This window comes from Streptacidiphilus jiangxiensis, from assembly GCF_900109465.1.
Taxonomy (GTDB): domain Bacteria; phylum Actinomycetota; class Actinomycetes; order Streptomycetales; family Streptomycetaceae; genus Streptacidiphilus; species Streptacidiphilus jiangxiensis.
In genome coordinates this window covers 1-57,671 of record NZ_FOAZ01000018.1, presented here as the reverse complement: position 1 = coordinate 57,671, position 57,671 = coordinate 1, and the positions used below count along the sequence as shown (strand labels likewise).

General features: G+C 72.1%; 47 protein-coding genes and 1 pseudogene (1 of these 48 running past the window's edge). 27 read left to right on the top strand and 21 right to left on the bottom strand.

All coding sequences use genetic code 11. The features are described from left to right. From BMY61_RS29595 to panB, 3 genes are all read right to left on the bottom strand, one after another. Window positions 1-450: the 5' portion of an ABC transporter permease gene (locus BMY61_RS29595; RefSeq protein WP_042446009.1), read on the bottom strand. The gene continues 375 nt to the left of window position 1, outside the view; 450 of the gene's 825 nt are visible here — the first part of the coding sequence; its start codon is at window positions 448-450; the stop codon falls past the left edge of the window. Next, window positions 447-1,448 carry a daunorubicin resistance protein DrrA family ABC transporter ATP-binding protein gene (locus BMY61_RS29590; protein WP_042446348.1) on the bottom strand — a complete coding sequence of 334 codons (1,002 nt, stop codon included), beginning with the start codon at window positions 1,446-1,448 and terminating at the stop codon, window positions 447-449. The genes BMY61_RS29595 and BMY61_RS29590 overlap by 4 nt, the downstream gene beginning before the upstream one ends. Before the next feature lie 96 nt (window positions 1,449-1,544). Continuing rightward, window positions 1,545-2,399, bottom strand: coding sequence for a 3-methyl-2-oxobutanoate hydroxymethyltransferase (gene panB, locus BMY61_RS29585; RefSeq protein ID WP_042446007.1), 855 nt, complete (start codon window positions 2,397-2,399; stop codon window positions 1,545-1,547). Window positions 2,400-2,584: 185 nt separating this feature from the next. On the opposite strand from panB, the gene BMY61_RS29580 reads away from it, so the two are divergent. From BMY61_RS29580 to BMY61_RS29570, 3 genes are all read left to right on the top strand, one after another. Next, window positions 2,585-4,204, top strand: a complete 1,620-nt coding sequence (locus BMY61_RS29580; RefSeq protein ID WP_042446004.1) for an MFS transporter — start codon at window positions 2,585-2,587, stop codon at window positions 4,202-4,204. A 14-nt stretch (window positions 4,205-4,218) separates the two neighbouring features. Continuing rightward, window positions 4,219-4,971 (top strand): TetR/AcrR family transcriptional regulator, encoded by a 753-nt coding sequence (locus BMY61_RS29575; protein ID WP_052438586.1) that lies wholly within the window; start codon window positions 4,219-4,221, stop codon window positions 4,969-4,971. 81 nt (window positions 4,972-5,052) lie between these two features. Beyond that, window positions 5,053-6,042 (top strand): endonuclease/exonuclease/phosphatase family protein, encoded by a 990-nt coding sequence (locus BMY61_RS29570; protein WP_042446001.1) that lies wholly within the window; start codon window positions 5,053-5,055, stop codon window positions 6,040-6,042. 15 nt (window positions 6,043-6,057) lie between these two features. On the opposite strand, the gene BMY61_RS29565 is transcribed toward BMY61_RS29570, so the two are convergent. Then, window positions 6,058-7,818 (bottom strand): NAD+ synthase, encoded by a 1,761-nt coding sequence (locus BMY61_RS29565; protein ID WP_042446000.1) that lies wholly within the window; start codon window positions 7,816-7,818, stop codon window positions 6,058-6,060. Window positions 7,819-8,064: 246 nt separating this feature from the next. Here BMY61_RS29565 and BMY61_RS29560 point away from each other — a divergent pair, with 246 nt between their 5' ends. From BMY61_RS29560 to glnA, 3 genes are all read left to right on the top strand, one after another. After that, the gene (locus BMY61_RS29560; RefSeq protein ID WP_177240393.1) at window positions 8,065-9,558 is read left to right on the top strand and encodes an SPFH domain-containing protein; all 1,494 of its coding nucleotides are present in this window, start codon (window positions 8,065-8,067) and stop codon (window positions 9,556-9,558) included. 46 nt (window positions 9,559-9,604) lie between these two features. Beyond that, the gene (locus tag BMY61_RS29555; protein WP_052438584.1) at window positions 9,605-10,672 is read left to right on the top strand and encodes a C40 family peptidase; all 1,068 of its coding nucleotides are present in this window, start codon (window positions 9,605-9,607) and stop codon (window positions 10,670-10,672) included. 184 nt (window positions 10,673-10,856) lie between these two features. After that, complete coding sequence (gene glnA / locus BMY61_RS29550; RefSeq protein WP_042445996.1) at window positions 10,857-12,218, top strand: type I glutamate--ammonia ligase; 1,362 nt, start codon at window positions 10,857-10,859, stop codon at window positions 12,216-12,218. A gap of 96 nt (window positions 12,219-12,314) precedes the next feature. Here glnA and BMY61_RS29545 read toward each other — a convergent pair whose 3' ends face one another. Beyond that, the gene (locus tag BMY61_RS29545) at window positions 12,315-12,599 is read right to left on the bottom strand and encodes a hypothetical protein (protein WP_143094578.1); all 285 of its coding nucleotides are present in this window, start codon (window positions 12,597-12,599) and stop codon (window positions 12,315-12,317) included. A gap of 417 nt (window positions 12,600-13,016) precedes the next feature. Here BMY61_RS29545 and BMY61_RS29540 point away from each other — a divergent pair, with 417 nt between their 5' ends. Then, complete coding sequence (locus tag BMY61_RS29540) at window positions 13,017-13,541, top strand: hypothetical protein (RefSeq protein ID WP_042445992.1); 525 nt, start codon at window positions 13,017-13,019, stop codon at window positions 13,539-13,541. 98 nt (window positions 13,542-13,639) lie between these two features. Further along, the gene (locus tag BMY61_RS29535; RefSeq protein ID WP_042445991.1) at window positions 13,640-14,602 is read left to right on the top strand and encodes a hypothetical protein; all 963 of its coding nucleotides are present in this window, start codon (window positions 13,640-13,642) and stop codon (window positions 14,600-14,602) included. On the opposite strand, the gene BMY61_RS29530 is transcribed toward BMY61_RS29535, so the two are convergent. Genes BMY61_RS29530 through BMY61_RS29520 form a run of 3 tightly spaced genes read right to left on the bottom strand, consistent with a single transcriptional unit; the run spans window position 14,538 to window position 16,451 of the window. Further along, window positions 14,538-15,257: an NUDIX domain-containing protein gene (locus BMY61_RS29530; RefSeq protein ID WP_042445989.1), complete on the bottom strand. Its 720-nt coding sequence runs from the start codon at window positions 15,255-15,257 to the stop codon at window positions 14,538-14,540. The genes BMY61_RS29535 and BMY61_RS29530 overlap by 65 nt on opposite strands. Next, the gene (locus BMY61_RS29525) at window positions 15,254-15,616 is read right to left on the bottom strand and encodes a hypothetical protein (RefSeq protein WP_042446340.1); all 363 of its coding nucleotides are present in this window, start codon (window positions 15,614-15,616) and stop codon (window positions 15,254-15,256) included. Before BMY61_RS29525 ends, BMY61_RS29530 begins: the two co-directional genes overlap by 4 nt. A 49-nt stretch (window positions 15,617-15,665) precedes the next feature. Further along, a complete protein-coding gene (locus BMY61_RS29520; protein WP_042445988.1) occupies window positions 15,666-16,451 on the bottom strand; it encodes a DeoR/GlpR family DNA-binding transcription regulator in 786 nt (261 codons plus the stop codon). 153 nt (window positions 16,452-16,604) lie between these two features. On the opposite strand from BMY61_RS29520, the gene BMY61_RS29515 reads away from it, so the two are divergent. The 3 genes from BMY61_RS29515 (at window position 16,605) to BMY61_RS29505 (ending at window position 20,593) form a co-directional block, all read left to right on the top strand. Next, window positions 16,605-17,084, top strand: coding sequence for a hypothetical protein (locus BMY61_RS29515; RefSeq protein WP_042445987.1), 480 nt, complete (start codon window positions 16,605-16,607; stop codon window positions 17,082-17,084). A gap of 90 nt (window positions 17,085-17,174) precedes the next feature. Continuing rightward, a complete protein-coding gene (locus BMY61_RS47970; RefSeq protein ID WP_042445984.1) occupies window positions 17,175-17,384 on the top strand; it encodes a hypothetical protein in 210 nt (69 codons plus the stop codon). 134 nt (window positions 17,385-17,518) lie between these two features. Then, entirely contained in the window at window positions 17,519-20,593 is a 3,075-nt protein-coding gene (locus BMY61_RS29505; protein ID WP_042445982.1) for a bifunctional [glutamine synthetase] adenylyltransferase/[glutamine synthetase]-adenylyl-L-tyrosine phosphorylase, read from the top strand. Window positions 20,594-20,615: 22 nt separating this feature from the next. On the opposite strand, the gene BMY61_RS29500 is transcribed toward BMY61_RS29505, so the two are convergent. Next, window positions 20,616-21,422 (bottom strand): phosphatase PAP2 family protein, encoded by an 807-nt coding sequence (locus BMY61_RS29500; protein WP_042445979.1) that lies wholly within the window; start codon window positions 21,420-21,422, stop codon window positions 20,616-20,618. Between the two features lie 191 nt (window positions 21,423-21,613). Beyond that, complete coding sequence (locus BMY61_RS44380; RefSeq protein ID WP_063773224.1) at window positions 21,614-24,124, bottom strand: carbohydrate-binding module family 20 domain-containing protein; 2,511 nt, start codon at window positions 24,122-24,124, stop codon at window positions 21,614-21,616. A 187-nt stretch (window positions 24,125-24,311) separates the two neighbouring features. Between BMY61_RS44380 and pulA the strand changes: the two genes are divergently transcribed. The 6 genes from pulA to BMY61_RS29440 all read left to right on the top strand — a co-directional run bounded on the left by pulA (window position 24,312) and on the right by BMY61_RS29440 (window position 36,192). Continuing rightward, on the top strand, window positions 24,312-29,780 hold the full coding sequence (gene pulA / locus BMY61_RS29465) for a pullulanase-type alpha-1,6-glucosidase (protein WP_042445976.1): 5,469 nt from the start codon (window positions 24,312-24,314) through the stop codon (window positions 29,778-29,780). Between the two features lie 191 nt (window positions 29,781-29,971). Continuing rightward, on the top strand, window positions 29,972-31,549 hold the full coding sequence (locus BMY61_RS29460) for a trypsin-like peptidase domain-containing protein (protein WP_161791236.1): 1,578 nt from the start codon (window positions 29,972-29,974) through the stop codon (window positions 31,547-31,549). 38 nt (window positions 31,550-31,587) lie between these two features. Next, on the top strand, window positions 31,588-33,177 hold the full coding sequence (locus tag BMY61_RS46555; protein WP_042445970.1) for a hypothetical protein: 1,590 nt from the start codon (window positions 31,588-31,590) through the stop codon (window positions 33,175-33,177). Between the two features lie 22 nt (window positions 33,178-33,199). Further along, entirely contained in the window at window positions 33,200-33,922 is a 723-nt protein-coding gene (locus tag BMY61_RS29450; protein WP_052438583.1) for a vWA domain-containing protein, read from the top strand. Between the two features lie 135 nt (window positions 33,923-34,057). Then, a complete protein-coding gene (locus BMY61_RS29445; RefSeq protein WP_042445967.1) occupies window positions 34,058-34,873 on the top strand; it encodes a protein phosphatase 2C domain-containing protein in 816 nt (271 codons plus the stop codon). Continuing rightward, complete coding sequence (locus tag BMY61_RS29440) at window positions 34,861-36,192, top strand: protein kinase domain-containing protein (RefSeq protein WP_052438582.1); 1,332 nt, start codon at window positions 34,861-34,863, stop codon at window positions 36,190-36,192. The genes BMY61_RS29445 and BMY61_RS29440 overlap by 13 nt, the downstream gene beginning before the upstream one ends. An 11-nt stretch (window positions 36,193-36,203) precedes the next feature. Here the strand turns inward: BMY61_RS29440 and BMY61_RS29435 are convergent, their stop codons facing one another. After that, window positions 36,204-36,830, bottom strand: coding sequence for a class F sortase (locus tag BMY61_RS29435; protein WP_052438581.1), 627 nt, complete (start codon window positions 36,828-36,830; stop codon window positions 36,204-36,206). A 22-nt stretch (window positions 36,831-36,852) separates the two neighbouring features. Then, entirely contained in the window at window positions 36,853-37,425 is a 573-nt protein-coding gene (locus BMY61_RS29430) for a hypothetical protein (protein WP_052438580.1), read from the bottom strand. A 190-nt stretch (window positions 37,426-37,615) separates the two neighbouring features. On the opposite strand from BMY61_RS29430, the gene BMY61_RS29425 reads away from it, so the two are divergent. From BMY61_RS29425 to BMY61_RS29415, 3 genes are all read left to right on the top strand, one after another. Continuing rightward, window positions 37,616-38,521, top strand: coding sequence for a S41 family peptidase (locus tag BMY61_RS29425; RefSeq protein WP_042445965.1), 906 nt, complete (start codon window positions 37,616-37,618; stop codon window positions 38,519-38,521). 49 nt (window positions 38,522-38,570) lie between these two features. Continuing rightward, the gene (locus BMY61_RS29420) at window positions 38,571-39,581 is read left to right on the top strand and encodes an NADPH:quinone reductase (protein WP_042445963.1); all 1,011 of its coding nucleotides are present in this window, start codon (window positions 38,571-38,573) and stop codon (window positions 39,579-39,581) included. A gap of 82 nt (window positions 39,582-39,663) precedes the next feature. After that, window positions 39,664-40,191, top strand: a complete 528-nt coding sequence (locus BMY61_RS29415) for a hypothetical protein (RefSeq protein WP_075004111.1) — start codon at window positions 39,664-39,666, stop codon at window positions 40,189-40,191. An 8-nt stretch (window positions 40,192-40,199) separates the two neighbouring features. Here the strand turns inward: BMY61_RS29415 and BMY61_RS29410 are convergent, their stop codons facing one another. The 7 genes and pseudogenes from BMY61_RS29410 to BMY61_RS29380 all read right to left on the bottom strand — a co-directional run bounded on the left by BMY61_RS29410 (window position 40,200) and on the right by BMY61_RS29380 (window position 47,073). After that, window positions 40,200-40,568, bottom strand: coding sequence for a VOC family protein (locus BMY61_RS29410; RefSeq protein ID WP_042445959.1), 369 nt, complete (start codon window positions 40,566-40,568; stop codon window positions 40,200-40,202). 33 nt (window positions 40,569-40,601) lie between these two features. Next, complete coding sequence (locus BMY61_RS29405) at window positions 40,602-41,030, bottom strand: MarR family winged helix-turn-helix transcriptional regulator (RefSeq protein ID WP_042445958.1); 429 nt, start codon at window positions 41,028-41,030, stop codon at window positions 40,602-40,604. 44 nt (window positions 41,031-41,074) lie between these two features. Further along, a pseudogene (locus BMY61_RS29400) lies at window positions 41,075-42,664 on the bottom strand (MDR family MFS transporter); the annotation flags it as partial. A 16-nt stretch (window positions 42,665-42,680) separates the two neighbouring features. Next, window positions 42,681-43,145, bottom strand: a complete 465-nt coding sequence (locus tag BMY61_RS29395) for a MarR family winged helix-turn-helix transcriptional regulator (protein WP_042445954.1) — start codon at window positions 43,143-43,145, stop codon at window positions 42,681-42,683. Between the two features lie 185 nt (window positions 43,146-43,330). Continuing rightward, window positions 43,331-44,197, bottom strand: a complete 867-nt coding sequence (locus tag BMY61_RS29390) for an MBL fold metallo-hydrolase (protein ID WP_042445951.1) — start codon at window positions 44,195-44,197, stop codon at window positions 43,331-43,333. 4 nt (window positions 44,198-44,201) lie between these two features. Further along, window positions 44,202-45,941: an MFS transporter gene (locus tag BMY61_RS29385; RefSeq protein ID WP_052438579.1), complete on the bottom strand. Its 1,740-nt coding sequence runs from the start codon at window positions 45,939-45,941 to the stop codon at window positions 44,202-44,204. Window positions 45,942-46,077: 136 nt separating this feature from the next. After that, window positions 46,078-47,073, bottom strand: a complete 996-nt coding sequence (locus BMY61_RS29380; RefSeq protein WP_052438578.1) for a phosphatase PAP2 family protein — start codon at window positions 47,071-47,073, stop codon at window positions 46,078-46,080. A gap of 107 nt (window positions 47,074-47,180) precedes the next feature. Between BMY61_RS29380 and BMY61_RS29375 the strand changes: the two genes are divergently transcribed. From BMY61_RS29375 to BMY61_RS29345, 7 genes are all read left to right on the top strand, one after another. After that, the gene (locus BMY61_RS29375; RefSeq protein WP_042445949.1) at window positions 47,181-48,359 is read left to right on the top strand and encodes a methyltransferase; all 1,179 of its coding nucleotides are present in this window, start codon (window positions 47,181-47,183) and stop codon (window positions 48,357-48,359) included. Between the two features lie 200 nt (window positions 48,360-48,559). After that, window positions 48,560-49,603: an ArsR/SmtB family transcription factor gene (locus tag BMY61_RS29370; protein ID WP_052438577.1), complete on the top strand. Its 1,044-nt coding sequence runs from the start codon at window positions 48,560-48,562 to the stop codon at window positions 49,601-49,603. 215 nt (window positions 49,604-49,818) lie between these two features. Then, complete coding sequence (locus tag BMY61_RS29365; RefSeq protein WP_042446314.1) at window positions 49,819-50,175, top strand: YciI family protein; 357 nt, start codon at window positions 49,819-49,821, stop codon at window positions 50,173-50,175. Window positions 50,176-50,284: 109 nt separating this feature from the next. Further along, entirely contained in the window at window positions 50,285-51,508 is a 1,224-nt protein-coding gene (locus tag BMY61_RS29360) for a cytochrome P450 family protein (RefSeq protein ID WP_042445946.1), read from the top strand. A gap of 134 nt (window positions 51,509-51,642) precedes the next feature. Further along, the gene (locus tag BMY61_RS29355) at window positions 51,643-53,664 is read left to right on the top strand and encodes an NADPH-dependent 2,4-dienoyl-CoA reductase (protein WP_042445942.1); all 2,022 of its coding nucleotides are present in this window, start codon (window positions 51,643-51,645) and stop codon (window positions 53,662-53,664) included. A gap of 71 nt (window positions 53,665-53,735) precedes the next feature. Then, entirely contained in the window at window positions 53,736-54,458 is a 723-nt protein-coding gene (locus BMY61_RS29350; protein WP_042445940.1) for an SDR family oxidoreductase, read from the top strand. A 94-nt stretch (window positions 54,459-54,552) separates the two neighbouring features. Next, entirely contained in the window at window positions 54,553-55,125 is a 573-nt protein-coding gene (locus BMY61_RS29345) for a dihydrofolate reductase family protein (protein ID WP_042445938.1), read from the top strand. Window positions 55,126-55,140: 15 nt separating this feature from the next. Here the strand turns inward: BMY61_RS29345 and BMY61_RS29340 are convergent, their stop codons facing one another. Together BMY61_RS29340 and BMY61_RS29335 are read right to left on the bottom strand one after the other, a co-directional pair. Then, window positions 55,141-56,547: an SDR family NAD(P)-dependent oxidoreductase gene (locus tag BMY61_RS29340; protein ID WP_042445936.1), complete on the bottom strand. Its 1,407-nt coding sequence runs from the start codon at window positions 56,545-56,547 to the stop codon at window positions 55,141-55,143. Window positions 56,548-57,003: 456 nt separating this feature from the next. Continuing rightward, window positions 57,004-57,671: electron transfer flavoprotein subunit alpha/FixB family protein (locus tag BMY61_RS29335; protein WP_075004109.1), on the bottom strand; the 668-nt coding region annotated here is incomplete at its 5' end.

Sequence of the window (57,671 nt, the reverse complement as noted above, 5' to 3'; positions counted from 1 at the left end):
GCCCAGGCACATCGCGAAGAGCACCAGGACCACCAGCGAGACCGCCGAACGACAGCTCTCCGCGAGCAGTTTGGCGATCAGCACGGAGGAGCGGGCGATCGGCATGGTGCGGAAGCGGTCCATCACGCCGGTGGTGAAGTCGGTGTTGAGGCCCGTGCCGACGGCCATCGCCAGGCTCAGGCCGATCTGCCCGAACATGCCGGGGATCATGTACTGGATGTAGTTGTGCGAGTTGCCCGCCACCGCGCCGCCGAAGACGTAGACGAAGAGCACGGTGAACAGGATCGGCATGAACAAGGCGTCCAGCAGGGACTCCGGGTCGGCCTTCATCCGCATCAGGTTGCGGCGGGTCAGCGCGCCGATGTGGTGCAGCGAGGCGCGCAGGCTGGTCCGGTTGTCGCCCGCCGGCACGGCGGGGGCGGCGAGGGCGGGGGCGGCGAGGGTGGTCATGCGACGGACTCCAGGCTGGTCGGGGCGGGAACGGCGGCGGGAACGGTCGACTGCTCGCCGGTGATGGCCAGGAACACCTCGTCGAGGCTCGGCAGCCTGGTCTCCAGCGCCGCGATCCCCAGACCGGAGGTGCCGAGCGCGGCCACGACGGCCGTCAGCTGCGCCTCGTCGACCGCGGGCACGGTCAGCCCGCCCGCGCCGTCGGGCACCGCGGCGAGGCCGCGTTCGGCGAGGCAGCGGATCATCGCGTCGAGCTGCGCCCCCTGGGCCGGACGGATCGTCAGGCTCTGCCCACCGACCTGTCGTTTGAGCGTCTCCACGCCGCCCGCGGCGATCACCTTGCCGTGGTCGAAGACGGTCAGGTCGGAGGCGAGCTGTTCGGCCTCCTCCATGTACTGCGTGGTGAGCAGCACCGTCGAGCCCTCGTCGACCATGGCCCGGACCTCCGCCCACACCTCGTTGCGGGTGCGCGGGTCAAGGCCCGTGGTGGGCTCGTCCAGGAAGAGCACGCGTGGGCGCCCGATCATCGAGGCGGCCAGGTCGAGGCGGCGGCGCATCCCGCCGGAGTACGTCCTGGTCGGCCGCCCGGCGGCGTCGGTGAGGGAGAAGCGTTCCAGCAGCTCCTCGGCGCGACGGCGGGCGCCCCTGGCGTTCAGGTCGAGCAGCCGGCCGATCAGGTAGAGGTTCTCGTAGCCCGACAGCAGCTCGTCGACGGAGGCGTACTGCCCCGTCAGGCCGATCTCGTGGCGCAGTCGGTACGGCTGGCGCTCCACGTCCCAGCCGGCCACGACGGCGCGGCCCGCGTCCGGGCGGACCAGCGTCGACAGGATGCGCACCAGCGTGGTCTTGCCGGCCCCGTTCGGCCCGAGCACCCCCATGACGGTGCCCTCGGCGACGTCGAGGTCGACGCCGTCGAGAGCCCTGGTCTCCCCGTAGTACTTGGCCAGCCCCCGCACCTGCACGGCGGCGGCGTTGTTCGAATCAGTCGTCGGCTCCATGCGAGGCACGATGCCGAACCCCGCCGTCACGGCTCCGTCAGTGCTCCGTCACGGCGCTGTCGGCAACCCCCGCGCCCCTGCGCAGTGCAGCGTCCCTCAGTGGAAGGTGTGCTCCTCCGCCGGGAAGGCGCCGCTGCGGACCTCGTCCATGTACTCCGTCGCCGCGCGGCCCAGCTCGGCGCGGAGGTTGGCGTACTGCTTGACGAACTTCGGCACGTGCCCGTTCGACATCCCGGACATGTCCGTCCAGACCAGCACCTGCGCGTCGCAGCCGACGCCCGCGCCGATCCCGACGGTCGGGATGTGCAGCTCGCGGGTGACCTGCGCGGCCAGCTCCGCCGGGACGGCCTCCAGGACCACCGAGAACGCGCCGGCCGACTGGACGGTCTTCGCGTCCCGCAGCAGCTGGTGGGCCGCCTCGTCGCCGCGGCCCTGGACGGGGTAGCCGCCGAGCGCGTGCACGGACTGCGGCGTCAGGCCCAGGTGGGCCATGACCGGGACGCCGGCCTGGACCAGCATCTCGATGGCCGGGGCGGAGCGCTCACCGCCCTCCAGCTTGACCGCGTGGACCCCGGCCTCCTTCATCAGCCGGACGGAGTTCCGCAGCGCCTGCGCGGGGGACTCCTGGTAGCTGCCGAACGGCAGGTCGGCGACGACCAGCGCCCGCTTGGTGCCGCGGACGACCGCGGCGGAGAGGATCGCGATCTCGTCCATGGTCACCGGCACGGTGGTGTCGTAGCCGAGGTGGCAGTTGCCCATCGAGTCGCCGACGAGCAGCACCGGCACCCCGGCCTCGTCGAAGACGCCCGCGGTCATCGCGTCGTAGGCGGTCAGCATGGCCCAGCGCTCGCCGCGGGTCTTCGCGGAGGCCAGGTCGCGCACGGTGACGCGGCGCGTGGTGACGCCGCCGTAGAGGGACTTCTGGGCAGGCGGGAGCGAACCGTTCTGCATGACGTGTCTCCTGTGTGTCGGTCTCGTGGCGCCGTACGGCGTCCCCGGATCACGTCCATGCTGGCACGCCCGCGCGACAGAGGGAAAGGGGAGCGCGCGGGGCGGAGAAGTCGCGCGCGTCACTCCTCCGGGTCTCAATTTCGATACGAGACGTTCTCGTATCGAAAATCGGCTACGCTACTGCCATGACGACGACTGCCCCTGCCGCTGCCCCGCCGCGGGTGCCCGAGGCGATACACAAGCGCCGCTGGGCGATCCTCACCGTTCTGGTCTTCAGCCTGCTCGTTGTGGTGCTGGACAACTCGATCCTGAACGTCGCGATGAAGACGATCGCCTCGCCGAAGCCGACGGGCCTGGGTGCCACCCAGAGCCAGCTGGAGTGGGCGATCAACTCCTACACGCTGGTCTTCGTCGGCCTGCTCTTCACGGCCGGCCTGCTCGGCGACCGGCTCGGCCGCAAGAAGGTGCTGCTCTTCGGCATGGTCGTGTTCGGGGCGGGGTCGCTGCTCTGCTCCATGGCGAGCAGCCCCGGCGAGCTCATCGCCTTCCGGGCCGTGATGGGCTTCGGCGGCGCCTTCGTGCTGCCGGCCACGCTGGCCATCATCATGAACGTCTTCGAGCGCGAGGAGCACCCGAAGGCCATCGGCATCTGGTCCGGCGCGGTAGGTCTGGCCATCGCCATCGGCCCGATCGCGGGCGGCCTGCTGCTGGCGCACTTCTGGTGGGGCTCGGTCTTCCTGGTCAACGTCCCGATCGTGGTGGCCGCGCTGATCGGCATGGTCTGGCTGGTGCCGGACTCCAGCGACCCGAACCCGGGCAGGCTCGACCCGCTGGGCGTGCTGCTCTCCACGGTCGGCCTGGTGGCGCTGATCTACGGCATCATCAAGGGCGGCCAGGACGCCGACTTCGGCGTCACCGAGAGCTGGGTGCCGATCGTCGGCGGCCTGCTGGTGCTGGCGGCCTTCGTGCTCTACCAGAAGCGCGCGGCCCACCCGGTGCTGACCATCTCCTGGTTCCGCAACAAGCACTTCTCCGCCTCGGTCGTCGCCATCGGCCTCGCGTTCTTCGCGCTGATGGGCGTCACCTTCTTCGGCGTCTTCTACATCCAGAGTGTGCGCGGCTACAGCCCGCTCCAGGCCGGTCTGCTGCTGCTCCCGCTCGCGGTCGCGCAGCTGATCTTCTCGCCGCGGGCCCGGTTCGTCGTGGACCGCTACGGCGTCAAGTTCACCGTCGCGCTCGGCATGTTCCTGATCGCCGCCGCCTTCGTCGGCTTCATGACGCTGGGCCGCACCACGGGCATCTGGGTGCTGGAGGTCATCGCCTTCGTCCAGGGCGCCGGCATGGCCCTGGTGATGCCGCCGGCCTCGGTCACCATCATGGCCAGCCTGCCGCGCGAGAAGGCGGGCTCCGGATCGGCGGTCAACAACACCTTCCGCCAGGTCGGCGGCTCCCTCGGCGTCGCGGTGCTCGGCGCGCTGCTGTCGACGAGCTACCGCAGCGGCATCAGCGGCCACCTGGCCACGCTGCCACCCGCGCTGCGCGGCCCGGCGGGTGAGTCCATCGAGGGCACGCTCGGCATCGCCGAGCAGCCGCAGTTCCACGCCTCGGCGCTGGTCGACCCGGCCAAGGACGCGTTCGTCCACGCCATGCACGTCACGGCCGGGGGTGCCGCGGTCGCGGCGGTGCTCGGGATGGCCGTCGCCCTCGCCTTCCTGCCGGGCAAGGCCGCCGCCTACGGTGGCGCGATGGCCCCGCGCCCGGCGGCCGAGGACGCGGTGGGTGCTACCGGGACTCAAGCGGAGTGAGGGAGGATGGGGTGGTGAGCAGCAACGCCGGTAACACGGTCGACAGCGAGTTCGAGAGCCTGATCAGCCGCGAGCTGGGCCAGCAGCGTTCCACCGCCCCGTCCACGTCGTCGACCACGTCGACCACCCCCGCGACGCCCCCCGCCAAGCGCGGGCGGCCGCGCAGCGAGGCGGTCGAGTCCTCGATCGTCGAGGGGATGCTGCGCCTGCTCGACCGGGGGTCCAGCCTGGCTGGGCTCACCGTCGAGGCGATCGCGGCCGAGGCCGGCGTCGGCAAGGCCACCATCTACCGCCGCTGGCCCGACAAGGACGCGCTGCTGCTGCACCTGCTCACGCAGCTGGAGTCCAAGCTGGACCCGATCTGCGAGCGCGCCACGCTGCGCGAGTCGCTCATCGCGGCGGTCGACAGCATCCGGCTGAACGCCGTCAACCGCCGCTCCGGCAGCAACCTCGCCATGATCGGCGCCGAGATCCGGGCCATTCCCGACCTGTACGCCCGCTACCACGAGACGGTCATCGAGCCGCGCCGCCGGGCGCTGCGCGCGTTGATCCACGACGCCCAGCTCCGCGGCGAGCTGCGGGTGGACATCGACGCGGACCTGCTCGGCGAGCTGGTCGTCGGGCCGATGCTCTCCCGCGCCATCCTCCATCCCGATGGCTCCCTCGAGGACCCGGCGCTCGCCACCACGATCGTCGACGCGGTGCTCGAGGGCATCGCGGTCTCATCGAACACTCACCCGGTTCACAGCGACGCCGACGGAACCTGAGATCAACGAGGTCGCGTCTCCTCACCCATAGGCTGAGTCCCGGCAAAGGGGACCTAGTAGGGCAAGGGTGAGGAACAGCGCATGCTTCGCGGCTTCGGCGGACTCCAGTGGCGCGGACGGGACGGCAAGGGCCGCTCCGCCTGGCGGCGTGGTTGGGTGCTGGCCGCTCTGGCGCTGCTGCTGGCGGGAGTGCTCGGCTTCCACCGGCAGATCCCCGACACGCTGGGCAACTTCGGCTCCCTGATCGAGACCTTCCTGCCGTGGTTCGGGCTGGCTGTCCCGGTGCTGCTCGTGCTCGCCCTGCTGCGCCGCTCCGCGATCGCGCTGGCGGCCCTGCTCGCCCCGGTCCTGATCTGGGCGTTGCTCTTCGGCCCGCTCGTCCCGGACAAGAGTGGGGGCGCCTACGACTTCACCGCCGTCCAGCACAACATCAGCGCGGACAACACGGACGTCGCGGGCACCATGGCGACGCTCATGGCGGCCGACCCCGACGTGATCTCGCTGGAGGAGATCACCGGCACGGAGCTCCCGGTCATCCGCCAGAAGCTGGAGACCACCTACCGCTGCCACGTCGTCGAGGGCACGGTGGGGCTCTGGTCCAAGTACCCGCTGAGCGACACCGGACCGGTCGACATCAAGATCGGCTGGACCCGCGCCCTGCGGGCCACCGTGCAGACCCCCGAGGGCGCCCTCGCCGTCTACGTCGCCCACATGCCGTCCGTCCGCGTCCACTTCGACGGCGGCTTCACCGCCAACCAGCGCAACCGCAGCGCGGAGGCGCTGGGGGAGGCGATCGCGCGGGAGAAGCTCCCGCGGGTGCTGCTGCTCGGCGACATGAACGGCACCATGAACGACCGCGCGCTGGCCCCGATCACCATGCAGCTGCGCTCCGCCCAGGGCAGCGCGGGCGCCGGCTTCGGCTTCTCCTGGCCGGCGTCCTTCCCGGCAGCCCGCATCGACCAGATCATGTCCCGCGGTGTCACCCCGACCGCGGCCTGGACCCTCCCGCGCACCGGCAGCGACCACCTCCCGATCGGCGCCCACTTCGAGCTGCAGCCCGCGGCCGGGTAGCAGCCGGCGGCCGGGCTACCGGCGCTCGCGCCAGCGGTTGGTGATGGGCTGGCGGCGGTCACGGCCGAAGTTCCGGGAGGAGATCTTCGTGCCCGGCGGGTACTGTCGGCGCTTGTACTCCGCGGTGTCGACCAGGCCGACCACCCGCTCGATCAGGGCCGGGTCGAAGCCCTCGGCGACGATCTCGGCGCGGCCCCGGTCCCGCTCGACGTAGGCGGTGAGCACGGCGTCCAGCAGGTCGTAGTCCGGCAGCGAGTCGGTGTCGACCTGGCCGGGGCGCAGTTCCGCGGACGGGGGCTTGAGGAGGGTGTTCTCCGGGATCGGCGGGGTCTCGCCGCGCCGGGTCGCGATCTCGTTGCGCCAGTGCGCGAGGCGGAAGACCAGCGTCTTGTAGACGTCCTTGATCGGACCGAAGGCACCGACCGAGTCGCCGTAGAGGGTGGAGTACCCGACTGCCAGCTCGCTCTTGTTGCCCGGGGCGAGCACGATGTGGCCCTCCTGGTTGGAGACGGCCATCAGCAGCGTGCCGCGCAGCCGCGACTGCAGGTTCTCCTCGGCCAGCCCCTTCAGCTCCAGCGCACCCATGTACGCGTCGAACATCGGCGCGATGGAGACCGTCCGGAAGTTCAGCCCGGTGCGACGGGCCAGCTCGGCGGCGTCGTCCCGGGAGTGGTCGGAGGAGTACGCGCTCGGCATCGAGATGCCGTGGACGTTCTCGGCGCCGAGCGCGTCCACCGCGAGCGCCGCGACCAGGGCGGAGTCGATGCCGCCGGAGAGCCCGATCAGCACCGAGCGGAAGCCGTTCTTGCGCACGTAGGCCCGCACGCCGCAGACCAGCGCGGCGTAGATCTCCTCCAGCTCCTCCATCGGCTCGGCCCGGCCCGCGACGACCGGCTCCTCGGGAGCCGGCTTGGGCTCCTCGGACAGGACGGTGCGCCTGATCTCCAGCCCGTCTGCGACGATCCGCGTCGCCCCGCCGACCTCCGCGGTGGCCCGCGGCAGGTCGAGGTCGAGGAGCAGGCAACCCTCCTCGAACTGCGGCGCGCGCGCCAGCACCCCCCCGTCGGCCGCCACGACGACGGACTGTCCGTCGAAGACCAGCTCGTCCTGGCCGCCGATCAGGTTGACGTAGGCGAGGGTGCAGCCCGCCTCCGCGGCGCGCTTGCGGACCAGCGCGAGACGCTCCTCGCCGCGGCGCGCCTCGTACGGGGAGGCGTTGATCACGAGCAGCAGCCCGGCGTCGGCCTGGCGCGCGGCCTGGACCCGCCCGCCGTCCTGCCAGATGTCCTCGCAGACGGCGAGTGCGACGTCGACGCCGTGGAGGCGGACGACGGGCAGCGTGTCGCCGGGCACGAAGTAGCGGAACTCGTCGAAGGTGCCGTAGTTCGGCAGGTGGTGCTTGGCCATGCGGAGGACGACGTCACCCCTGTGGAGCACCGCCGCGCAGTTCTGCGGGGAGCCGGCCGGCAGCCCGAGCCGGGGGGTGTCCTTCAGGGACTTGCCGAGATATCCGACCACGACCGGGGTCTCGCCGAGACCCTCCGCCTCCAGCCGGTCGGCCAGCCTGGCCAGTGCGGCGCGTGAGGCCTCGATGAAGGACGGGCGCAGCGCCAGGTCCTCGATCGGGTAGCCGGTCAGCGCGAGCTCGGGGAAGGCGACCAGGTCGGCGCCCTGCTCGGCGGCGTGCCGGGTCCAGGTGACGACCTGTTCGGTGTTGCCGTCGATGTCGCCGACGACGCTGTCGATCTGGTTCAACGCGAGGCGAAGGCTAGGCATGCCCCCAGAGTAATCGTCTCTTCGACGCTATGTGCCCTGGCCTCGCTTTGTGGCTGTTCGTGGCTGTTGGTACACGTTCGGCGGCTTTTCCTTGCTGCCGCATGTCATGGTATGCGGCTATTGGGATAGATGATCTGATGAGACCGGGATATAGCCGTATTGACGGTATGTCCGAAATAAAGGTACGTTCGAGCCTTCGGGCAAGGGTGCGGGCACGATCGAACGCCCGCGGAGGGGATGGACCACGTGGACCAGCCGGCCGAGCGACAGGCCACCGCCCCGTGGGCGGTCCGCCGACCGCCTCGTTCCGACGCGGAACTGAGGGAGCGTCCGGCGCGGGGCATCCTGCCCGGCTGGGCGGCCCTGCTCACGATCCCCGCCGCCCTCGCCCTCGCCGTCCTGGTGCAGGCCCGCCGCACGGTCGGACTGCCGTCCTGGGTCCCGGGTGGTCAGGCCCTGCACGACAGCGGGCCGGTCGTGCCGGAGCGCCCCGCCGTCGCCCTGCTCGCGCTCTGCGGCGTCGTCGCGGTCTTCGCCCTCTTCGGACTGATGGCCAATCCGATGGGCACCGCCCGTGTCCTGAGCCGCTGGGGCGGTTACCGCGGCACCGTCCGCCGCTCGGGCCTGCTGTGGGTGAACCCGCTGTTCAAGCGCCGTCCGATCGACGTGCGGATCCGCCACTGGCGCAGTGAGACGATCGCCGCGACCGACCGCGAGGGCTCGCCGATCAGCGCCGAGCTGATCATCGTCTGGCAGGTCAAGGACACCGCGCGGGCCCGCTTCGCCGTCGACGACCACGGCAGGCACCTGGCCCTGAGCGCCGAGTCCGTCTTCGCCCGCACCGTCTCGACCCTGCCCTGCGACAGCTTCGCCAGCCCCGGCCCCTCCCTGCGCGACGGCCAGTGGCTGGGCGGCGAGCTGACCCGCCTGCTCGGCGCCGAGATGGCCCCGGTCGGCATCGCCGTCTACTCCGTCCAGGCCGTCGGCCTCGGCTACCGCGCCGACTTCGCCGACAGCATGCGGCGCCGCCGCCTGGCCGAGCTCGACGCCGGCACCCGCGAGGTCCTGGTCGGCGACGCGGTCGAGACCGCGACGCTGACGCTGCGCCAGCTGGAACGGGGTCAGGGCGTCGCCCTCGACGACACCTTCCGCGCCGAGCTGACGCGGGATCTGGTGACGGCGTTCCTGTCCGTCCAGGTGCCGAACCGCGAGCGCGCCGACGGCGCGGACCGTGCGGACGGCGCGCACGGCACGGCCGGCGGGCACGGGACGGCCGGTGGGCCGGACGGCGGGGCGGTTGCCCGGGGGGCCGGGGTCGCTTCGCCTGCCACCGCTCCGGCACCGGGCGAGCGCGCGGCTGCCGGCGTGGCGGGGGTGGCCGACATCCCGGCTCGCCCGGCGCCGGGTTCGGTCACCGCCGTCCCCGCGGCCGCCGCCGCGCCTGGCTCTGCCGCCGTTGACGCGGCGACTCCTGGCTCTGCCGCCGCTGACGCGGCGGACGTGGCCGAGGTGGGGGAGGCGGGCGGCCTTCCCGCGCTGCAGCGCTCCGCGACCGCGCTCTCCTCGCGCCCCCGCTCGGGCGCGGGGCAACCGCGCCGGGTGGTGGAGCCGACGTCCGTCGAGCTCGGCGGGTCGTCCGCGAGCTCCTTCATGACCCAGGCGGCACCCGTGACACCCGCGATCCCCGTGACGCCCGTGCCGCCCGCGCCTCGGGCGCAGGCCGCCGCAGATCTTCCGTGACCCCCGCTGCACCGCACGAACCACCGAGGAACGGAGCCCGTCCGCGATGACCGCCTTCGCCGAGCTGGACATCACCGACTGCACCTGCGCCCACTGCCGTGTCCACGGCACCGGAGCCTCACCGGGGGGCCCCACCACGGAGCCACGGACCCACGCATCCCGCAGCACGGTCCGCCCGCTCTTCCGCGCGGCCGCGACCACCGCCATGCTCGCCGTCGGCGGCGGCGCCGCCCTGATAGCCGCGCCCGCGGCGAGCGCCGAGACGGCGCCCGCCCACGCGGGCTGGGACGGCCAGCGGTACTGGTTCCGCTCCAACGGCGAATGGCGCTGGACCACCCACTACGACGTCTACCTCCAGCACACCGGCGGATCCGCTCCCGCGACCGACGGCGGCATACGTCAGGGCTGGGACGGTCACCGCTACTGGTTCCGCTCCAACGGCGAATGGCGTTGGACCACCCACTACGACGTCTACCTCCGGTACACCGGGGGAGGCGCCGGCAGCGGCTCCGGTACCGGATCGACGGACACCACCCCGTCGGCGGGCGGGATCACCTGGGGCTGGGACGGTCACCGCTACTGGTTCCGCAAGAACGGCGCGTGGCGCTGGACGACCCACTACGACGTCTACCTCACGTACGCGGGCTACGGACATCCCACCCACGGCCCCGGCCCCGGCGACCCGGGGCAGAACCCGAGCCCCGACCCGGTGCCGGGCCCGGTCGTCCCCCCGCCCGGCCACGGCGCGGGCAACCTGGAGACGGCGATCAGCTTCGCCGAGGCGCAGCTGGGCAAGCCCTACGTCTGGGGCGGCAACGGACCCTACGGCTACGACTGCTCCGGCCTGGTCCAGCAGGCCTTCTTCCGCGCGGGCATCAAGCTGCCGCGGGTCGCCGCGGAGCAGTACCGGGCCACCACCCCCATCTCGCCCAGCGTGCTGCGACGCGGGGACCTGATCTTCTGGTCGTCCAGCAGCCGGTCCAGCGGGATCCACCATGTGGCGATCTACCTCGGCGGGGGTCGCTACATCGAGGCACCGCACCCCGGCGCCGACGTGCGGATCTCGGTGCTGTCGACGGGTTACTACCCCGACTTCTTCGGGCGCGTCTCCTGATCGACGGCTGATCGACGGCCGATCGGCGGCCGTGCGGAGGCCGCGCGGCGGTCTCTGGGGGGTGTGATCATCCCGCCAGGCCCATTATCTGCAATGATGCGAGCAGTGGGCCTGGCGGGCGACGCGCGCGCTTCCAGCTTCCGCGCGTAACGCATCCGTAAACCGCAGAGGTGAGACTGTAGCCATGGGCAAGCAGCAGGAGTTCGTGCTCCGCACTCTCGAAGAGCGTGACATCCGGTTCGTCCGGCTCTGGTTCACCGACGTTCTGGGTTTCCTGAAGTCCGTCGCGGTGGCCCCGGCCGAGCTCGACCAGGCGTTCGAGGAAGGCATCGGGTTCGACGGATCCGCGATCGAGGGCTTCGCCCGGGTCTACGAGTCCGACATGCTCGCCAAGCCGGACCCGGGCACGTTCCAGATACTGCCGTGGCGCTCGGAGGCGCCCGGCACCGCGCGCATGTTCTGCGACATCCTCATGCCGGACGGCTCCCCGTCCTTCGCGGACCCCCGCTACGTGCTCAAGCGCACCCTGGAGAAGGCCTCCAACCTCGGGTTCACCTTCTACACCCACCCCGAGATCGAGTTCTTCCTGCTCAAGAACCTCCCCGGCGACGGCACCGCGCCGATCCCGGCGGACCAGTCGGGCTACTTCGACCACACCCCGCGCGGCGTCGGCCACGACTTCCGCCGACAGGCCATCACCATGCTGGAGTCGATGGGCATCTCGGTGGAGTTCAGCCACCACGAGGGCGCCCCGGGGCAGCAGGAGATCGACCTGCGCTACGCGGACGCGCTGTCCACGGCCGACAACATCATGACCTTCCGTCTGGTCATGAAGGAGGTCGCCCTCGAGCAGGGCGTCCACGCGACCTTCATGCCGAAGCCCTTCTCCCAGCACCCGGGCTCCGGCATGCACACCCACCTCTCGCTCTTCGAGGGTGACCGCAACGTCTTCCACGAGGCCGGCGCGGAGTACCAGCTCTCCAAGATCGGCCGCTCCTTCATCGCGGGCCTGCTGAAGCACGCGGCGGAGTCCGCCGCGATCACCAACCAGTGGGTCAACTCCTACAAGCGCATCTGGGGCGGCTCCGACCGCGCCGCGGGCGCGGGCGGCGAGGCCCCCTCCTACATCTGCTGGGGCCACAACAACCGCTCGGCGCTGGTCCGCGTCCCCATGTACAAGCCGGGCAAGCAGGGCTCCACCCGCGTGGAGATCCGCTCCCTGGACACGGGCTGCAACCCGTACCTCGCCTACTCCGTCATCCTCGCCGCCGGCCTCAAGGGCATCGCCGAGGGCTACGAACTCCCGCCCGGCGCGGACGACGACGTCTGGGCCCTCAGCTCGCTGGAGCGCCGCGCCCTCGGCATCGAGCCGCTCCCGCAGAACCTCGGCGAGGCCATCGACCTGATGGAACGCAGCGAGCTCGTCCGCGAGACGCTCGGGGAGCACGTCTTCGACTTCTTCCTGCGCAACAAGCGCCAGGAGTGGGAGGAGTACCGCTCCGAGGTCACCGCCTTCGAGCTGCGGCGTGGGCTGCCGGTGCTGTAACCCGGCAGGTCGGCAGAGATCCGGACACGACGAAGGGTCGGACCGCGGTGGAGATCAATCCACGGTGATCCGGCCCTTTCCGGCCCCTTGGGCCGTCTACGGGCCGTCGGCCGAACTCGCGAGCGGCAGCGGAAGCAACGTGTTGAGCGCCGCCCCGGGCAGACAAGGCGTGTTGCCGGCCAGTGTGATCCCGACAGCTGGACTGTCCGCCAGCTCCACCAGCGCCCCCGAGCGTCGGGCCTCGGAGGACTCGCCGCCTGAGGAGTCCGGCTTCACCGGGCCGAACGACCACCCCTGCGCTGCGAGCTCGGATCTGATGACCCGAACCACGGCTTCGGGGTTGTCCACCTTCCAGGCGCCGATCACCGTGCGATGACGCACGGAACCTGCCTGAGAACAGGCCCCGTCGAAGTGATCATCTCCTAGGTCCCCGTGCATCGACGTGCCAGGCGGAAGGCTCTGCCGAAGGACCGAGACGAACAGGGTCCGCAGCTCGGCGTCTGCGTCGGCGACGGAGTTGAACGTCAGTGGCGTCAGTGGCGTCGGTGGCCTGGTGGACGAGGCGCATCCCGTCAGCGCCACTGCTATTCCGACCAGGGCGACACCGGACCCGACACGTTGCAACATACAACTCCCCGAACCTCGCGATGGACAACCAAGGAGTGGCGATCCTAGGTGACTCGGTGCCAGGGCACTGGCGTCGCACCTGTCGCGCATACTGCTCCCATGGCTGACGCTCCTGACCAGCGGCCGGACGACTGGCGTGCGTGAGAAGTGAAGTGGGGAAACGTGGTGTCCATGTCGTCGCGAGAAGAACTCCTGCGACTCCTCGAGCCACCCGCCGAGCGGTGGGTCCTCCCGGGCGCGGACGAGCTCGCGCGGGGCTACGGGACGGGGCTGCCCGCGGACTACCTGTGGCTGATGGAGACGTACGGCCCGGGAGAGGTCTCGGACTACCTCGGGATCCTGCCGCCGGTGCGCGCTGCCGAGATCGGAGTGGTCCCCGGGGTCTGTCCGGGCGCGGCGGAGGCGGAGGAGGGAGTCGAGGGGATCGAGCCGGAGTACCTCGTCCACGGTGGACTGTTCGTGTGGGGTTGCAACCCGGACGGTGACAGCGCTTTCTGGAGCACGGTCGGCGCGCCGGACGACTGGAAGGTCGTCGTCTTCCGCCGGCACCACGGCCCCTACGAGCCGGCCTGGACCCGCTACGACTGCGGCGTCGTCGAGTTCCTGGCCCGTACCTTCCAGGGGCGGCACCCGGACAACCCCTTCAGCGGCACCGACCTGTGGCGGAACGAGTCCCCCAGCTTCGCCCGCTCATGAGCCGCCGCGCTGACCCTGGTCGGCGCGGGTGGGCAGGCGTACCGTCAATCGACGTGGGGGAGCTGCTCTTTACGGGGGCTGATCGGCCGCGTCCCAGCATGGCGCGGCGGGTGTGGGTGAGCGCGGGGCTGCTGGTGTTCTGCGCCCTGCTGGCGGCGGCCGGAACATGGGTTCCGGCCGCGATCATGGGCGGGACGTTCTTGGTCCTGGCGGTCGGGATGCCGGTGGTGTTCCGCGGGGGGTGGACGAAGGTCGACGCCTCCGGGATCAGTTACGCGTGGCGGGGCTCCGGGCGGGCCCGGGTGATCGCGTGGCACGAGGTCGGCGGGATCCAGGTCGTGGAGGCGCGGACGCAGACCGGCGGGATCGTGCGGACCGTCAAAGTGGTGCTGCGCACCGGCACACGGCGGAGCCTGCCGGTCCTGTCCGACAGCACGGCCAACCCCGACCCGGAGTTCGACCGCAAGGTCGAGGCGGTCCGGGAGCTGGCGAGCCGCTACGGCGTGGCGTCCGGCGTCCCCGCTGTGCCCGTCCCCGGGGTGCCCGGCGTGCCGGGCCTCAATCCGGTGGTGCCGCCCCCGGTGGTACCGCCCCGGGTGGAGGCGGCCTGGTCGCGGCGCGACCGGCGGTTCCGTCGCTGGACGTGGCGGTATCTCACGCCCGTCGCCGCGCTCCTGCTCGTGCTGATGGGCGCCATGGACATCGGCCCGACGTGGTCCGCGCACCTGGGCGGTGGGACGCGCGGGACGTTCACCGTCACCTCGGTGGAGTGCGGGCGCTCCTGCGACTGGGCCGGGGACTTCGTCTCCGACGACGGGACCGACACCCGCGTCGGCGTCGGCCTCGGCAGCGGTGGCGACGTCCACCACGTCGGCGACCGGATCCGCGCCGTGGACACCGGCGACCACATCAACGTCTACCCCGCGGGCGGCGGGCACGACTGGATTGCCACAACGCTGCTGACCGGCTTCGGCGCGGTGCTGCTGGTGCAGTGGATCAGGACCGTCCCGCTTCGCTCGCTGAGGGCGCGGAGGGCGCGGAAGGCGCTGAGCCAGGACTGAACGGGCCGTCGAGCGCGGCCCATTGGAGCAGCAGGATGGTCTTCGCGTCGGCGATCGCGCCGGTGCGGGTCATGGCGAGGGCTTCGGCGAAGGCGAGTTCCACGACGGTGATGTCCTCGCCCTCCGCGGCGACGCCCGCCGAGGCGGGGGAGGGGTCGCCGCCCGGGACGGCGGAGTAGGGCGCGGCGTAGAAGTGGAGGCGTTCCGTCACCGAGCCGGGGCTCATGAAGACGTCGAAGACGTGCTGGACCGCCCCGACGGTGCGGCCGGTCTCCTCCTCCGCCTCACGGCGGATCGCCGCCTCGGGGGCGTCGCCGTCGAGGAGGCCGGCGGCGGTCTCCAGGAGGAGGCCGTCGGGGTGGCCGTTGACGTAGGCCGGGAGCCGGAACTGGCGGGTGAGCAGGACGGTGCCGCGCTCGGGGTCGTACAGCAGGATGGTCGCGCCGTCGCCGCGGTCGTAGGTCTCGCGGGACTCGCGGCTCCAGTGGCCGTCCCGATGCCGGAAGTCGAAGGTGGTCTTGCGCAGGACGTACCAGTCGCAGGCGAGGACCTCGACGTCGCGGACACGGACGTCGGGGTTGCCGGTGAGGTCGCGGCCGTGGAGGTGGAGCCCGGTGCGGCCGCGCCGGTCGGGGGCGTCGACACCGGCGGTCATGCGGGGCTGCCGGTCGAGGGGATGTGACCGAGGTCGGTGAAGACGGACAGCCCCGCCTCCCGCGCCTGACGGACCATCCGGTCCGCTCCCGCCGAGGGGCCGCCGATGCGCAGGACCGCGTCGCAGCGGGCGAGGAGGCGCTCGGCGACCGGGTGGAAGATCTCGTCGAAGAGCGGCGTGCCCGGGGCCGCGCCGCCCGCCGTCTCCAGCAGCGGCAGGGCCAGCGCCTCGCCGGTGACGGGCAGGTGCCCGGCCCGGAAGAGGTGGAGGGCGACCTCGTTCATGGCGTGGACGTTCGCCGCCAGTTCGGCCGGGTCGTCGCCGGTGCCGGAGCGGTAGGGACCGGCGACGAGGATCATCAGCGGTTCGGACGGCAAAGGGGCCTCCAAGCGGTAGGGATGGGGGAGTTCAGGCGAGGACGGTGCGCACACCCGCGTCGTGCAGCGCGGCCAGCGTCTGCGGGCCGCCGGGATGCGTGGCCGGGTCCGCCGCGGCGCGGTCGGTGACGAAGACCTCGACCGCGTCCAGCGGCGCGACCTGGCTGAACGCGCGCACGCCGAGCTTCGTGGCGTCGGCGACGGCGAGTGTCCGGTCGGCCTGGGCCAGGCCGACCTGTTTGACGGCGGCGTCGTCGAGGCTGAACTCCGACCAGCCGTGTTCGGCGTGCACGCCGCCGATGGACATCACGAACACGTCGAAGGCCAACGCCTCCAGCGTGCGCAGCGCGAGGGGGCCGACCAGGGACCGCTCCCCGGGACGGGAGAGGCCACCCACGACGAGCAGCTCGATGCCGGGCCGGTCGGCGAGCCGCACGGCCGCCTGCAGGCTCAGCACCGCGACGGTGAGCGGCCCCCGTTCGGCGAGGTGCTCGGCGACGTGGACCGTCGTGGTCCCGGCGTCGAGCAGCACCCGCGAGCCGGGCTCGACCAGGCCGGCGACCGCCGCGCCCAGTCGGTCCTTGGTGGCGGCCTGCCACGACTCCCGGGCGGCGAACCCGGCGCCGTCCTCCCGGGCCTTGGCGGCGACGGCGGCACCGTGGACCCGTCGCACCAACCCCTGACGCTCGAGCGCGTCGAGGTCGCGACGCACGGTCATCTCCGAGACGCCCAGGCGCTGGGAGAGCTCCGACACGGACAGCCGACCGGAGCCCTGCACCAGTCGCAGGGTCAGGTCGAGACGATTGGCGACACCCATGGCAGATATCTAACACCGTGATGTGCGAATGAACAAGGCTGTGGTTGCTTCGGGCGGCGCGGCCATTCTCACCGTTACTAGTTGACGAGAGACTAGTTGCAATGCAACTATGAACGGGTCAGTGAGGCACACGGCCGGAAGGGAACCGTCACCATGAGCGAGAACACCACCACCATCGAGCGCATCCACGCCGATCACACCGTGGCCAAGCGCCTCGGGAACTGGACCGACGCCGGCGTCGTCGAGATCCGGGCGCGCCGCGCCACCGTCGTGGTGGACCTGCGCTCGCCCCACCTGCCCGCCGAGGTCGAGGTCCGGATCGAGAACGCCAAGGCGCTGGTCAAGCTGCTGGTTCCCGAGGACACCGAGGTCGAGCACTGGGACCTGCGCTGGTCCGGCAAGGGCTCGCTGAAGGACGCCCAGGTGGCCCGTGACGACGTCCAGACCGCGCCGTCGCGACGGATCCGGGTGGTCGGCACGGCGCAGGACGGCGAGATCCGCGTCCACCGCGGCGGTGTGGCGATGCTGTCCGCCATGTTCTCCCGCGAGTACCTGGAGGACCTGCGCAGCGCCCGCAAGGAGGGGCGCCTTCCGATCGTCGACGACCCCACCCGCGACAGCCGCAAGAGCTGAGGTACTCCTCCGGGCCCAGGTGATCGCAGCAGGGGCGGACGGGCGGCGGACCCTTGTCGCCCGCCTGACCCGCTGCTTGGATGCGACGTCATGACGACGACTCAGAACCTCCTGGCGGCCGGGACCACCTCCGGCATCGGCGGCTACAGCGTCGGATGGCTGACGCTGTCGCTCATCAACGCGGGCCTCGCCCAGGGCAAGGGCCGCTCCGGGTGGAACTGGTGGCTGGTGTCGCTCCTCCTCGGTCCGCTGGCGACGCTGCTGATCGTGCTCCGCCCGCGCCTCGACGCCGAGCACTGACCCCGACTGCGGGCGCGCCGCCACCGTCCGGCCCGGTCCGGGTGTTCGAAGGACGTAGGGTCGGGGAGGATCGTGTCCGGGAGACCACGCGGAGACCCACGCGGAGGCCCACGAGGACGGCGGCGCGGAGGCGAGTGGCTTTGGAGACGGAGCGCGGCGGGGCGCGGCGGAGCAGTCCGGCGGGTCGGCTGGTTCGGCGCGGGTTCACCGACCCGGAGGCGGCCGCCGCGCGGCTCGCGGAGCCCGCGCTGGCGGCGCACGCCGCCGACAGCGTGCTGCTGGACGCGCTCGCCGCGACCGCCGATCCCGACCAGGCGCTCAAGGGGCTCGCCGGTCTCGTCGAGGCCTGCGCCGACGAGGCCGAGCGGCACGCGCTGCTGGACACCCTCACCACCGCCAAGCCGCTGCGCGACCGCCTGCTCGGGGTGCTGGGTGCCAGCGCCGCACTGGGGGAGCACCTGTCGCGGCACCCGCACGACTGGCACGAGCTGGTCACCTTCGAGCTGCACGACATCCACCCGGGGCCGGAGGAGTTCGTCCGCCGCCTCTACCGGCACATCTGGGAGGAGCAGCCCGGCATCCCCCGCGCGGACGCGCTGCGCACCGGCTACCGACGGCTCCTGCTCAGCATCGCCGCCCGCGACCTGACCGGCACCGCCGACCTCGGGCAGACCGCCGCCGAACTCGCCGACCTCGCGGGAGCGACGCTGCAGGCCGCCCTCGACATCGCCGCCGAGGAGGACCCGGACGCCGCCCGCGCATGCCGGCTCGCCGTGATCGCCATGGGCAAGTGCGGCGGACGCGAGCTCAACTACGTCTCGGACGTGGACGTCGTCTTCGTCGCCGAACCCCGCCAGATCGTCGACGGCGAGTCCGCCGACCCGGAGACGGTCGACCCCGACACCGCGCTGAAGGCCGCCACCCGCCTCGCCTCCCGGATGATGCGCCTGTGCTCCGACAGCACCCGCGAGGGCACCATCTGGCAGGTCGACGCCAACCTGCGGCCCGAGGGCAAGAACGGCCCGCTGGTGCGCACCCTCGCCAGCCACCTCGCCTACTACCAGCGCTGGGCCAAGACCTGGGAGTTCCAGGCGCTGCTCAAGGCCCGGCCGGTCGCCGGCGACGCCGCGCTCGGACACGAGTATCTGCAGGCCGTCACGCCGATGGTCTGGCAGGCGTCCCAGCGTGAGAACTTCGTGCAGGACGTGCAGCAGATGCGCCGCCGGGTCGTCGAGGCGATCCCGGCGAGCGAGGTCGAGCGCGAGCTCAAGCTCGGCCCCGGCGGGCTGCGGGACGTGGAGTTCTCCGTCCAGTTGCTCCAGCTCGTCCACGGCCGCACCGACGACTCCCTGCGCAGCGCGACGACACTGACCGCGCTCGCCGACCTGTCGGCCGGCGGCTACGTCGGCCGCGCCGACGCCGCCGCGCTCGACAGCGCCTACCGGTTCCTGCGCACGCTGGAGCACCGCATCCAGCTGTTCCAGCTGCGCCGGACCCACCTCGTCCCGACCGCCGAGCAGGACCTGCGGCGCCTCGGCCGCTCCCTCGGACTGCGGGCCGACCCCGTCGCCGAACTGCTCGCGGAGTGGAAGCGCCACGGCCGGGAGGTCCGGCGCCTGCACGAGAAGCTCTTCTACCGCCCGCTGCTCGACGCCGTCGCCCACCTCGACCTGGAGGAGGTCGGGCTCACCGCCCGCCTCGACGGCACGGCCCTGAGCGCGGAGGCCGCGCAGGCGCGCCTTGCCGCGCTCGGCTACCGCGCGCCCGTCGACGCCTTCCGCCACCTGCAGGCCCTCGCCAACGGCGTCAGTCGCCGGGCTGCGCTGCAGCGCACGCTGCTCCCGGTGATGCTCGGCTGGTTCGCCGAGTCCGCCGACCCGGACGCGGGCCTGCTCGGCTTCCGCAAGGTCTCCGACAGCCTCGGCTCGACCCCCTGGTACCTGCGGCTGCTGCGCGACGAGGGCGCCGCGGCCGAGAACCTGGCGCGCATCCTCTCCTCCGGCCGCCTGGCCCCGGACCTGCTGCTGCGCGCACCCGAGGCGGTCGCCCTGCTGGGCGACACCGACGGCCTGGACCCGCGTTCCCCGCAGATGCTCGACCGTGAGGTCGCCTCCGCCGTCGGCCGCGCCGACGACGCGCCGGCCGCCGTCGCGGCAGCCCGCTCGGTGCGGCGCCGCGAGCTGTTCCGGACGGCCGCCGCCGACGTGTTGGGCCGTCTGGGTGACACCCCGGCCGACGCCGTCGAGGCGGCGGGCCTCGCGCTGACCGGCCTCAACCGTGCCACGCTGGCCGGCGCGCTCGCCGCCTGCGTCGCGGCGGCGGAGGCCGCCGCCGGGCAGCCGCTCCCGACGCGGCTCTCCGTCATCGCCATGGGCCGCTTCGGCGGCCACGAGCTCGGCTACGGCTCGGACGCGGACGTCATGTTCGTCCACGACCCCCTCCCGGGCGCGGACGAGACCAAGGCGAGCAACGCCGCCCGCGGCGTCTTCGAGGAACTGCGCCGCCTGCTCCAGCTGCCCTCCACCGAACCACCCCTGCTCATCGACGCGGACCTGCGCCCCGAAGGGCGGCAGGGGCCGTTGGTGCGCACGATCGCCTCCTACGCGGCCTACTACCGGCGCTGGTCCCACACCTGGGAGAGCCAGGCCCTGCTACGGGCCAAACCGGTCGCCGGCGACACGGCGCTCGGCGAGGAGTTCGTGGCGCTGATCGACCCGCTGCGGTATCCGGCAGCCGGACTGAACGCAGCCGAGCTGTTGGACATCCGTCGTATCAAGGCCCGCGTCGAGGCCGAACGCCTGCCGCGCGGCGCGGACCCGACCACCCACACCAAGCTCGGCCGCGGTGGCCTCGCCGACGTCGAGTGGGCGGTGCAGCTGCTCCAGCTGCAGCACGGCCACGGCGTCCCGGGCCTGCGCACCACCCGCACGCTCCGCGCCCTCGGCGCAGCGGTGGACGCGGCCCTGCTGGACGCGGACGCGGCGGAGGCGCTGTCCGCGGCGTGGGTGCAGGCGACGCGGGTGCGCAACGCGGTGATGCTGGTGCGCGGCCGCGCGGGCGACAGTTTTCCGGCGGAGCCGCGCGAGTTGGCGGGCGTCGCCCGCTACCTCGGCTACGGCGAGGGCCACGCGGGCGAGATGGTCGACGACTACCGCCGCACGGCGCGCAGGGCGCGCGAGGTCATGGAGCACATCGTCTACGGCGAGTAGTGCCCCTCGCGCCCCTGTGGGCCTAGCGGCCCACGGTGACCGGCTCGGGCTCGGGCTCCGGGACCGGGAGCGGCGCGGCCTTCGGGAAGCTGTACGGCCACCTGCGGTACACCAGCCGCGACGCGCCCAGCCCGATGAACGTGCAGCACGCCCCCGCGATCGCGTCCATGAAGAAGTGGTTCGCCGTCGCCACGATGACCACCACCGTCGTGAGCGGGTAGATCACCCCGAGCACCCGCACCCAGGTGCGCTTCGCCAGGAAGAAGATCGTGACGCCGCACCAGAGCGACCAGCCGATGTGCATCGACGGCATGGCGGCGAACTGGTTGGACACGTGCGCCATGTCGCCGGAGGCCATGGAGCCCCAGGTGTGGTGCTTCTCCACCGTGTCGATGAATCCGCCGTCCACCATCAGCCGTGGTGGCGCCAGTGGATAGAAGTAGTAGCCGAACAACGCGAAGCCGGTTGTCACGAATAGTGACAGGCGGGCCGCCGCGTAACGCCCGGAATGGGCGCGGAAGAGCCAGACCAGAACGGCGATCGTGACGATGAAGTGAAGAGTCGCGTAGTCGTAGTTCAGCCCGGTGATCAACCACGAGACCGAATCGAACGCGTGGTTGACATATCGCTCCACATCGATGTGGAGCGTCCCTTCGAGTGCCCAGATGTCATGCGCATTGCGCTGGGCGCGCGCCTCCATCTCGGGGACCGCATTGCGGACCATCGAGTAGATCCAGTAGCTCACTGCAATGAGCAGCAGCTCGATCCACAGGCGGGGCCGGCCGGGAGAACGGAAGTGTCCGCGCAGCGACCAGAGCAGGTGGCCCATGGGCCTCCTGTTGCTGGTGCGTGCTCCTGTTGCCGTTCCCATGGGTGAGTAGTCTGCCATGTGACCTGGGGTCTCCTGATCACCCTCTGGTCGGGGATTCCTCGAACGAAATACCCCTCAGGTCCTAGTGGAGCAAAAACCGGGAGCCGCCGCCCGCTGGGGGCGACGGCTCCGATGCTGGTCACGTTCTGTTATTTCCAGTTGTCATTGAGGGTGACGGCGCCGGAGGAGCCCGTCGTCAAGGCGCGGTTGGCGCCCGACTCCCAGGTGACGTTGCCCGCCGAGTCGATGACGATGTACTTGTACTCGAAGTATGTGTTCGGGGTGATGCTGAGCGTTGTAGACCAAACGGGGTAATTCGCGGAGGAGAGTGGGATCGCCTTGGTGGGGTCCCAGAAGCCGAGTGCGCCGATGCTCCCGACGACGTAGACGTGCTGCCCGGTGACGGTGGACTTCGTCTCGTCGAAGGTCACACCGACGGGGCTGGTCGCCGCCGTGTTCCAGGAGTCGCCGAGGGTGGCGCCGGACGTGCCCGTGGTGGCCGTGCGGTTGGCGCCCGTCTCCCACTCGACCGTGCCGTCGGGGTCCTTCTTGATGTACTTGTACTGGAAGGCGGTGTTCGCCGGCAGTGCGACCGTCCCGGCCCAGACGGGGTACGCCGCTGACGACAGCGGCACGGCGTTGGCGGTGTTCCAGTTGCCGAGCGCCGGGAGCGAGCCGACCACGTAGACGTTCTGGCCGTACCAGGTGGTGGCGTTCGCGTCGAAGGTCTCGCTGACCGAGGTCGAGGAACCGTTGTAGCTGTCCGTCAACGAGGCCGCCGCGCCCGAACCGGTGGTGGCGGAGTGGTTCGACCCCGGCTCCCAGGTGACGTTCCCGGAGGAGTCCTTCTCGATGTACTTGTACTGGATCGCGGTGGACTGCGGCAGGTTCACCGTGACCGTCCAGGTCGAGCCGGACTGCGTCATCGGCAGCGCCGAGGCGGGTGCCCAGCTGCCGAGGCCGGTGACCGAACCCACGAGGTACATCGGTGCGCTGGTCGGCGTACCGCTCACGGTGAAGGTCTCGGCGACGGTGCCGGCCGGAGCGCTCGTCGTGGCGGACGCACTGGCCGACGCGCTCGCCGAAGCGGACGCGGACGCGGACGCGGAAGCCGAGGCCGAGGCCGAGGCCGAGGCCGAGGGGGACGCCGTCGTGCCGCCGCCAGAGGAGGTCGTCGCGTACAGCGCCACCGCGTCCTTCGCCGCGACCGACACGGTCGCGTTCCCGTTCGCGTCCACGACGACCGTCGGGCCGGAGCAGGAGCTCGTCGCCGCCGTGTAGTCGCCGTGGATGACGTCGCAGTAGGTGCCGGCGGCGAGGCCGGTCTGGAAGGTCCTGGTCTGCGTGGAGTTCTCGTTGTTGATCGCGATCCAGGCCTTGCTGCCGCGCGAGAAGGCGATCAGGTTGGAGCCGTCGTCGTACCAGTTGGCCACCGCGGCCCCCTGGGCCGCGTTGTGCCAGCCGACCATGTTGGCGACGCCCTGGATCCGGTCGGTGCAGTACCAGCCGTTGGAGCAGTCGGTGTTGGTGACGTAGCCGTTGGCGTCGGCCGGCGGTGAGTCGTCGGAGCTGTTCCAGGTGAACCCGGAGTAGACCGACGGCTGCACGCCGTAGCCCCATGCCAGCATGAACTCGTTGGCCAGGGTGAAGGTGGCGCCGTTCTTGTAGCTGAGGGTGCTGCCGTTGCGCTCGGTGTCGTGGTTGGTGACCATCGCGCCGTCGGAGGCGCTCGGCTCCAGGCCCCAGGACTGGCCGAAGGTCTTCAGGTTGGCGATGTTGCCGGTGAACTGGTTCTTCAGGTTGTCGGCGTAGTCGAAGCCGATGACGCTGCCGTTGCTCTCGAACGCCGCCGGGGCGAGGTTGCCGCTGCTGCCGGGGTAGACCTCCTGCAGCACGTAGGGGCGCTGACCCCAGAGCGTGTTGGTGAGCCGGGACTCGATGTTGGCCATGTCGGCCTGGTTGATGTGCTTGGCCGAGTCGACGCGGAACCCGTCGACGCCGTAGCCGATCAGCTTGTTGAGATAGCCGGCGATCTTCGACCGGACGTCGTCGGTCTCGGTGTAGAGGTCCGCCAGGTTCTCCAGGTCGCACTCCTGCACCTGGGTCTGGTTGTTCCAGTCGTTGATGGACAGGTTCGAGTTGGGGCAGTTGTTCGGATAGCTGTGGAAGTCGGCCGAGGTGTACGGGACCTCGCTGTAGCTGCGGTTGGAGACGTTGAAGCTGTCACCGCCGTACGAGTCGGTGCTCGACTGGTCGGTTCCGGACATGTGGTTGACGACCGTGTCGACGTAGACCTTGACGCCCGCGTTGTGGCAGGTCGTCACCATCGCCTGGAACTGGGCCTCGGTGCCCATCCTGCTGTTCAGGTCGTAGCCGACGGGCTGGTAGATCTCCCACCACGGGTGGCTGCCGGAGAGTCTGATCGAGTCCTGTGGCGGGGCCACCTGGACCGCGCCGTAGCCCTTGGGGCCGAGGACGGCGGTGCACTCCGAGGCCACCGAGGGCCAGTTCCACATGAACATGTTTGCGATCACATCGCCGCCGTTGGGCGCGCTGGCGTGGGCGGTGCCGCTGGTCAGCGCGAGGGGCACGACCGTGCCCGCGGCGACCAGGGCCCCGGACGCGAACAGAGCTCGCAGGCGGCCGGATTGACTCGGCATCAGGTTCTCCATGGGGGAGAGTGGGTGGGGTGAACAGGATGGCGCCGACGAGCGTGCTCCCCCTGATTCCTGAGCGTCAAGACATTGGTGGAAACTTTTTCAGCATCTTGCTGAAACATCTTGCGATGAATCGGGGGCGCCAGTAGGTTCTGCCTCGCCCCCGCCGCCGCCCCAGGGAGACAGTCCTGTGCGATCACGATGGAGAAGCCTGCTCGTCACGGCTGCGCTGCTGAGTCCGGCGGTGGTCGGGCCGATCCCGGTCGCCGTCGCCGCCTCGGCCCCGCGCTCGGCGGCTCTGCCGCCCGCCCCCTCCGACGCGGCACTCGCCGCGACCCCGGACCGCCACGGCCTGAACAAGGAGCAGTTCTACTTCCTGCTCCCGGACCGCTTCGCCAACGGCGACCCGTCCAACGACACCGGCGGCATCACCGGCACCCGGATGCAGAACGGCTACGACCCCACCGACTCGGGCTTCTACCACGGCGGTGACCTCGCCGGGATCATCAAGAAGCTGTCGTACATCAAGAAGCTCGGCACCACCGCCATCTGGATGGCGCCGATCTTCAAGAACGTTCCGGTGCAGGGCACCGGCAGCAACGCCTCGGCCGGCTACCACGGCTACTGGATCACCGACTTCACCCAGGTCGACCCGCACTTCGGCACCAACGCGCAGCTCAAGGAGCTGATCCAGAAGGCCCACGCGATGGGCATGAAGGTCTTCTTCGACGTCATCACCAACCACACCGCCGACGTCATCGACTACGCCGAGAAGACCTACGACTACCGCTCCATCGGCGCCTACCCGACGCTCGACGAGAACGGCCGGCCGGTCGACACCACCGCCATCGCGAACGCCAACGCAGCCAACGGGACGGCGAACTACCCCAAGCTGACCAAGGACTCCTTCCCCTACACCCCGGTCTTCGACCAGCCGGGCGACGCGACCGCCAAGAAGCCCTCCTGGCTCAACGACGTGACGCTCTACCACAACCGGGGCAATACCAGTTTCGTCGGCGAGAACGCCACCGAGGGCGACTTCTACGGGCTGGACGACCTGGACACCCAGGACCCGCGCGTGATCCAGGGCTTCGAGAAGATCTACGAGAACTGGGTCAAGCGGGACGATGTCGACGGCTTCCGGATCGACACCGTCAAGAACGTCAACATGGCGTTCTGGCAGCAGTGGGCCCCGGCGCTGACGAAGTTCGCCGAGCAGCAGGGCAACAAGAAGTTCTTCATGTTCGGTGAGGTCTACGACGCCGACACGAGCATCAACTCCAGCTACGTCACCCAGGGCAAGCTGGACGCCGCCCTCGGCTTCCCGTTCCAGAACGCGGCCCGCCTCTACGCCTCGCAGGGCGGCTCGGCCGGGCTGCTGTCCGCGCTCTACGCGGACGACTACAAGTACGCCTCCGCGAGCAGCGACGCGTACGAGCAGCCGACCTTCCTCGGCAACCACGACATGGGCCGCATCGGGTACTTCCTGAAGACCGACAACCCGAACGCGAGCGACGCCGAGCTGCTGAAGAAGGACCTGCTGGCCCAGCAGCTGCTCTTCCTGACGCGTGGTCAGCCGGTCGTCTACTACGGCGACGAGCAGGGCTTCACCGGGCTCGGCGGTGACAAGGCCGGGCGACAGGACATGTTCGCCTCCAAGGTCGCCGAGTACAACACCGACGCCGTCATCGGCGGCCCGAGCGGCTCGGCCGACCGCTACGGCACCGACGTGCCGGTCTACCAGGCGATCGCCCAGCTGGCCGCGCTGCGCAAGGCCAACCCGGCGCTGGAGGACGGCGCCCAGATCGAGCGCTACGCGGCGAGCGGGCCGGGCGTCTACGCCTTCTCCCGGATCGACGCCAAGCAGCAGGTCGAGTACCTGGTCGCGGTCAACAACGCCACGACCGACCAGACCGTGAGCGTGCCGACCTACTCGGCCGGTATGGGCTTCAGCCCGATCTACGGCACCGGCCAGGCCCACGCCGTCACCGGCGCCGACAGCAAGCTCAGCCTGACCGTCCCGGCCGAGTCCGCGGTCGTCTACAGGGCCGACGCCCGCATCGGCGCGCCGAGCGCCGCGCCCACGGTCGCGCTGACCGCGCCCGCCGACGGCTCCTCCGGCACGGTGACGGTGAAGGCCGACGTCACCGGCGGCGGCTTCAACCGCGTGGTCTTCGCCGCCTCCGTCGGCACCGGCGCCTGGAAGGTGCTCGGCAGCGCCGACCACGCCCCCTACGCCGTCACCCAGGACCTGAGCCGCGTTCCGGCCGGAACGACCGTCCGCTACAAGGCCGTGGTGGTCGACAACACCGGCCGCACCGCCGACGCGAGCGGCACCACGCTGGTGGCCGCCGTGCCGCAGGCACCCAAGCCGAGCGCCGTCTCCCGCGGTTACGCCGTCGTCCACTACCACCGCGCCGACGGGAACTACAGCGGGTGGAACCTCTACGCCTGGGGCGACATCGCCGACGGCGAGGGCACCACCTGGCCCGCCGGGCACCCGTTCATCGGCCAGGACGCCTTCGGCGCCTTCGCCTACGTGAAGTTGAAGCAGGGCGCGAGCAACGTCGGCTTCATCATCGAGAACAACGGCACCAAGGACACCGCCGCCGACCGGGCCGTCGACCTCTCGCAGACCGGCGAGGTCTGGGTGAACTCCGGCGACACCACCACCTACACGACCGACCCCGGTGCCTCCGACACCGTCCCGGCCGGACAGGTGATCGTGCACTACCACCGCGCCGACGGGAACTACGCCGGCTGGGGCATGCACGTGTGGACCGGCGCGGCCAACCCGACCGACTGGACCGCCCCGCTGCAGCCGTCCGGCACCGACGCCTTCGGTGACGTCTTCACCGTGCCGCTGGCGAGCGGGGCCACCTCGCTCAGCTACATCCTCCACAACGGCGACACCAAGGACCTGCCCGACGACCAGTCCCTGGTCTTCGGCCAGAACGGCCGCGAGGTGTGGATCCTCAACGCCACCCCGGGTTACCTGCTGCCCGAGGCCTCCGGCTCGGCCGCCGACGTCGACCTGACCAAGTCCAAGGCACAGTTCGTCGACGGCACCACCGTCGCCGTCCCCGCCGGCTGGGGCTTCGGCGCCACCGTGCCGAACGGCTCCTCCGCCGAGCTGGTCTACTCGCCGACCGGCGCCATCACCGTCAAGGACGGTGACACCACCGACCCGGGCTACTGGCTGCGCCTGCTGCCCGTCAGCGGCGGCCTGACCGCCGCCCAGCTGGCCAAGCACCCCGAGCTGAAGGGCTACGCCGCCTTCACCGTCGACCCGCGCGACCTGAAGCGCATCCCGCTCGCGCTGCGCTCGCAGCTGATCATGACCGAGCGCGAGGCCAACGGCGCGTTGCTGGCCGCGACGGGCGTGCAGCTGCCCGGGGCCCTCGACGCGATCTACGGCCCGGCGGCCGCCAAGGCCCCGCTCGGCCCGGTCTACGGCAAGGACGGCACGCCGTCCCTCTCCGTCTGGGCGCCCACCGCACGGCAGGTCGGCCTGGAGCTCTACGACTCCGCGACGGCCACCACGCCGCACCTCGTCCCGATGACACGTCAGAACAGCAGCGGCGTCTGGACGGTCAAGGGCGCCAAGGACTGGACCGGCAAGTACTACCTCTACCGGGTCACCGTCTGGGCGCCCAGCGTGCAGCAGGTCGTGACCAACCACGTCACCGACCCCTACTCGGTCTCCCTCTCCACCGACTCCAAGCGCAGCGAGATCGTCGACCTGACCGCGGCCTCGCTCGACCCTGCGGGCTGGCAGCAGGACCGCTCGCCCAAGGCGATCAGCGCCGGGCAGCAGGAGATCCAGGAGCTGCACGTCCGCGACTTCTCCGTCGCCGACGCGACCGTCCCGGCCGGCGACCGCGGCACCTACGTGGCCTTCACCGACCTGAACTCGGCCGGTATGAAGCACCTGGCGCAGCTCGCCAAGCAGGGCCTGACCACCGTCCACCTGCTGCCGAGCTTCGACTTCTCCTCCGTCCCCGAGGCGAAGGGCGAGCAGACCACCCCCGCCTGCGACCTGGCCTCCTTCGCGGCCGACTCCGACCAGCAGCAGGCCTGCATCAGCAAGCAGGCGTCCACCGACGCCTACAACTGGGGCTACGACCCGCTGCACTACAACGTCCCCGAGGGCTCCTACAGCACCGACCCGAACGGCACCGCGCGTGTCGTCCAGTTCCGCGCGATGGTCGCGGCGCTGCACAGGATCGGGCTGCGGGTGGTCATGGACGTGGTCTACAACCACACCGCCGCGTCCGGCGAGAACGCCGCCAGCGTGCTGGACCAGATCGTCCCCGGCTACTACCAGCGGCTCTCCGCCGACGGCGCCGTGACGACCGACTCCTGCTGCGCCGACACCGCCCCGGAACACGCCCTGATGAACCGCCTGGTCGTCGACTCGACCAAGCTCTGGGCCACCCAGTACCACGTCGACGGATTCCGCTTCGACCTGATGGGCCTGGACCCGAAGGCCACCATGCTGGACGTCAAGGCGGGCCTGGCGGCCACCGGCCGCCACGAGTTCCTCTACGGCGAGGGCTGGAACTTCGGCGTCGTCGCCAACGACGCCCGGTTCGTCCAGGCCACCCAGGCCAACATGGCGGGCACCGGCATCGCCACCTTCAACGACCGCCTGCGCGACGCGGTCCGCGGCGGCGGCCCGTTCGACAACAACCCGCACGTCCAGGGCTTCGCCTCCGGCCTGTACACCGCGCCGAACGGCGACGCGGTCAACGGCAGCACGGCGGACCAGAAGGCCCGCCTGCTGAACCAGATGGACCAGATCAAGGTCGGCCTGACCGGCAACCTGGCCGCCTACTCGTTCACCGACAGTGCAGGCAAGACCGTCACCGGGTCCGAGATCGACTACAACGGCGCCCCGGCCGGGTACACGGCCGCGCCCGGCGAGGCGATCACCTACGTCGACGCGCACGACAACCTCGACCTCTACGACACCCTCGCCTACAAGCTCCCGGCCGGCACCCCCATGGCCGACCGGGTCCGGATGCAGGCCCTGGCCCTGGCCACCACCGAGCTCGCCCAGGGCCCCGGTTTCTCCGTGGCCGGCTCGGACCTGCTGCGCAGCAAGTCGCTGGACGGCAACTCCTTCGACAGCGGCGACTGGTTCAACGCGATCCAGTGGCAGTGCGCGGGTGGCAACGGCTTCGGCCGGGGCCTGCCGACGGCGGCCTCCAACTCCGGCTTCTGGTCCTGGGCCAAGCCGCTGCTGGCGGACCCGTCGCTGGTCGCGGGCTGCTCCGCGCAGCGCGACACGACGGCGCTCTACCAGCAGTTCCTGCGGATCAAGGCCTCCACGCCGCTCTTCTCGCTCAGCACCGCGGCCGCCGTCCAGCAGCGGCTGAGCTTCCCGCTGTCCGGCACGGCCGGCGAGCTGCCCGGTGTGATCACGCTGCACCTGGACGGCACCGGCCTGCACACCTTCAAGTCCGTCACGGTCGTCTTCAACGCGACCCCGAGCGCCCAGCAGCAGACCCTGCCGGGCCTGATCGGCACCGGCCAGCAGCTGGACCCGATCCAGGCCCAGGGCGCCGACCCGGTCGTCAAGGCCGCGTCGTTCGACTCCGCCACCGGCACCTTCACCATCCCCGCGAGGACGGTGGCGGTCTACGTCCAGCAGTGAGTGACGTAGAACAGCCCTGAGGGGCGGACCCCGGACACGTGACTCCGGAGTCCGCCCCTCAGGCACTTCCCAGGCGACGCACAGTTCTCGCGTCCCGGAAGTAGTACAACGCCCCTTTGTGGGTAGGTAGGTGGGGTACGCGGCGTCGGCGGGGGGTGTCGATGGCGGGGACCACATCGGATGCCAGTGGGGTGGGGGGACCACCTCTGATCGTCGTGCTGGCGGATCGCCAGTACCTTTTTCCGGTCGGCAGCGTCGTCCGGATCGGGCGCAATCCCGAGCTGGACGTGGTGTCGACCAGCCCGCTGGTCTCGCGTGCCTGCCACGCGGTCATCAGTGTCGACGCGGGCGGCGCCACCTACGTGGACCAGTCGCGACGCGGCACGTTCCTGCGCGGCAGACCGCTGCGCGGACCGCTGCGGATCACCGAGTCGGTGGAGCTGCGCCTCGGCGATCCGGTGACCGGCGAGGTCCTCGGCGTCACGCCACCGCTCGGCTCGCACCAGCTGGAACGGAACCGCCGCAGACGGCTGGCGCTGCGGCGCGGACGCATGGCCGGTCTCGCACTGGGCGCGATGGGCGTCGCCGCGGCCGTCCTCGCCGCACTGCTGCTGCCCTCGGGCGCCACACCCAAGGCGGCCGCGCACCCGAGCGCCGGCGCGACGGCGACCACCGCGCCGCTCGCCCTGGCCGAGGCGGCCACGGTCCGGTTGCGCCTCGGTCCGGCGGATGCCTCCACCGGGTGGGGCTCGGGGACGGTCGTCGACCCGCACGGGCTGATCCTCACCAACGCGCACGTCGCGCAGCCGCAGGCGCCGGGACAGGCCGTGGCCCTGGGCACGCCCGGCTACCAGCTGCCCGCCAACCCGCCCTTCCTGACCGTCGAGATGACCACCGGTCAGTCCACCCCGGCCGTCGCCCGCTACCGGGCCCGCCCGGTCGCCGTGGACGGCTACCTGGACCTGGCCGTCGTGCAGATCTACGCCGACGCCGCCGGGAAGCCGGTCGACCCGAGCACGCTGAGGCTGCCCGCGCTCACGATCGGCGACTCGGGTGCGCTGCAACTCGGCCAGCCCGTCACCGTGCTGGGCTTCCCCGGGGTCGCCGAGTCCGACTCGATCAGCGTCACCAGCGGTGTGCTGTCCACCTTCGTGCCCGATCCGCTGCACCATGCCGCGGACCCGCGCTTCGAGTTGGAGACCACGGCGCGGCTCGCCCACGGCAACTCCGGTGGCGCCGCGATCGACGCGGGCGGACGGCTGATCGGCGTGCCCAGCATGGAGGTCACCGGCGAGGGCGCGGACGTGTCCTACCGGCTGAGGGCCGCCCAACTGGCCCGCCCGCTGCTGGCGGCGGCCCGGGCCGGCCGGACGTACGGCTCGGTGCTGCTGGTGCACTCGGGCGTCGGGGAAAAGGTCACCGGCGTGGGCGTCGGCGGGTCGGGCGAGCAGGCCTGCGCCATCTCCGCGCCCGCGACCCTCGCGGCGCTGCCGGCCCAGCTGTGGGTGGGTCTGCGCTACGCGGGCCTGCCCAAGGGGCTGGACGTCGCCGTCGGGGTCCGCCCGCCGGGCGCCGCCGCCTTCGGGGGAGCGGGCGGCGCGCTGCCGGAGGAGACGGTGCCGGGGCCGGACGGCTGTCTCGCCGTGGCGGTCGACCCCGCCTCCTTCGGCCTCGCGTCCCTGCCACCGGGGACGTACCAGGCACAGCTCTTCGCCGGACCGGATCTCGATCCGGTCGGCGGTACCGCCCAGTTCCGCGTCGGGGGGTGACGCACCGTGAGGCAGCGTGAGGAGAAGGGAAGAGGGCGATGAACCAGACTCCGAACGGACGGGACGACGAGGTGCGCGAGGCGCTCGCGGCGGCCGTCGGATCGTACGGGCCGGCCGTGCTCGGCAACGCGCAGATGCTCGGCAACATCCTGACCGACCTGTTGCCGGACCATCCGCGCGAACGCAGCCTGCTGGTGGCCGCGGCCGAGGCGGAGGCCGCGACCCTGCTGCAGGAACAGGTCGGGAGACAGCGGCTGGACCCGGGCACGGCGGTGGCGCTGACCTCGCGCACCCTGATCGAACGCCGCGCCCTGGACCCGGCGGCGGCCCGCTGGGTCACCACCGCCTACGCGACCGCGCTCGGCTACAACCCGCCGACGGTCTCGGCTCCGCCGCCCACCGACGCGCCACCGGCGGACGCCGTGCCGGGTGCGTCGGCACAGGGCGCGGCGCCCGGGGGTGACCCGACGCCCTACGTGCCGACCCAGCCGATGTCCTCCCTGCCGCAGCCGGTCGGGCCACCCCAGCCGGTCGGGCCACCGCAGCCGCCGGGGCCGTCGATGCCGGACGCGCCGACGCTGATCGCCCCGCCAGGATCGGGCTCGCTGCCGCCGGGCGGTTCGCTCCCGCCGGCCGGCTCCTCGCTGCCGCCGACGCCGCCCGGGCCGGTGGGCTACGGCGCGCCCACGCCAGGCTTCGGTTCGTCGCTGCCGGGTTCGTCGCTGCCCGGATCATCGCTTCCCGGCGGAGCGGGCGTCCCGCCGCAGGGCTTCGGTCCGCCCGGCGGCGCCGCTCCCGGCGGGGGAGCCTACGGCGGGTACGGCGGCCCCACCGGACCGGGCGGGCCCGGCGCCGTGCCGCCCGCCGGGTACGCGTCGGGCACCAGCGGCCCGAGCAAGCGTCCGACGGCTCTGATCGTCGCCGCCGGGGCCGTCGCGGTGCTGCTCGTCGGCTACCTGGCGGTGGCCGGCGCCGCCCACATGCCGCCGTTCCAGGCCGCCGCCGCCCATCCCACGCACTCGCCGAGTCCCACGCCCACCACGCCGTCCCCCGAACCGACCACCCCGACGCCCAGCCCCTCGCCGACCGGCCCGGTGGTCGCGGACGGCGTGACGCCGCTGATGGACATCCTGTCCACCGCCCTTCCCGACCCCGCGACCCAGTGCCAGTCGCACGACCCCGGCCAGGACAAGTTCACCTCGGTCGGCCTGGTGTCGGCGTACTACTGCACCGACACCAATCTGCCCGGGGGCGGCATCTGGGCCTACCAACTGGACTCCCAGGCCGACTACCAGGCCACCTGGGTCAACTACAACAAGTGGTGGGGCTTCAGCACCTCCTCCGCCGGCAGCACCTGCCCGCCCGGCAGCGGTTCCTCCGGCGGCCTGAGCGGCTGGCACGACGACGCGGCCGGCTACCCGGACCGCTCCGGGCAGGTCCTGGAGTGCCAGATGGTCGGCAGCGGTGGCTCCGACAACACGCCCTCCTACACCTGGTCGCTGCCGACACAGGACACCTTCTTCGTGGCGGAGGGCGACAAGGGCAGCAGTTGGTCCTCCCTGAACAACTGGTGGGGCAAGTACGCCCCGCCGCAGTCGACCACGGCCGCCTCGCCGAGCTCCTCCTGAGCGGCGGAGGCGAACGAGAGCCATGACGGCCCACGACACCCCGACCCTGCGGATGCCGGGCGGCGGGATCTCCCGCCGCCCGCTCCACCTGATCCTCCTCGCCGACTGCTCCGGCGGTATGAAGGGCGAGAAGATCCAGGCCCTCAACTACGCCATCGCCGACATGCTGGCCCAGCTGGCCATCTGGGACCGCGCCCAGGAGCAGGCCCAGGTGTTCGTCCGAGCCGTCGCGTTCGCGACGGAGGCGGTCTGGCACATCCCCGCTCCCACCCCCGTCGTCGACCTGCGCTGGCGCCCGCTGCAGCCCGTCCCGCGCGGGCTGACCAACATGGGCACCGCGTTCCAGTTGGTCGCGGAGGCGCTGGCCCCCGGCAGGATCGAACGCCGCGCCCTGCGCCCGGCGTTGCTGCTGATCACCGACGGCCTCGCCACCGACCCACCCGGCCGCTTCGAGGCCGGCCTCAACGCCCTGCTGGCCACGCCGGCCGGTCGGGGCGCGCTGCGGCTCTCCGTGGCGATCGGCCGGGACGCCCGCTCGGAGGCGTTGAACCGCTTCATCGGCGACCCCTCGGTGCCGGTCCTGGTGGCGGACAGCACCTCCGACATCTCCGACCGGCTGGTCGTCGCCTCGCTCGCGGTCTCCCGCATGTCCGAAGCGGGCGCGGATCGCGCCGCGCTGGCGGACCGGCTCTTCGGCCACGGCGGCCCGGGGGACTCCATCTTCGGTCAGGACACGATCATTTGACTCAGCTGCACTACCTCGGGGACGCGAGGAGCTGCGCGACAAGCCACCGGCGTGCGGACGGTCCTCCTCGAACAGGGCCATCCGCTCCGGGCGGTTCCTCGCGCAGTTCCTCGCGTCCCTGAGGGGGGAGGCGTTGTGCACCAGTGGCAGGCCGTCACCGCCGTGGCGCGGGGTGCTGCGCATGCGGCGCGGGGGCGTGCGGCGCAGGACGCGGTGCGGGCCGCGCGGAGCGCGGACTGCACGGTGGTGGCCGTCGCCGACGGGCACGGGCACGCCCAGCACTTCCGCAGCGAGATCGGCGCGGTGCTCGCCGTGGACGCCGCCTGCTCGCAGGGCCTGCGGCGGCTGCCCGCGCTCCTCGGCGCGGACGTGGAACGGCCGCAGCGCGCGGTGCGGCAGGCCTTCGTGCCGCTGCTGATCGAGCACTGGCGGGCCGCCGTGATGGGGCATCTCGCCCAACTGCCCTACCAGGAAACCGTGGAGGAACCCCTGATCCCGTACGGCAGCACGCTGGTGATGACGGCAGCCTGCCCGCCGTGGCTGCTGTGCCTGCAGATCGGGGACGGGGACCTGCTGGTGGTCCGGCCGGACGGGAACTCCTTCGCGCCGGTGCCGCCGGACGCCGCGCTGGACGGGCGGCGGACCACGAGCCTGTGCCAGGCCGACGCGGCGGCGTCGGTCCGGCTCGCGGTCGTGGACCTGCGGCGTGAGGACGTCGCGCTGGTGCTGCTGGCGACCGACGGGTACGGCAACGCGCAGAGCGAGGACGACTGGCAGCCCGAGGTGGGCGCGGATCTGGCCCAACTGGCCGCCGAGCACGGCACGGAGTGGTTCGCCGCGCAACTGCCGCTCTGGGCGCGGGCCTGCGCGTCCGGCGCGGGCAGCGGCGACGACACCTCGATCGCGCTGCTGCTGCGCTCGTCGGAAGGAGCGGCCCCATGGACACCCTGATCGTGCCGGGGCAGCGCATGCGGCTCCTCGGCAGTGGTGCCATCGTGACAGTGGGCCGCCGGATCGGGGCGGGCGGACAGGGCGTCGTCCACGTCGTGCAGTTGGGGGAGGCCTCGTTCGCGGTCAAGTGGTTCCGGCCGAACCTGCGCCAGGAGGGGTTCCGGGCCTGCATCGAGGCGCTGGTGCGGCGCGGCCGACCCCCGCACGAGGCGTTCGTGTGGCCGATCGACCTGGTCGAGCCGCTCGACGCCGGACCGGAGGGGTTCGGGTACCTGATGCGGTTGGTCGAGCCCCGGTTCGTGCCGATCCCACAGGTGTTGAACGAGCGCCAGCAACCCTCCTTCCGCGTGCTCGCGACGATCGGGCGCGAGTTGGTGGAGGCCATGGCGGCGCTGCACGCGACCGGGCTGTGCTACCGGGACTTCAGCTTCGGCAACGTCTGGGTCGACCCGGCGACCGCGCAGATCGCGGTGCTGGACAACGACAACATCGGCAGCGAGGGCGGCGAGGTCTTCGTCAAGGGGACCGGCCGGTTCATGGCTCCGGAGATCCTGCGGGACGAGGCGCTGCCGTCGACGGTGACGGACCTGCACTCCCTCGCCGTGCTGCTCTTCTTCGTGCTGGTGCACGGGCATCCGCTGCTGGGGGCGCGGGTCGACTCCTCCTACACCTGGGAGGGTGGCGGGCACCTCACCGAACTGGAGCTGCTGCTGGAGCACTTCGGCCGGGACCCGCTCTTCGTCTTCGACCCGACCGACGCGGCGAACCGTCCCGTGCCGGGGGACCGGATGCTGGTGTGGTGGGAGCTCTACCCGGAGTTCGTGCGGCAGGTCTTCACCCGCGCGTTCACCGTGGGCCTGCGCGACGCGACTCTGGGCGGGCGGGTCACCGAGGGGGTGTGGCGGCGGGTGCTGCTGCGGCTGCACGACAGCGTCTGGTCCTGTCCGCGGTGCGGGGCGGAGGTCTTCCACGATCCGGACCGCCGCGGCAGCCCCTGCTGGGCCTGCCGACTCCCGCTGCCCGTACCGCCGTTGCTGCACCTGCCCAACGGCCGGGAGCTGGTTCTCGGGGAGGGGGCCGAGCTGACGGACCACCATCTGACGGGCGGACGTGGCGCTCCCGTCGTGCTGGGCCGTGTCGAGGCACATCCGGGCCGGCCGGGGCAGGTGGTGCTGCGCAACGTCGGCGGACGCGCGTGGCGGGTGGCCCCGGACGGGGAGACGCTGAAGGCCGTCCATCCCGGCCAGCGGCTCGGGGTCCGGGCGATGAGCCTCGACTTCGGCCCGGCCCGCGCCTGGATCACCGCCGGGGACGGGTGAGGTGAGGGGCCTCAGTCCGGCGGCCGGTTGACCAGGTGGGCGAAGACCACCACGTTGCCGAGGTAGCCCTGCCCGGCCCGGTAGCCGCCGCCGCAGGTGATCAGCCGCAGTACGGCCAGTGGGGTGGGGCCGTACACCTGGTCGTCCGGGAAGTGGTCCTTGGCGAAGACCCGGACCTGGTCGACCAGGAACACCGCGGTGCGCCGGTCCGCGCGGACCACGTCCACGGTGTCGCCCCGGGAGAGGGAGCCGAGGGCGTAGAAGACGGTGGGACCGTGGGCGTTGTCGACATGACCCGCGATGATCGCGGGCCCGGCGCTGCCGGGGGCGGTTCCGTCCGCGTACCAGCCGGCCAGGTTCTTCCGGCTCTCCGGCGGTGGGACCAGCCGCCCGGCGCGATCCAGCGAGAGGGCGGTCAGCGGCGCGTCGACGCCGATGACGGGGATACGGACACGCAACGGCGTCGCGGCCGGCAGCGGGGGAGCGGGACGGTCCTGATCCGCGTACCAGTAGACGCCGCCTCCGTTGTCGGCAGCGCTCGCGTCGGGCTGCGGCGGGCCGCCGCCGAGCCCTCGGCCGGCGATGACCAGACCGAGGACCAGCACCACCCGCGCGACCAGCCGCCTGCTGCCGAGCATCCGTCGTCCCTCCGGGGGTGCCTCAGTTCGTGCCGCTGCGGCGGCGGCTCAGGAACAGGGCGCCGCCCGCGAGCCCGGCGAGGCCGAGGCCGACGGCGACCTGCGTGGTGCTGCCCGGGTCGATGCTGCCGCCGACACCGGTGTGGACCGGTCCGTGCGGGCGGTGGTGGTCGTCGTCGTGGCGGCCGTGGACCTCGACCTCGCCGCGGAAGGTGGACAGCGAGGTGTTGGACTCCTTGCAGGCGCCGGAGACGCTGTAGGAGCCCGGCTTGACGTCCTGGCTGATCGTGGCGGCTCCGGAGAAGAAGCCGGGCTGGCCGGGCATCGGGTGGACCCGGACGGCCGTCACGAACGCCATGGAGGAGACCAGGGTCGGGTCGGGGGTGCCGAAGAACGAGGCGCTGCAGTTGACGACGAGGCCGACGGTGCGGCCCGGGGTGACGTTCTCGGGGCTGATGGAGATGTCCGCGCCGTTGACGCCGTTCGCGGGTTCGGCGTTGCCGGCGGGCGCCGCGAGGGCGGTCGGGGCGAGGGCGAGCAGCGGCGCGCAGGCCAGAGCGAGGGACGCGGCGAGCGTGGGGATCCTGTGCGGCATGCGGGGCATCCAGCACCTCCGGGGCGTCGGGTGCGGACCTCGGGCGCCGGGCCCGGGGTGCGGGGGGACACACCGCGACTGTGTTGAACCGGAGCATCACCGTCCGTATGCGTCTTGTAGCGTTCCGGTCATACAATTAATTCGAAAGAAGTAGTGGTGAGAGGCGGTGCGGACCGCTTTACTCTCCCTCATGACCTCACTTGATCATGACGGGATCGTCGCGCGCGCGGCGGACCTGGTGTCCTCGAACTACGTCTTCCCCGAGATCGGCGAGAAGCTCGCCGCCGACCTGCGCGCCGCTGCCGCGGCCGGTCGTTACGCCGCCGTCGAGGGGGCCGAGGAGCTGGGCCGGCTGGTCACCGAGGACCTGCAGGCCGCCAACGGTGACAAGCACCTGCGCCTGGCCTTCCATGCGGACGTCGTGCCGGACGGCAAGGACGCCGCCGCCGAGCAGCTCTTCGCGAACGCCGCCGCCGAGTCCTGCGGCGGCGTGCCGCGCTTCCAACTGCTCGAGGGCGGTGTGGCGGTCGTCGAGTTCGCGCCGATGCTGCTGCCGCTCGCGCTCTCCGCCGACTCCGTCACCGCCGCCATGACCCTCGCCGCCCAGGCGAAGGCCGTCATCCTGGACCTGCGCGGCAACCTCGGCGGCGACCCCTACACCGCCCAGTACATCTGCAGCTACCTCTTCGACGAGCCCACCCACCTCAACACCCAGTTCTGGCGCGACGGCGAGAACGGCGACACCGAGGAGCAGTCCTGGTCGCTGTCCCACGTCCCGGGTCGTCGCGTCGGCGGGCAGAAGCCCGTCGCCGTCCTGGCGAGCGGTCGGACCTTCTCCGGCGGCGAGGAGCTCACCTACAACCTGCAGCAGTCCGGCCGGGCCGTCGTCGTCGGCGAGCGGACCGGCGGCGGCGCCCACCCGCGCCACGGCTGGACGCTCCACCCGCACCTGGAGCTCACCGTCCCCGTCGGCCGCTCGGTCAACCCGACCAGCGGCACCAGCTGGGAGGGCGTCGGCATCGCCCCCGACATCGCCTGCCCGGCCGAGGAGGCCCTGGACCGGGCCGTCGCCGAGCTGCTCACCCGTCTGGGCTGAGCGGCGCCGTCGCGGGAACAACCGCTGCGCCGGGCCGGTTCGGTCGGACATGAAGGCAATCGTGTACGAGCGCAGCGGTGGTTCCGACGTCCTCTCCCTGGTCGACCGGCCGGTTCCGGAGCCCGGGCCGGGCGAGGTCCGGGTCAAGGTGGCCTGGTCCGGCGTCAACCCGACGGACTGGAAGTCCCGTTCCGGCACCGGGCCGGGCGAGGGCGCCCTCCAGGTCCCGAACCAGGACGGCTCCGGCGTCGTCGACGCGGTCGGGGCGGGCGTGGACGGCGCACGGGTCGGCGAGCGCGTGTGGATCTGGGAGGCCGCGTGGCAGCGGCACGACGGCACTGCGCAGGAGTACCTCGTGCTGCCCGCGCGTCAGGCCGTCGCCCTGCCCGACCACGCCTCCCTGGAGCTCGGCGCGAGTCTCGGCATCCCCGCGATGACCGCGCACCGGGCTCTCACCCTCGGCGCGGACGGCCCCGAGCGGCTCGCCCCCGGCGCGCTCGCCGGCCGCACCGTGCTGGTCGCGGGCGGCGCGGGCGCGGTCGGCAACGCCGCGATCCAGCTCGCGCGCTGGGCGGGCGCGACGGTCCTCACCACCGTCAGCAGCCCCGAGAAGGCCAAGCTGGCCCAGGCCGCCGGCGCGCACCACGTCGTCGACTACCGCGCCTCCGACGCGGCCACCGAGATCCGGACCCTGGCCCCCGCCGGAGTCGACCTGGTCGTCGAGGTCGCCCCCACCGCCAACCTCGCCCTCGACCTCGCGGTCCTCGCCACGAACGGAACGGTCGCCTTCTACGCCGACGGCAGTGGCCCGGAGCTGACGCTCCCGGTGCGCGAGTCCATGATCCGCAACCTGCGCTGGCTGGGCGTCCTCGTCTACACCATTCCCGACGCGGCCAAGCTGGACGCGGTGGCCGCGATCTCGGAGGCGGTGGCCGCGGGCGCGCTCCGCGGCGGCGAGGAGGCGGGCCTGCCCTGGCACGTCCACCCGCTCGCCGCGACCGCGGACGCACACGACGCGGTGCAGGGCGGCGCGGTGGGCAAGGTGCTGATCGAGCTGTAGGGCGGAAATCCGCTGGTCGCCGGCCGGGGTGCCTGCCATGCTCACACCCTGTCGAGAAGGCTTCCGACGCGAGGTGATGGTGATGGCGCCGGCCAGGGATCAGCGGCTTCCCACGCTCGGCGTGGACGTGGGCGGGGTGATCGTCGACCGGATCGCCGCCGGAGAGGACACCTCGTTCTTCGGCTCCCAGCCCTTGTTGACCCCGGCCGTGTGCGGCGTGTTCGAGGCCCTCGCCCGGCTGGCGGCGGAGCCCTTCGAGGGGCGGGTCCACGTGGTGTCCAAGGCGGGGCCCAAAGTGGCCGCGAACACCCGCGCATGGCTGCACCACCACGAGTTCTTCGCGCGCACCGGCATCCCGGCCGGGAACGTGCACTTCGTCCGGGAGCGCGCCGACAAGGGGCCGGTCTGCCGGCGGTTGGGCATCACGCACTTCGTGGACGACCGCCTCGACGTCCTCGGCCATCTGGCCACGGTCGCCCACCGGTACCTGTTCCTCGGTGGGCTGGGCGACGCACGCCCTCCGGCCCAGGTGCCGGCTTGGGCGACGGTCGCGTACACGTGGAGCGGACTCGTCGACCAGATCCAGCGCTCCGCTCGTCCACCCCGGTGACCTGACGCCTACCGCTCGGCTGCGCTGCGCTCCACGCAGAACTCGTTGCCCTCCGGGTCCGCGAGGACGGCCCAGCCCGTGCCGTCGGGCCTGCGCTGGTCGAAGACCAGCGTCGCACCCAGGGCGAGGATCCGCTCGACCTCCTCGTCGCGGGAGCGGTCCTGGGGCTGGAGGTCGAGGTGGAGACGGTTCTTGCCGTGCTTCTCCTCCGGCACGGTGACGAAGAGCAGGCCGGCCCCCTCGATCAGGGCCATCGGGGCCTCGGGGCTGTCGTCCTCCTCGGCCTCCACGGGGTGGCCGAGGACCGCGGACCAGAAGGTCGCGAGGGCGAAGGCGTCGCGGCAGTCGATCGTCACATGGCGCACCACAGAGCTCATGTCACGGATTCTCACCCGCGAGCGCCCTGATGGTCAGCTGAATTCCGTGTTGAACCGCGCCAGCAACTGGGCGAGGGCGGAGAGATCGCCCTCCGGCCAGGTGGAGAGCCGGTCGTGGAACATCTCGCGGCGCCGGGCGCGTGCCGCGACGACGCGGGCGACGCCCTCGGGGGTCAGTTCCAGCAGGTGCGCGCGGCCGTCCTCGGGGTCGGGGCGGCGGGTGACCAGGCCGAGCGTCTCCAGGCAGGTGAGTTGGCGCCCGGCCGTCGCCTTGCCGATGTGGAAGAACGCGGCCAGCTCGCTCGGGCGGCTGGGGCCCGTCTCCTCCAGTCGGACCAGAAAGGCGTAGTGGCCGGGCTCCAGGCCGGGGTGGACGGACTCGGCCAGCTCGTGGGAGAGCGCCCGCCCCCGGCGGAACAGCACGCCGAGCTCCTGCTCGATCTCCTCGATCGCCTTGCCCACCGTGCCGCCCGCCTTCCGGTCCTCGCGCCCGCTCGGTGCTACGCGGTCGCGCCGACAGTATCCTGCGCGGACGCGCCGGCGCCTGCCGCCACGGGGGTGGTCGAGGTCCGCAGCGGGACCTCCTTGATGAACCAGATGGCCACCGTCGCCAGCGCCGCGAACGGCGCCGCGTAGAGGAACACGTTCGCGATGCCGTGCCCGAAGGAGTCCTCGACGACCCCGCGGACCGGCGTCGGCAGCGCCGACAGCTTCGGCACGCCGCCGTCGGACGCGGTGCCGTGGATGCCCAGCTTGGCCAGGCCGTCGTCGGTGTAGCGGGTGACCTTCGTGGCCATCAGCGAGCCGAGCGCGGAGACGCCCACCGCGCCGCCGAGGGTCCGCATGAAGGCGACGACCGCGCTGGCCACGCCCAGCTCCTCGGCGCGGACCTGGTTCTGCACCGAGAGCACCAGGTTCTGCATCGTCATGCCGAGGCCGGAGCCGATCAGGAACATGTACAGCGCCAGCAGCCCGTAGGCCGTGTGCGCGCGGACCGTGCCCATCATGGCCACCCCGACGACGGTCAGCACGCCGCCGACGACCAGGATCGCCTTCCAACGGCCGGTCCTGGTGATGACCCGGCCGGACAGCATCGAGACGACGGCCAGCCCGAGGATCATCGGCAGCGTCATGATGCCGGCCATGGTCGGCGAGTTGTCCCGGGCCAACTGGAAGAACTGGCTGAGGAAGGTGGTGGCGGAGTACATCGCCACGCCGATCAGCAGCGAGGCGGTGACGGCCAGGGCGATGGTGCGGCTGCGGAACAGGTGCAGTGGGACGATCGGCTCGGCCGCGCGCTTCTCGGCCAGCAGGAACAGGGCGCCCAGGGCCAGCGAGCCGCCGACCATGACGGCCGTCTGCCAGGAGAGCCAGGCGTACTTGTCGCCCGCGAAGGAGACCCAGACCAGCAGCAGCGACACCGCGGCGGTGACCAGGGCGGTGCCCAGCCAGTCCACCTTCACCTCGCGCCGGGTCACCGGCAGGTGCAGCGTCTTCTGCAGCACGACCAGCGCGACGACCGCGAACGGCACGCCGACGTAGAAGCACCAGCGCCAGCCCAGCCAGGACGTGTCCACGATCGCCCCGCCCACCAGCGGTCCGCCGATGGTGCCGAGCGCGAAGACGCCGCCCATGTAGCCGGAGTACCGCCCGCGCTCGCGCGGCGGGACCATGGTGGCCAGGATCGTCTGGGTCAGCGCGGTGAGCGCGCCCGCACCGATGCCCTGCACCGCGCGGGCGGCGATGAGCATCCCGGCGTTCTGCGACAGGCCCGCGATGCAGGAGCCGACGACGTAGACGACCAGGCCGATCTGGATGAGCAGCTTCTTGCTCATCAGGTCGGCGAGCTTGCCCCAGATCGGCGTGGAGACGGTCATCGCGAGCAGCGTCGCGGTGATCACCCAGGTGTAGGCGGTCTGACTGGCGTGCAGGTCGGCGATGATGGTCGGCAGGGCGTTGGAGACGATCGTCGAGGACAGGATCGCGACGAACAGGCCCAGCAGCAGGCCGGTCAGCGCCTCCATGATCTGACGGTGGCTCATCGGCTGCCCCGCAGCGACGGGATGACGTCCCGAGTGCTTGGACTGCTTGGACACGGTGGGGTCTTCTCTCTCAAGCGTTCTTGCAGTGGCTGCGTCCCAGCTGGGACTGGAAGCTGTGGTGGAGGCGACCCAGCAGGTCCGACAGGAGTGCGACGTCCTCGTCGCTCCACTCCTGCAGCACCGGCTCGATCGCCTTCGCGGCTCTGTCCATCGCCTCCTCGTGCCGGCGGACGCCCTCGGGGGTGATCGCCAGCAGGGAGGACCGACGGTCCTCGGGATTCGGACGCCGCTCGACGTACCCCGCGGCGGTCAGCTCGGCCGTGAGGCGGCTGACCACGGACAGGTCGAGGTCGGCCTCGTCGGCGAGGTCCCGCAGCCGGGACGGCCCCGTCCGATGCAGGATCGCCAGCACGAGCACCCCGGCGCTGCGGCCGCGATCGGGAAGGTCGCGCTTGACGCGGCGCAGCAGCGCTTTGATCGCACCGAGGTTGCTGACGAGCGCGACGCGGTCCGCGTGCGCGGAGGCTGTGGCCATGGGAACCCCTTTGATTGCCCAGGGCAACTATATGCCTATTGATTGCCGAACACAACTAGTTGCACTTTCCAGGGGCGCGGGGAACTGCGCGAGCAACCCACTCGAGGCGGATGGCCCTGAACACACGGGACCTGACCGCACAGGGTGGATTGTCGCGCAGTTCCCCGCGCCCCTGGAAAGTGCAACTACCCCAGCTGCAAATAGGCCCGCTTGACCGCCTCGTCCAGGCGCTCGCGCTCGTACGGCCACTCGCCGGCCTTCAGCGCGTCGTCCACCGCGACCCCCGCGGCATGCAGCGCCCGGCACTGCTCGGCGACGGCCGCGATCGCGTCGCGCTGGGTGCGGACGAAGGACGCGTCGGTGGTCTCGCCGTGGCCGGGGACGAAGCGGGTGTCGGGGCCCGCGAGGGCGAGCGCCGCGTCGAGGGTGGGGGCCCAGTCGAGGGGGAAGGAGTCGGAGCCGAAGGCGGGGTCGCCGCTGACCTCCAGGAGATCGCCCATCAGCAGCACGTCCGCGTCCGGGACGTGCAGGACCAGATCGCCGTCGGTGTGGCCGCGGCCGACCTGGCGCATCCGGACGGTCCGGCCGCCGCCGAGGTCCAGGTCGTGGGCGCCGTGGACGGCGTTCTCGGGGACGTACTCCTCCAGCTCGGCGAGCTTGGCCTGCCACTCCTCGCTCTGCGAGGCGAGGAACTCCTTGAACTGCGCCACCTCGGGGTTGCTCGACGCGCCACGCATCGCGGCGACCATCTCGGCGCTGCCCCAGAACTGCGCCGGAGGCGTCTGCCGCGGTGCCGCGAACTCGGCGTTGCCCCAGACGTGGTCCCAGTGGATGTGGGTGTTGACGACCCAGCGGACCGGCGCGGCGGAGATCTCGCGCAGGTGCGCCCGCAGCTCCCGCGCCTCGGCGAGGCTGCAGCGGGTGTCGACGACCATCAGGCCCTCCGCGCCCGCGACCGCCGTCACCGTCACGTCGCACGGGTCGTAGCGGCGCTGGAACACCCGGTCGGCGACCTCGACCCAGCCCGTCCTCGCATCGTTGGTGCCCGTCATGTCGTCAGTCCCCCTCGACGATCGGAAAACGCTTGGGCGTCACTGTAGCGAGGAAGATCACCGCGAGCGCCGCGGCGCCGGCGGCGCCGAGGTAGACGTGCCCGACGGCGCTCGCGAGCGCGTGGCGCAGGTAGTCCGTGGCCGCCGCGCCCAGGCCGGTGCCGCTGCTGTGCAGCAGCGCGGACGCGGTCCTGTCCAGGCCCTGGGGCAGCGCGCCGCGCAGGGCGGTGGGCGCGGAGTGGAGCCGGCCGGTGAGGGTCGCGTTGGCGATCACGGCGAAGACCACGCCGCCGACGCTCTGGCCGACCTGGCGGCAGAACAGCACGGAGGCCGTCGCGGTGCCGCGCTCGCCCCACGGGACGCTGCTCTGCACGCCGATGATCAGCGGCAGCTGGAACAGGCCGAGCCCGGCGCCGAGCAGCAGCATCAGCAGGGCCGGCTGCCAGGCCGGGCCGCGGTAGGGGAGGAAGGGGAAGACGGCCAGCAGCAGCGTGCCGACGACCGAGCCGACCAGCGCGGTGTTGCGGAACCCGATCCGGCGGTAGACGCGGTTGGACAGGGCGGCCGAGATCGGCCAGCTGATCGTCCAGACCGAGAGCACGAACCCGGCGGCGACGGGGGAGAGTCCGAGCACGGACTGCGCGTAGGTCGGCAGGAAGACCATCGGGGCGATCATCAGGAAGCCGAGGCAGCCCAGCGACAGGTTGACCCCGGCGATGACCCGGCGCCGCCAGACCCAGCCCGGCATGATCGGATCCTCGGCGCGGCGTTCCAGCACGAAGGTGCAGGCGCCCGCGGCCACGGATCCGGCGAAGCAGGCGAGGCTCGGCGCGGACAGCCAGGGCCAGGCGACGCCGCCCTGGACCAGTGCGAACAGCAGCAGACCTGTGCTCAGGAAGAGGCCGACGGCGCCCGCCCAGTCGATCCGCGTCCGTGCGCGCCGTTCCACCTGCGCCTCGCGCAGGTGCCGCCGGAGCAGCACCAGGGCGAAGACCCCGACGGGCAGGTTGATCAGGAAGATCCAGCGCCAGCTGGCGTACCCGGCGAGCAGCCCCCCGACCGCGGGGCCGACAACGGCGGAGGAGGCCCACACCGTCGACAGCGCCGCCTGGATCTTCGGGCGCTGCTCCAGCGGGTAGAGGTCGGCGGCGAGGGTCTGCACGGTGCCCTGGATCGCCCCGCCGCCAAGGCCCTGCACCAGGCGGAACGCGATCAGCGCCCCCATCGACCAGGCGCCCGCGCACAGCAGGGAGCCGATCAGGAACACGGTCGAGCCGATCAGCAGCACCGGCTTGCGGCCGCGCGCGTCGGCCAGCTTGCCGTAGATCGGCAGGGTGACCGTCACGGCGAGCAGGTAGCCGGAGAAGAGCCAGGAGAAGTAGCTGAAGCCGCCGAGCTCGCCCACGATCTGCGGCACGGCGGTCGACACGCACGCGGAGTCGAGGGCGACCAGCGCCATCGACAGCATCAGCGCCGCGACGACGAGCCCGCGCCGGGTGGCGACGGCGGCCTCGGGGACCGGCTGCGACACCTGCGGCGATACCGGTCGGGACACCGGCTCGGCCACGCGCCGGGGCACCGGTTGGGGGACGGGCTCGGGTATGCCGCGGGGCGCGGGGACGGCCGGCGTCGGTGGCGTCCCGTCCGCGGTCGCCGCCCGGTCGGTCGGTGCGGCCTCGTCGCTGTCACAGCCCCCGCTCCCGCCGGGGCCGGCGCCCCTCCCGGTCTCGCCGCCCGTCGCCATGACCGATCACTCTCCCTGCGTCCGTCGCCGCGCCGGCACCACCTTCTCATGGGGTGGCACCGGCGCAGCCAGCGGATTTCCGGCCGCAACGGTGCTTCTCGGGCGTTCGCCGGGTGGGGTCAGGGTGTGGGCCGGGTCACTCCGAGGGGCCGCGCTGGGCGCCGATCTGCGCCCGGTTCCCCACCGTGATCTCCGTGGCCGTCGCGGAGGCCCCGGCGGTCACCGGGTAGTCCGGGACCGGCGCGTTCGGCTTGCGGGAGACCAGGCGGCGCACCCGCGCCGCGAGGCGCTGGAGCGGGCCGGTCAGCAGTCGGCCGAGCAGGACCACGGCGCCGCCGGCGACGCAGTCGAGCAGGTAGTGGTTGGCGGTGCCCATCACCACGACGAGGATCAGCGCCGGGTAGAGCAGGCCGAGGACGCGGACCCAGCGGCGTCGTGCGTGGCGGTGGATGAGCAGACCGCACCAGAGCGCCCAGCCGAAGTGCAGGCTCGGGAACGCGGCGAAGTCGTTCGTCATCGCCCCGAGGCCCTCGGGCGCGCTGCCGCTGCCGCCCCACCAGCCGACGTGGGCGTGCTGCGCCATGACGTCGAGGAACCCGTCGGGGTCGCTCAGCAGCCGCGGCGGCGCGGTCGGGAAGAAGACGAAACCGACCAGGCCGAGCGCCGTCGCCAGCACCAGCCAGGTGCGGGCGTAGGCGTAGTGGGCGCGACGGCTGCGGAACATCCAGAACAGGACCAGCGGCGTGATCGCGTAGTGCAGGCTGGCGTAGATGAAGTCCGCCGGGACACCGAGCCAGGCGTGCTCGGAGAAGAGCCGGTTGAGCCAGTGCTCGGGCTCGGCGTGGAGGTGGCGCTCGGTGCGCAGCAGCAGCTCGCCGTGCTCGCGGGCCACGGACTCCTTTCCGTGTACGAGCAGACGGCTTCCGTCGTAAGCTGCGTACACGAGCAGTACCAGTTCCAGGCCCCACTGCCGTGGCTTCCAGCGGCGGATCCGCTGGAGCAGTCCCGGTCGGTCCGGTCCGGGCTGCTGGTGCGGTGGCGTTCCCCCGGGCGACGCCCCGCTGCGCGGGAGGGCCGGGGGAGTGGTGCCGTCGGTGGCGTCGATGCCGCCCCTGGCGACGGTGCCTGCCATGTGTCGAGTTCCCCCCGCGTGTTCACCTGATGGACACCGCCTACCGTACGCCGTACGTTAGGCCCTCGCGCAACCCGCCCCCCGTGATCGGGCAGACTGGCAGGACCATGAACCACTTCGCCCTGCCCGACGGCGCCGGAATCGATCTTGCACGCTTTCCGGCGGACCCGCGAGACCCCCTTCGTGCCTGGGATGCGTCCGACGACTATCTGTTGCAGCACTTGGCTGACGGTGAAGTCTCAGTTGACGGGCTCGAGGGACGGCTGGTGATCCTCGGCGACCGCTGGGGCGCGCTCGCCACCGCGCTCGCCGCGCACGCGCCCGTGCAGATCACCGACTCCTACCTCGCGCAGCGCGCCACGGCCGAGAACCTCGCCCGCAACGGCCACCCGGCGCACGCCGTCGAGCTCCGCTCCAGCCGCGACGAGCCGCCGGCGCGGGTGGACGTGCTGCTCGTCCGGGTGCCCAAGAGCCTCGCGTTGCTGGAGGACCAGCTCCTGCGGCTGGCCCCGGCGATCCACGCCGGGACGGTCGTCGTCGGCACCGGCATGGTCGCCGAGATCCACACCTCGACGCTCGAGCTGTTCGAGCGCGTCCTCGGCCCGACCCGGACCTCGCTGGCCCGGCGCAAGGCCCGGCTGATCTTCTGCACGCCCGACCCCGAGGTCCTCGGCGCGCGTCCGGCGAACCCGTGGCCGCAGCGATACCCCTTTCCCCCGGGCGTCCCCGGCGCGGGGGCCCGGCTGGCCGGGACGACCGTCACCAACCACGCCGGCATCTTCTCCGCGGAGCGGCTGGACATCGGCACCCGTTTCTTCCTGGAGCACCTGCCCACGCCCGCCCGCGGCCACCACGTCGTCGACCTCGGCTGCGGCAACGGCGTGCTCGGGCTGGCGGCGGCGCTGACCGCGCCGGGCGCGGAGCTGACCTTCCTCGACGAGTCCTTCGGCGCGGTCGCCTCCGCCGAGGAGACCTTCCGTGCCAACGCCGACCCCGCCACACGGGCCCGGTTCGTCGTCGCCGACGGCGCGAGCGGCCTGGCGCCCGCCTCGGTGGACCTGGTCCTCAACAATCCGCCCTTCCACAGCTACCAGGCCGCGACCGACGCCACCGCCCACCGGATGTTCGCCGACGCGAAGCGGGCGCTGCGCCCGGGGGGCGAACTGTGGGTCGTCGGCAACCGGCACCTGGGCTACCACGTCCGCCTGAAGCGGATCTTCGGCAACTGCCGCACGGTCGTGGGGAACCCCAAGTTCGTCATCCTGCAGGCCGTCAAAAAGGGTTAGTTGCACTGCCTGGGGGCGCGAGGCTCTGCCGATATGCGGCTCCGCCGCGTGGGCGCGAGTAACCACCGGCGTGCTGATGGCCCTGCGCGTCGAGGACCATCTGCTCATCGGTGGGCATTTCGCGCAGTTCCTCGCGCCCCTAGGTAGTGCAACCGGTCCCCGTTATCCTCAGGGCTGGCGGAGGTCAGGGAGGGAGCGCGGTGAGCGCCTTGCTGCTCGGTTGCGAGGCCGAGGACCTGATGCGGCTGCGGGTGTCGATCTCCCCGCTGCGCAACCTCGTCGACGCGCTGCACGACGGCCCGCGCGCCGACGGGGGTGTCGCCCGCGCGCGCTGGTGGGCGGAGGTGCGGCGGAACGTGCCGGGCAGGGCTCTGCCGCTGGTGGAGATGATCAACGCCCATCCGCGGTTCGTGCCGCTTCCCCTGGTGCCGCTCGCCGCAGGCGAGAGCGGGCCCGTGAAGGAGCTGGCGACCGAGCTCGACGCGCTGGAGGCCACCGACCCCGAACGCGTCCGCGCCGAGGTCGAGTTGTACCTGACCCGGGCCCGACTCCCGCGGCCGCCGGGCGACCTGCTGCGCCTGCGGGACGGCGGACGGCGTGAGGTACGGGAGTTGGCGCAGGGGCTGCGGGCGCTGTTCGACGCGACCGTCGGTGAGGACTGGGCGGCGATGCGCGCCGCGCTGCGGCGCCACGTCGCGGGGCTGCGGCAGCGCGCCGACCTGCTGGGCCTCGGGCCCGCGGCCGGTTCCCTCCACGGGGGAGTGCGCTGGCTCGGGCCCGAGCGGGCGCTGCAGGTGCGGGTCGCGGGGCTGGCCGCCTCGTCGCGGGTGGAGCTGGGCGGGCGCGGCCTGGTGCTGATGCCGAGCCTGTTCGGGCTGGACCAGACCCTCCCGGTGCTCGACCCGACCCGTCAGCCGACGCTGAGCTACCCGATGCGGCCCGCCCCGGCGGTGCTTCGGGAGGGCGACGGGCTGGCCGGTCTGATCGGCGCGGGCCGGGCCCGCGCCCTGCGGGCCATCGGATCGGGCTGCACCACCGGCGAGTTGGCGACTCGGCTGGGGGTGAGCGCACCGACTGCCTCGCAGCACACGGCGGCACTGCGCAACGCGGACCTGATCGTCAGCGTCCGTGAGGGGCAGCGGGTGCGGCACCTGCTCACCGACCTCGGAGACGCACTGCTGAGTGCGAATCCGGTCGGCCGCAGGCCCGGTGCGACCGGAGCTTTTAGGTCCTGGGCCTCATAGCTGGCGCTCGTCGTGCGCCGGTGTCACGCTGCTGCGACATCCTCTCGGAGCCATCTGTCCCAGGTCGCCGAGGCGGGGTCCGGCACCGGGGACCGGATCCCGCCTTCGCGACGCGTGCGGACTTCTCCGTGTCGGCCTGTCGATTTCGGCCGCCGCCGGTCGACGCTCAGGCAGGAGGCGGGAACGACCCGCCGATGCACCAGGAGGATCCGACCATGCCGCGTTACCTTTCGCTGATCCGCATCGACGAGCAGGACAGCGCCCGCGCCTTCGCCTCGCCCGAGTCCCAGCAGGCCATCGGCGCGCTGTTCAAGGAGATCACCGAGGCGGGCGTGATGCTGGAGACCGCCGGACTGACCGAGAGCGCGGCCGGCGCCACGGTCACCTGGGCGGCCGGAAAGCTGTCCGTCACCGACGGCCCGTTCGCGGAGGCCAAGGAGGTGGTCGGCGGCTACGCCCTGATGCAGTGCCGGGACCGCGCCGAAGCCCTGGAGTGGACGCGGCGCTTCCTGTCCTGCCACGACGCGAGCGTGACGGTCACCGCCGAACTGCGCGAGGTCAAGGAGGGGTAGCCGGGACCCGCGGGGTGGGTATTGGACGAGGTGTCACGGTCTGATCCATGATCGACACGGTCGGCGACGACCGTACGACCTGCTTCGTCCAATACCTCGGGGGACCCGCATGACCACCGCACAGCACCCGCCCTACCGGCTCGACGTCCACGGCACCGACCAGCACGGCGAGAACGCGGCGCTGCGCGAGCGCGGTCCGGTGACGCAGGTGGAGCTGCCCGGGGGTCTCTCCGCCTGGGCGGTCACCGGCCACGAGGAGCTGCAGACCCTGCTCGGCGACCCGCGGGTGGGCAAGAATCCCGGCAACTGGCGGGCGCTGCAGGAGGGGCAGGTGCCCGAGGGCTGGCCGCTGCTCGGGATGATCACCATCCCCGGCATGACCTCCGCCGACGGAGAGGACCACCGCCGGCTGCGCAGCCTGGTCAGCCAGGGCTTCACCCCGCGCCGGGTCGAGGCGCTGCGCCCGCATGTCGAGGCCGTGGTCGCCGAGTTGCTGGCGCACCTGGAGCGCCTCGCCCCGGGGCCGGTGGACCTGCGCGAGCACTACGCCTACCCGCTGCCGATGCGTGTCATCGGCGAACTGCTGGGCATTCCGGAGGAGATGCGCGACGAGCTGCACACCCACTCGGGCGTGCTCGTACGCAGCTCCGCCACGCCGCAGGAGTCCGTGGCCGCCCGGAACGGCATGGTCGCCCTGCTGGGCAGGGTGGCCGCGGAGCGGCGCGAGGCGGCTGCGGCGGGAAGCCCGGGCGACGACATGACCAGCGCCCTGATCGCCGCGCGCGAGGCCGACGACCGGCTCAGCGAGGAGGAGGTGGTCGGCACCATGATGCTGATGTTCATCGCGGGCCACGCCACCACGCTCAACCTGGTCACCAACGCGGTGCGCGCGCTGTCGGCCTTCCCCGAGCAGCGGGGCGCGGCCGTCGCGGGCACGGTGCCGTGGTCGGCGGTGGTGGAGGAGACGCTTCGCTACGACTCCCCGGTCGCGCACTTCCCGATGCGGTTCGCGCTGGACGACATCGAGATCGGCGGCGTCGTGATCAGGCGGGGCGAGGGCATCCTCGCCTCCTACGCGGCCGCCGGCCGTGACCCGCGCCGCCACGAGGACGCCGAGCGCTTCGACACGTCCCGCGACCCGAAGCGGCACCTCGCGCTCGGTCACGGCCTCCACTTCTGCCTGGGTGCGCCGCTGGCCCGGCTGGAGGCCGAGGTGGCGCTGCGCGAGCTCTACGGCCGCTTCCCGGGCCTGGAGGCCGTGGGGGAGACGACCCCGATCGCCTCCTTCGTCAGCAACAGCGTGCAGAGCCTGCCGGTGGTGCTGAAGGGCTGATCCAAGGCCTGGCAGGTGACGTAGCTCTCGCGGACGCGGTTTTGCACCTTGTTGCATAACCGCGTCCGCGCGTCCTACTTTGGTGGCGACACCGGACGACCGGACGTGTGACCGGACGTGTGCGAGGAGACGCCGTGACCGCCTACCCCCACCTGCTGAGCCCCCTCGACCTGGGCTTCACCACGCTGCCCAACCGCGTGCTGATGGGCTCCCTGCACGTCGGCCTGGAGGAGGCGCCGGACGGCTTCGCGCGGATGGCCGAGTTCTACGCCACCCGCGTCCGCGGCGGTGTCGGCCTCATCGTCACCGGCGGCATCTCCCCGAACGACGCCGGACGCCCCTTCGAGGGCGGCGCCAAGATGAGCACCGAGGCGGAGGCCGCCGAGCACCGCGTCATCACCGACGCCGTCCACGCGGCCGGTGGGAAGATCGCGATGCAGATCCTCCACTTCGGCCGCTACGCCTACCACCCGCAGCTGGTGGCCCCGAGCCCGCTCCAGGCGCCGATCAGCCCCTTCGTGCCGAACGAGCTGAGCGACGCCGAGGTCGAGCAGACCGTCGAGGACTTCGCCCGCGCGGCCGAGCTGGCCAAGCTCGCCGGCTACGACGGCGTCGAGATCATGGGCTCCGAGGGCTACCTGATCAACGAGTTCATCGCGGCGCCCACCAACCACCGCACCGACCGCTGGGGCGGCAGCTACGAGAACCGGATGCGCTTCCCCGTCGAGATCGTGCGCCGGGTGCGCGAGCGGGTCGGCACGGACTTCATCATCGTCTACCGCCTCTCCATGCTGGACCTCGTCCCCGGTGGCTCGACCTTCGAGGAGGTCGTCCAGCTCGGCAAGGCCGTCGAGGCGGCCGGCGCGACCATCATCAACACCGGCATCGGCTGGCACGAGGCGCGCATCCCCACCATCGCCACCTCGGTGCCGCGCGGCGCCTACACCTGGGTGACGAAGAAGCTGATGGGCGAGGTGACCGTCCCGCTGGTCACCAGCAACCGCATCAACACCCCCGAACTCGCCGAGGAGCTGCTCGCCACCGGCGTCGCCGACATGGTCTCCATGGCCAGGCCGCTGCTGGCCGACCCCGAGTTCGTCAACAAGGCCGCGGCGGGCACCGCACAGGGCATCAACACCTGCATCGGCTGCAACCAGGCGTGCCTGGACCACACCTTCAGCCTCAAGATCGCCTCCTGCCTGGTCAACCCGCGCGCCTGCCATGAGACCGAGCTGGTGCTCTCCACGACCAGGCTGCGCAAGCGCGTCGCCGTCGTCGGCGCCGGCGCAGCAGGCCTGGCCTGCGCCGTCTCCGCCGCGGAACGCGGCCACGCCGTCACCCTCTTCGACGCCGCCGACGCGATCGGCGGCCAGCTCAACCTGGCCCGCCGCGTGCCGGGCAAGGAGGAGTTCGACGAGACGCTGCGCTACTTCCGTCACCAGCTCGACACCCTGGGCGTGGAGGTGCGCCTCTCCACCCGCGTCGACGCCGACGCGCTGACGGCCGCCGGCTTCGACGAGGTCGTCGTCGCCACCGGCGTCACCCCGCGCACGCCGGAGATCGAGGGCGTCGACCACGCCAGCGTCGTCAGCTACGTCGACGTGCTGAACGGCTCCGCGACCGTCGGCGAGCGCGTCGCGATCCTCGGCGCGGGCGGCATCGGTTTCGACGTCGCCGAGTTCCTCACCGACCCGGGCGAGCAGGCGAGCCTGGACCCCGCGGTCTTCTTCGCCCAGTGGGGCGTCGACACCGAGCACCGCACGCCCGGCGGCCTCACCGCCCCCGTCCGCAGCGCCTCGCCGCGCCGCGTGACGCTCCTGCAGCGCAAGACCAGCAAGCCGGGCGCGGGCCTCGGCAAGACCACCGGCTGGATCCACCGCGCGGAGCTCAAGCACCGCGGCGTCGAGACCGTCGCGGGCGCGACCTACCTGCGCATCGACGACGCCGGCCTGCACATCTCCGTGGACGGCGAGGACCGCCTGGTCGAGGCCGACACCGTGGTCCTGTGCACCGGTCAGGAGCCGCAGCGCGCCCTCCACGCCGAGCTCGCGGACCGCGGCGTCAAGGCCCACCTGATCGGCGGCGCGGACATCGCCGCCGAGCTGGACGCCAAGCGCGCCATCGACCAGGGCACCCGCCTGGCCGCGACGCTCTGACGTCTGCCCGTGCCCTGCCAGGTACAGATTCACCCTGGCAGGGCAGCAGCGGCTGGAGGAGGGTGGCCTCCATGAACGATTCCGCTCGCACCGCTCTGGTCACCGGCGCCAACAAGGGCATCGGCAAGCACATCGCCCGGCTTCTCGTGGCCGAGGGCTTCGCCGTGTACGTCGGTGCCCGCGACCCCGAGCGTGGGCGGCAGGCGGTCGCGGAGATCGGCCCGCGTGCCCGCTGGCTGGTCCTCGACGTGACGGATCCCGACAGCGTGGCGCGCGCAGCCGCCCAGGTGGAGCGCCTGGACGTGCTGGTCAACAATGCCGGGATCTCGCCGTCGCTCGCTCCGCCGGCCGACACCGCCGTCGAGGAGTTCCGGCGCACCTACGAGACGAACGTCTTCGGCGTGGTCGCGGTCACCAACGCGTTCCTGCCCGTCCTGCGCCGGTCCCCGCATCCGCGCATCGTCAACGTCTCCAGCGGCACCGCCTCACTCACCTGGAGCCAGAACCCCAACCCCCAGTTCACTCCGGGCAGCGGCGGTGCCGCCGCCTACCGGTCCTCCAAGGCGGCTCTCAACGCGCTCACCGTTCTCTACGCCCAGACGCTGTCCGAGGAGGGGTTCAAGGTCAACGCCCTCGCTCCCGGTCTGCGGGCCACCGGGCTCAACCCCCGTGCGGCCGCATCCGGTGGCGACCCGGCCGAGGCGGCGGAGGGCGCCGTGCGACTGGCCCTGCTGCCGGACGACGGGCCGACCGGGGGCTTCTTCTCCTGGGACGGGACGCCGGTGCCCTGGTGAAAAGAATCTTCGGCCGGAGTGTCGATTCCGGCCGAGCCCGTTCGTAGAGGGGACAGTGCAGCCACACGAGCACACCAGACACCAGGAGTCCCCCATGCGCACGCTCATCACCACCGCCTTCATCTCCGTCGACGGCGTCGTCGAGGCACCCGGCGGCGAGGCCGGCTACCGCAACGCCGGATGGACCTTCAAGGAGGTCGAGTTCCTCCCCGAGGCCTTCGAGATCAAGGGGCGCGAGCAGGAGGAGTCCACCGCGATGCTGATGGGCCGGGTCAGCTACGAGGCCTTCGCCCCCGTGTGGCCCGACATGGCGGACTTCGCCCACTACAAGGCGCTGCCGAAGTACGTCGTCTCGACCACCCTCACCGACGACCGGCTGGTCTCCAACTGGGGTGACACGACCATTCTCCGCTCCCTCGACGAGGTGGCCGCCCTCAAGGAGACGTCGGGCGGCCCGATCATCGTCCACGGCAGCGCCACGCTCAACCAGGCCCTCTCCGACGCGGGCCTGATCGACCGCTACCACCTGCTCGTCTTCCCGCTGCTGCTCGGCGCCGGCAAGCGGCTGTTCAGCGCCACCGACAAGGACACCCAGAAGCTGAAGCTCGTCGAGCACGAGGTCTACGCCAACGGCCTGCAGAAGCAGGTCTTCGACGTCGTCCGCTGATCACCGCTGTGCTGATCACCAGTCGGCGACCTGGTAGTCCTTGAGGAAGACCCCGGCCACCGGGTGGCCCGCCTCGCCCCGCACGATCGGGTCGTAGACGCGGGCCGCCCCGTCCACGATGTCCAGCGGGGTGCGGAAGCCACGCGCCGCCTCGTAGGCCTTCTTGGGCGCCGGGTTCTCGTCGGTGACCCAACCGGTGTCCACCGCGCACATGTGCACCCCCTCGCGGGCCAGCTCCTCGGCGCTGGTGCGGGTCAGCATGTTGAGTGCGGCCTTGGCCATGTTGGTGTGCGGATGCCGAGCCGTCTTGTTGCGCACCGCGAACCGGCCCTCCACGGCGGTGACGTTGACGACGTAGCGCGCCGGGTGGGGCGAGGCGAGCAGCAGCGGCAGCAGCCGGTCGCAGAGCAGCGCCGGGGCGATGGAGTTGACCAACTGCGTCTCCAGCACCTCGGCCGGGTCCAGCGCGCCGAGCCGCACCGACCACGAGTTCTCCGCCGCGAGGTCGGGCAACAGCCCGGCCTCGTCCGTCGGTTGCGGGGAGGTTCGGCGGGACACCGGAAGCCCGTCGCGCTGCGGCAGGGCCTCCAGCTCGGCGGTCGGCCAGGCAGGCGACAGCGCGGGCATGGGACGGAACCCCGGGGCGTGCCGCAGACGGTCGGCCAGTGCGCGCGGCAGTGCCGCCAACTCCTGCTCGGCCAGCAGCGCATAGGACTCCGGCGGCCGACGCAGCGTCTGCGCGGCGTTGTTGACCAGAATGTCCAACGGCCGCCCCTCGGTGCGCAGTTCCTCGCAGAGGCCGAGCACCTGGCGCGGGTCGCGCAGGTCGATGCCGACGACGGTCAGTCGGTCCCACCACGCGTCGCTGCCCGGCGTCGCCCGGAAGCGTCGCAGGGTGTCATGGGGGAAGCGGCTCGTCACGATCAGCTCGGCGCCGTCGCGGAGCAGCATCAGCGCCAGCTGGAACCCGATCTTCACCCGGCCGCCGGTGAGCAGTGCACGCCGTCCGCGCAGGTCGGTGGCCAGTCCGCGCCGGGCCGCGTTGTCGGCCGCGCAGGCAGGGCAGAGCAGGTGGTAGAAACCGTCGACCTGTCGATACGGCTCCTTGCAGACATAGCAGAGCCGTGGTTTGGCGAACTCGCCGACCGGGCCCGCCTTCCGCGGCAGCGCCAACGGCGCGTCCTCACGCCGGTCCACCGCTCCCATGACGGTGGCCCCCGCCAACGCGGAGTCGGCGCGCCGCCGCTCGGCCCGCAGTTGCAGACGCCGGCCGTTGCGCCCCTGCCAGACGAAGGACGCGGCGAGCTCCTCCGCCTGTCGCCGCCGCGCGTCAGCCGGGGGAAGCGCGCACAGGCGTCCCACCAGCCGCTCGTAGGTGGCGAATTCCTCGTCCGAGATACCGAATGACTGTGTGTCCTGCACCGCCCAACCCCCAACTCTCCCAGTGGAACGCACGAAGTGCAGGTCAGCGTAGTGGCGGCCGAATGTGCACATCGAACGGATTTCCGCGGCATCATGGCCTCTTCGCGGGGAGGGCGCGACGGTGGCGGTCCCGTGGCCCTGCATCTCCTCGGCGCCGGGCGGGGCGTGCGGGAGCTCACGGCGGGCGAACTCGTGCACACCGGCTGCGCCACGTGGAAGGACGCGGTCGACTGTGCAGGGCACGTGCGGTGGTCGATCAACTACGCGGCAGCGACTGCCCGCAGGAGTTGCGGGCCTCCTTCGGTGACCACCCCAAGTTCCGGCACCGGCTGCGCGAGGTCGGCCTCCATCCGACGCCGGGGGACTGGGTGCCGGCGACCCCGTATCGGTCCTGGATACGACGGACCCCGCGTCCCGGGGTGGGGGCGCGGGGTCCGGTGGCTCGGTGTGGCGGGGTCAGGCCTTGCGGGCGTTGATCTCGTCGGTGAGCTGGGGCAGGACGGCGAACAGGTCGCCGACGACGCCGTAGTCGGCGAGCTCGAAGATCGGGGCCTCGGGGTCCTTGTTGACCGCGACGATCGTCTTGGAGGTCTGCATGCCCGCGCGGTGCTGGATCGCGCCGGAGATGCCGTTGGCGATGTACAGCTGCGGGGAGACCTGCTTGCCGGTCTGGCCGACCTGGTTGGAGTGCGGGTACCAGCCCGCGTCGACCGCGGCGCGGGAGGCGCCCACGGCCGCACCCAGGGAGTCCGCGAGGGCCTCGACGACGGAGAAGCCCTCCGCCGCGCCCACGCCACGACCGCCGGAGACCACGATCGCGGCCTCGGTCAGCTCCGGACGCCCGGTCGAGACCCGCGGGGTGCGCGAGGTGACCTTCGTGCCCGACGCCAGCGGCGAGAACTCCACGGTGACCGACTCCACCGCGCCGGCGGCCGGGGCGGCCTCCGGCGACGTCGCGTTCGGCTTGACCGTGATCACCGGGGTGCCGTGCGAGACCCGCGAGGTCACCGTGAAGGAGGCGGCGAACACCGACTGCGTCGCCACCGGGCCCTGCTCGCCCGCGGCCAGGTCGACGGCGTCGGTGATCACACCCGAGCCCAGCCGCAGCGCCAGACGCGCCGCGA

Bases quoted from the DNA above. Each gene is read 5' to 3' on its own strand.
- BMY61_RS29350 (WP_042445940.1), top strand. From the start codon at position 53,736: ATGAACGATTCCGCTCGCACCGCTCTGGTCACCGGCGCCAACAAGGGC.
- BMY61_RS29500 (WP_042445979.1), bottom strand. From the start codon at position 21,422: ATGGGCCACCTGCTCTGGTCGCTGCGCGGACACTTCCGTTCTCCCGGC.
- BMY61_RS29420 (WP_042445963.1), top strand. From the start codon at position 38,571: ATGAAGGCAATCGTGTACGAGCGCAGCGGTGGTTCCGACGTCCTCTCC.
- BMY61_RS29390 (WP_042445951.1), bottom strand. From the start codon at position 44,197: ATGACGGGCACCAACGATGCGAGGACGGGCTGGGTCGAGGTCGCCGAC.
- BMY61_RS29515 (WP_042445987.1), top strand. From the start codon at position 16,605: ATGAGCGAGAACACCACCACCATCGAGCGCATCCACGCCGATCACACC.
- BMY61_RS29345 (WP_042445938.1), top strand. From the start codon at position 54,553: ATGCGCACGCTCATCACCACCGCCTTCATCTCCGTCGACGGCGTCGTC.
- BMY61_RS29590 (WP_042446348.1), bottom strand. From the start codon at position 1,448: ATGGAGCCGACGACTGATTCGAACAACGCCGCCGCCGTGCAGGTGCGG.
- BMY61_RS29565 (WP_042446000.1), bottom strand. From the start codon at position 7,818: ATGCCTAGCCTTCGCCTCGCGTTGAACCAGATCGACAGCGTCGTCGGC.
- BMY61_RS29520 (WP_042445988.1), bottom strand. From the start codon at position 16,451: ATGGGTGTCGCCAATCGTCTCGACCTGACCCTGCGACTGGTGCAGGGC.
- BMY61_RS29425 (WP_042445965.1), top strand. From the start codon at position 37,616: ATGACCTCACTTGATCATGACGGGATCGTCGCGCGCGCGGCGGACCTG.
- BMY61_RS29580 (WP_042446004.1), top strand. From the start codon at position 2,585: ATGACGACGACTGCCCCTGCCGCTGCCCCGCCGCGGGTGCCCGAGGCG.
- BMY61_RS29540 (WP_042445992.1), top strand. From the start codon at position 13,017: ATGTCGTCGCGAGAAGAACTCCTGCGACTCCTCGAGCCACCCGCCGAG.
- BMY61_RS29380 (WP_052438578.1), bottom strand. From the start codon at position 47,073: ATGGCAGGCACCGTCGCCAGGGGCGGCATCGACGCCACCGACGGCACC.
- BMY61_RS29435 (WP_052438581.1), bottom strand. From the start codon at position 36,830: ATGCTCGGCAGCAGGCGGCTGGTCGCGCGGGTGGTGCTGGTCCTCGGT.
- BMY61_RS29530 (WP_042445989.1), bottom strand. From the start codon at position 15,257: ATGACCGCCGGTGTCGACGCCCCCGACCGGCGCGGCCGCACCGGGCTC.
- BMY61_RS29410 (WP_042445959.1), bottom strand. From the start codon at position 40,568: ATGAGCTCTGTGGTGCGCCATGTGACGATCGACTGCCGCGACGCCTTC.
- BMY61_RS47970 (WP_042445984.1), top strand. From the start codon at position 17,175: ATGACGACGACTCAGAACCTCCTGGCGGCCGGGACCACCTCCGGCATC.
- BMY61_RS29430 (WP_052438580.1), bottom strand. From the start codon at position 37,425: ATGCCGCACAGGATCCCCACGCTCGCCGCGTCCCTCGCTCTGGCCTGC.
- BMY61_RS29375 (WP_042445949.1), top strand. From the start codon at position 47,181: ATGAACCACTTCGCCCTGCCCGACGGCGCCGGAATCGATCTTGCACGC.
- BMY61_RS29395 (WP_042445954.1), bottom strand. From the start codon at position 43,145: ATGGCCACAGCCTCCGCGCACGCGGACCGCGTCGCGCTCGTCAGCAAC.
- BMY61_RS29535 (WP_042445991.1), top strand. From the start codon at position 13,640: ATGGCGCGGCGGGTGTGGGTGAGCGCGGGGCTGCTGGTGTTCTGCGCC.
- BMY61_RS29450 (WP_052438583.1), top strand. From the start codon at position 33,200: ATGACGGCCCACGACACCCCGACCCTGCGGATGCCGGGCGGCGGGATC.
- panB (WP_042446007.1), bottom strand. From the start codon at position 2,399: ATGCAGAACGGTTCGCTCCCGCCTGCCCAGAAGTCCCTCTACGGCGGC.
- BMY61_RS29440 (WP_052438582.1), top strand. From the start codon at position 34,861: ATGGACACCCTGATCGTGCCGGGGCAGCGCATGCGGCTCCTCGGCAGT.
- BMY61_RS44380 (WP_063773224.1), bottom strand. From the start codon at position 24,124: ATGCCGAGTCAATCCGGCCGCCTGCGAGCTCTGTTCGCGTCCGGGGCC.
- BMY61_RS29555 (WP_052438584.1), top strand. From the start codon at position 9,605: ATGACCGCCTTCGCCGAGCTGGACATCACCGACTGCACCTGCGCCCAC.
- BMY61_RS29525 (WP_042446340.1), bottom strand. From the start codon at position 15,616: ATGATCCTCGTCGCCGGTCCCTACCGCTCCGGCACCGGCGACGACCCG.
- BMY61_RS29570 (WP_042446001.1), top strand. From the start codon at position 5,053: ATGCTTCGCGGCTTCGGCGGACTCCAGTGGCGCGGACGGGACGGCAAG.
- BMY61_RS29365 (WP_042446314.1), top strand. From the start codon at position 49,819: ATGCCGCGTTACCTTTCGCTGATCCGCATCGACGAGCAGGACAGCGCC.
- BMY61_RS29360 (WP_042445946.1), top strand. From the start codon at position 50,285: ATGACCACCGCACAGCACCCGCCCTACCGGCTCGACGTCCACGGCACC.
- BMY61_RS29385 (WP_052438579.1), bottom strand. From the start codon at position 45,941: ATGGCGACGGGCGGCGAGACCGGGAGGGGCGCCGGCCCCGGCGGGAGC.
- glnA (WP_042445996.1), top strand. From the start codon at position 10,857: ATGGGCAAGCAGCAGGAGTTCGTGCTCCGCACTCTCGAAGAGCGTGAC.
- BMY61_RS46555 (WP_042445970.1), top strand. From the start codon at position 31,588: ATGAACCAGACTCCGAACGGACGGGACGACGAGGTGCGCGAGGCGCTC.
- BMY61_RS29415 (WP_075004111.1), top strand. From the start codon at position 39,664: ATGGCGCCGGCCAGGGATCAGCGGCTTCCCACGCTCGGCGTGGACGTG.